Annotated in this window: 56 protein-coding genes and 1 pseudogene (1 of these 57 cut by a window edge); 30 read left to right on the plus strand and 27 right to left on the minus strand. The window is 61.0% G+C overall.

Features of this window, described 5'->3' with window-relative positions:
• From ACS4RS_RS10230 to ACS4RS_RS10255, 6 genes are all read left to right on the plus strand, one after another.
• A protein-coding gene (locus tag ACS4RS_RS10230) for an aldose 1-epimerase (protein ID WP_449313962.1) crosses the window boundary here: on the plus strand, positions 1 to 329 show its end. It extends 562 nt beyond the left edge of the window; 329 of the gene's 891 nt are visible here — the last part of the coding sequence; its start codon lies off the left edge, out of view; it ends in the stop codon at positions 327 to 329.
• Positions 330 to 1,109 (plus strand): SDR family oxidoreductase, encoded by a 780-nt coding sequence (locus ACS4RS_RS10235; protein WP_439011051.1) that lies wholly within the window; start codon positions 330 to 332, stop codon positions 1,107 to 1,109. It begins immediately after the preceding gene.
• Positions 1,110 to 1,260: 151 nt separating this feature from the next.
• On the plus strand, positions 1,261 to 1,692 hold the full coding sequence (locus ACS4RS_RS10240) for an OsmC family protein (RefSeq protein WP_054184151.1): 432 nt from the start codon (positions 1,261 to 1,263) through the stop codon (positions 1,690 to 1,692).
• A 204-nt stretch (positions 1,693 to 1,896) separates the two neighbouring features.
• Positions 1,897 to 2,505: a TetR family transcriptional regulator gene (locus ACS4RS_RS10245; RefSeq protein ID WP_003590122.1), complete on the plus strand. Its 609-nt coding sequence runs from the start codon at positions 1,897 to 1,899 to the stop codon at positions 2,503 to 2,505.
• 50 nt (positions 2,506 to 2,555) lie between these two features.
• On the plus strand, positions 2,556 to 3,695 hold the full coding sequence (locus tag ACS4RS_RS10250; RefSeq protein WP_439011050.1) for an efflux RND transporter periplasmic adaptor subunit: 1,140 nt from the start codon (positions 2,556 to 2,558) through the stop codon (positions 3,693 to 3,695).
• Between the two features lie 25 nt (positions 3,696 to 3,720).
• A complete protein-coding gene (locus tag ACS4RS_RS10255) occupies positions 3,721 to 6,867 on the plus strand; it encodes an efflux RND transporter permease subunit (protein WP_439011049.1) in 3,147 nt (1,048 codons plus the stop codon).
• Between the two features lie 181 nt (positions 6,868 to 7,048).
• Here the strand turns inward: ACS4RS_RS10255 and ACS4RS_RS10260 are convergent, their stop codons facing one another.
• The 10 genes and pseudogenes from ACS4RS_RS10260 to ACS4RS_RS10305 form a co-directional block, all read right to left on the minus strand.
• Positions 7,049 to 8,086, minus strand: coding sequence for a Gfo/Idh/MocA family protein (locus tag ACS4RS_RS10260; RefSeq protein WP_439011048.1), 1,038 nt, complete (start codon positions 8,084 to 8,086; stop codon positions 7,049 to 7,051).
• A gap of 6 nt (positions 8,087 to 8,092) precedes the next feature.
• Positions 8,093 to 8,542, minus strand: coding sequence for a type II 3-dehydroquinate dehydratase (gene aroQ, locus ACS4RS_RS10265; RefSeq protein WP_439011047.1), 450 nt, complete (start codon positions 8,540 to 8,542; stop codon positions 8,093 to 8,095).
• Between the two features lie 32 nt (positions 8,543 to 8,574).
• Entirely contained in the window at positions 8,575 to 8,943 is a 369-nt protein-coding gene (locus ACS4RS_RS10270; RefSeq protein ID WP_439011046.1) for a 5-carboxymethyl-2-hydroxymuconate Delta-isomerase, read from the minus strand.
• Between the two features lie 15 nt (positions 8,944 to 8,958).
• Positions 8,959 to 9,819, minus strand: a complete 861-nt coding sequence (locus ACS4RS_RS10275) for a shikimate dehydrogenase (RefSeq protein WP_439011045.1) — start codon at positions 9,817 to 9,819, stop codon at positions 8,959 to 8,961.
• Between the two features lie 18 nt (positions 9,820 to 9,837).
• The gene (locus ACS4RS_RS10280; protein ID WP_049734865.1) at positions 9,838 to 10,572 is read right to left on the minus strand and encodes an amino acid ABC transporter ATP-binding protein; all 735 of its coding nucleotides are present in this window, start codon (positions 10,570 to 10,572) and stop codon (positions 9,838 to 9,840) included.
• A 41-nt stretch (positions 10,573 to 10,613) separates the two neighbouring features.
• Positions 10,614 to 11,438, minus strand: a complete 825-nt coding sequence (locus tag ACS4RS_RS10285) for a transporter substrate-binding domain-containing protein (protein ID WP_439011044.1) — start codon at positions 11,436 to 11,438, stop codon at positions 10,614 to 10,616.
• A 40-nt stretch (positions 11,439 to 11,478) separates the two neighbouring features.
• Positions 11,479 to 12,129: an ABC transporter permease subunit gene (locus ACS4RS_RS10290; protein ID WP_439011043.1), complete on the minus strand. Its 651-nt coding sequence runs from the start codon at positions 12,127 to 12,129 to the stop codon at positions 11,479 to 11,481.
• A gap of 9 nt (positions 12,130 to 12,138) precedes the next feature.
• Positions 12,139 to 12,807, minus strand: coding sequence for an ABC transporter permease subunit (locus ACS4RS_RS10295; RefSeq protein ID WP_439011042.1), 669 nt, complete (start codon positions 12,805 to 12,807; stop codon positions 12,139 to 12,141).
• Between the two features lie 46 nt (positions 12,808 to 12,853).
• A pseudogene (locus ACS4RS_RS10300) lies at positions 12,854 to 13,676 on the minus strand (sugar phosphate isomerase/epimerase family protein).
• Complete coding sequence (locus ACS4RS_RS10305; RefSeq protein WP_439011040.1) at positions 13,676 to 14,413, minus strand: FCD domain-containing protein; 738 nt, start codon at positions 14,411 to 14,413, stop codon at positions 13,676 to 13,678. Before ACS4RS_RS10305 ends, ACS4RS_RS10300 begins: the two are co-directional and overlap by 1 nt.
• Positions 14,414 to 14,669: 256 nt before the next feature.
• Here ACS4RS_RS10305 and ACS4RS_RS10310 point away from each other — a divergent pair, with 256 nt between their 5' ends.
• From ACS4RS_RS10310 to ACS4RS_RS10330, 5 genes are all read left to right on the plus strand, one after another.
• On the plus strand, positions 14,670 to 15,563 hold the full coding sequence (locus ACS4RS_RS10310) for an intradiol ring-cleavage dioxygenase (RefSeq protein ID WP_439011039.1): 894 nt from the start codon (positions 14,670 to 14,672) through the stop codon (positions 15,561 to 15,563).
• A 21-nt stretch (positions 15,564 to 15,584) separates the two neighbouring features.
• On the plus strand, positions 15,585 to 16,367 hold the full coding sequence (hpaH, locus tag ACS4RS_RS10315; protein ID WP_439011038.1) for a 2-oxo-hept-4-ene-1,7-dioate hydratase: 783 nt from the start codon (positions 15,585 to 15,587) through the stop codon (positions 16,365 to 16,367).
• A gap of 7 nt (positions 16,368 to 16,374) precedes the next feature.
• Positions 16,375 to 17,139 (plus strand): 4-hydroxy-2-oxoheptanedioate aldolase, encoded by a 765-nt coding sequence (gene hpaI, locus ACS4RS_RS10320; protein WP_439011037.1) that lies wholly within the window; start codon positions 16,375 to 16,377, stop codon positions 17,137 to 17,139.
• Between the two features lie 11 nt (positions 17,140 to 17,150).
• Complete coding sequence (locus ACS4RS_RS10325; protein ID WP_439011036.1) at positions 17,151 to 17,822, plus strand: transporter substrate-binding domain-containing protein; 672 nt, start codon at positions 17,151 to 17,153, stop codon at positions 17,820 to 17,822.
• 205 nt (positions 17,823 to 18,027) lie between these two features.
• Positions 18,028 to 19,938 carry a family 20 glycosylhydrolase gene (locus ACS4RS_RS10330; RefSeq protein ID WP_439011035.1) on the plus strand — a complete coding sequence of 637 codons (1,911 nt, stop codon included), beginning with the start codon at positions 18,028 to 18,030 and terminating at the stop codon, positions 19,936 to 19,938.
• Here the strand turns inward: ACS4RS_RS10330 and ACS4RS_RS10335 are convergent.
• The gene (locus ACS4RS_RS10335) at positions 19,935 to 20,852 is read right to left on the minus strand and encodes an ROK family protein (RefSeq protein ID WP_439011034.1); all 918 of its coding nucleotides are present in this window, start codon (positions 20,850 to 20,852) and stop codon (positions 19,935 to 19,937) included. The genes ACS4RS_RS10330 and ACS4RS_RS10335 overlap by 4 nt on opposite strands.
• Before the next feature lie 294 nt (positions 20,853 to 21,146).
• Between ACS4RS_RS10335 and ACS4RS_RS10340 the strand changes: the two genes are divergently transcribed.
• The 9 genes from ACS4RS_RS10340 (at position 21,147) to ACS4RS_RS10380 (ending at position 31,063) form a co-directional block, all read left to right on the plus strand.
• The gene (locus tag ACS4RS_RS10340; RefSeq protein ID WP_439011857.1) at positions 21,147 to 21,725 is read left to right on the plus strand and encodes an exopolysaccharide biosynthesis protein; all 579 of its coding nucleotides are present in this window, start codon (positions 21,147 to 21,149) and stop codon (positions 21,723 to 21,725) included.
• Positions 21,726 to 21,861: 136 nt separating this feature from the next.
• Positions 21,862 to 22,812 carry a sugar-binding domain-containing protein gene (locus tag ACS4RS_RS10345; RefSeq protein WP_439011033.1) on the plus strand — a complete coding sequence of 317 codons (951 nt, stop codon included), beginning with the start codon at positions 21,862 to 21,864 and terminating at the stop codon, positions 22,810 to 22,812.
• A gap of 146 nt (positions 22,813 to 22,958) precedes the next feature.
• Complete coding sequence (locus ACS4RS_RS10350; protein ID WP_439011032.1) at positions 22,959 to 24,269, plus strand: extracellular solute-binding protein; 1,311 nt, start codon at positions 22,959 to 22,961, stop codon at positions 24,267 to 24,269.
• 137 nt (positions 24,270 to 24,406) lie between these two features.
• On the plus strand, positions 24,407 to 25,279 hold the full coding sequence (locus tag ACS4RS_RS10355) for a carbohydrate ABC transporter permease (protein ID WP_131711872.1): 873 nt from the start codon (positions 24,407 to 24,409) through the stop codon (positions 25,277 to 25,279).
• Between the two features lies 1 nt (position 25,280).
• Positions 25,281 to 26,111 (plus strand): carbohydrate ABC transporter permease, encoded by an 831-nt coding sequence (locus ACS4RS_RS10360; RefSeq protein ID WP_003590144.1) that lies wholly within the window; start codon positions 25,281 to 25,283, stop codon positions 26,109 to 26,111.
• A 17-nt stretch (positions 26,112 to 26,128) separates the two neighbouring features.
• Complete coding sequence (locus ACS4RS_RS10365; RefSeq protein WP_003590145.1) at positions 26,129 to 27,127, plus strand: ABC transporter ATP-binding protein; 999 nt, start codon at positions 26,129 to 26,131, stop codon at positions 27,125 to 27,127.
• 84 nt (positions 27,128 to 27,211) lie between these two features.
• The gene (locus ACS4RS_RS10370) at positions 27,212 to 28,693 is read left to right on the plus strand and encodes a mannitol dehydrogenase family protein (protein WP_439011031.1); all 1,482 of its coding nucleotides are present in this window, start codon (positions 27,212 to 27,214) and stop codon (positions 28,691 to 28,693) included.
• Positions 28,694 to 28,790: 97 nt separating this feature from the next.
• Complete coding sequence (locus ACS4RS_RS10375; protein WP_439011030.1) at positions 28,791 to 29,480, plus strand: HAD-IA family hydrolase; 690 nt, start codon at positions 28,791 to 28,793, stop codon at positions 29,478 to 29,480.
• On the plus strand, positions 29,480 to 31,063 hold the full coding sequence (locus tag ACS4RS_RS10380; protein WP_439011029.1) for an FGGY family pentulose kinase: 1,584 nt from the start codon (positions 29,480 to 29,482) through the stop codon (positions 31,061 to 31,063). Before ACS4RS_RS10375 ends, ACS4RS_RS10380 begins: the two co-directional genes overlap by 1 nt.
• Positions 31,064 to 31,067: 4 nt before the next feature.
• Here ACS4RS_RS10380 and ACS4RS_RS10385 read toward each other — a convergent pair whose 3' ends face one another.
• A complete protein-coding gene (locus ACS4RS_RS10385) occupies positions 31,068 to 31,922 on the minus strand; it encodes a MurR/RpiR family transcriptional regulator (protein WP_439011028.1) in 855 nt (284 codons plus the stop codon).
• A 235-nt stretch (positions 31,923 to 32,157) separates the two neighbouring features.
• On the opposite strand from ACS4RS_RS10385, the gene ACS4RS_RS10390 reads away from it, so the two are divergent.
• The gene (locus ACS4RS_RS10390; RefSeq protein WP_439011027.1) at positions 32,158 to 32,871 is read left to right on the plus strand and encodes a sulfate transporter family protein; all 714 of its coding nucleotides are present in this window, start codon (positions 32,158 to 32,160) and stop codon (positions 32,869 to 32,871) included.
• Between the two features lie 28 nt (positions 32,872 to 32,899).
• On the opposite strand, the gene nth is transcribed toward ACS4RS_RS10390, so the two are convergent.
• Positions 32,900 to 33,682 carry an endonuclease III gene (gene nth, locus ACS4RS_RS10395; RefSeq protein WP_439011026.1) on the minus strand — a complete coding sequence of 261 codons (783 nt, stop codon included), beginning with the start codon at positions 33,680 to 33,682 and terminating at the stop codon, positions 32,900 to 32,902.
• Positions 33,683 to 33,704: 22 nt separating this feature from the next.
• Here nth and ACS4RS_RS10400 point away from each other — a divergent pair, with 22 nt between their 5' ends.
• Entirely contained in the window at positions 33,705 to 34,202 is a 498-nt protein-coding gene (locus ACS4RS_RS10400; protein ID WP_439011856.1) for a DUF2244 domain-containing protein, read from the plus strand.
• Positions 34,203 to 34,280: 78 nt separating this feature from the next.
• Positions 34,281 to 35,153 carry a methylated-DNA--[protein]-cysteine S-methyltransferase gene (locus tag ACS4RS_RS10405; protein ID WP_183698029.1) on the plus strand — a complete coding sequence of 291 codons (873 nt, stop codon included), beginning with the start codon at positions 34,281 to 34,283 and terminating at the stop codon, positions 35,151 to 35,153.
• Between the two features lie 38 nt (positions 35,154 to 35,191).
• Here ACS4RS_RS10405 and ACS4RS_RS10410 read toward each other — a convergent pair whose 3' ends face one another.
• The gene (locus tag ACS4RS_RS10410) at positions 35,192 to 36,217 is read right to left on the minus strand and encodes a sugar-binding domain-containing protein (protein ID WP_439011025.1); all 1,026 of its coding nucleotides are present in this window, start codon (positions 36,215 to 36,217) and stop codon (positions 35,192 to 35,194) included.
• A gap of 419 nt (positions 36,218 to 36,636) precedes the next feature.
• On the opposite strand from ACS4RS_RS10410, the gene tal reads away from it, so the two are divergent.
• Together tal and ACS4RS_RS10420 are read left to right on the plus strand one after the other, a co-directional pair.
• Positions 36,637 to 37,602: a transaldolase gene (tal, locus tag ACS4RS_RS10415; RefSeq protein ID WP_439011024.1), complete on the plus strand. Its 966-nt coding sequence runs from the start codon at positions 36,637 to 36,639 to the stop codon at positions 37,600 to 37,602.
• Between the two features lie 93 nt (positions 37,603 to 37,695).
• A complete protein-coding gene (locus ACS4RS_RS10420) occupies positions 37,696 to 38,364 on the plus strand; it encodes a DUF1345 domain-containing protein (protein WP_439011023.1) in 669 nt (222 codons plus the stop codon).
• A gap of 60 nt (positions 38,365 to 38,424) precedes the next feature.
• Here ACS4RS_RS10420 and ACS4RS_RS10425 read toward each other — a convergent pair whose 3' ends face one another.
• The 3 genes from ACS4RS_RS10425 to ACS4RS_RS10435 all read right to left on the minus strand — a co-directional run bounded on the left by ACS4RS_RS10425 (position 38,425) and on the right by ACS4RS_RS10435 (position 40,281).
• Positions 38,425 to 39,222 carry a zf-HC2 domain-containing protein gene (locus ACS4RS_RS10425; RefSeq protein WP_439011022.1) on the minus strand — a complete coding sequence of 266 codons (798 nt, stop codon included), beginning with the start codon at positions 39,220 to 39,222 and terminating at the stop codon, positions 38,425 to 38,427.
• Entirely contained in the window at positions 39,219 to 39,971 is a 753-nt protein-coding gene (locus ACS4RS_RS10430; RefSeq protein WP_439011021.1) for a sigma-70 family RNA polymerase sigma factor, read from the minus strand. Before ACS4RS_RS10430 ends, ACS4RS_RS10425 begins: the two co-directional genes overlap by 4 nt.
• Before the next feature lie 91 nt (positions 39,972 to 40,062).
• The gene (locus tag ACS4RS_RS10435) at positions 40,063 to 40,281 is read right to left on the minus strand and encodes a hypothetical protein (RefSeq protein WP_439011020.1); all 219 of its coding nucleotides are present in this window, start codon (positions 40,279 to 40,281) and stop codon (positions 40,063 to 40,065) included.
• On the opposite strand from ACS4RS_RS10435, the gene ACS4RS_RS10440 reads away from it, so the two are divergent.
• From ACS4RS_RS10440 to ACS4RS_RS10450, 3 genes are read left to right on the plus strand one after another with little or no spacing between them, the layout of a single operon-like run.
• Entirely contained in the window at positions 40,271 to 41,245 is a 975-nt protein-coding gene (locus ACS4RS_RS10440) for an MBL fold metallo-hydrolase (protein ID WP_439011019.1), read from the plus strand. The genes ACS4RS_RS10435 and ACS4RS_RS10440 overlap by 11 nt on opposite strands.
• A gap of 20 nt (positions 41,246 to 41,265) precedes the next feature.
• Positions 41,266 to 41,727 carry a tetratricopeptide repeat protein gene (locus tag ACS4RS_RS10445; RefSeq protein ID WP_439011018.1) on the plus strand — a complete coding sequence of 154 codons (462 nt, stop codon included), beginning with the start codon at positions 41,266 to 41,268 and terminating at the stop codon, positions 41,725 to 41,727.
• 59 nt (positions 41,728 to 41,786) lie between these two features.
• On the plus strand, positions 41,787 to 42,233 hold the full coding sequence (locus ACS4RS_RS10450; protein ID WP_439011855.1) for a DoxX family membrane protein: 447 nt from the start codon (positions 41,787 to 41,789) through the stop codon (positions 42,231 to 42,233).
• A 540-nt stretch (positions 42,234 to 42,773) separates the two neighbouring features.
• Here the strand turns inward: ACS4RS_RS10450 and ACS4RS_RS10455 are convergent.
• Positions 42,774 to 42,947 carry a DUF1328 domain-containing protein gene (locus ACS4RS_RS10455; protein WP_003590176.1) on the minus strand — a complete coding sequence of 58 codons (174 nt, stop codon included), beginning with the start codon at positions 42,945 to 42,947 and terminating at the stop codon, positions 42,774 to 42,776.
• A gap of 165 nt (positions 42,948 to 43,112) precedes the next feature.
• Here ACS4RS_RS10455 and ACS4RS_RS10460 point away from each other — a divergent pair, with 165 nt between their 5' ends.
• Complete coding sequence (locus tag ACS4RS_RS10460; RefSeq protein WP_439011017.1) at positions 43,113 to 43,739, plus strand: YjbE family putative metal transport protein; 627 nt, start codon at positions 43,113 to 43,115, stop codon at positions 43,737 to 43,739.
• Positions 43,740 to 43,895: 156 nt separating this feature from the next.
• Here the strand turns inward: ACS4RS_RS10460 and ACS4RS_RS10465 are convergent, their stop codons facing one another.
• The 6 genes from ACS4RS_RS10465 to ACS4RS_RS10490 form a co-directional block, all read right to left on the minus strand.
• Positions 43,896 to 45,323 carry a gamma-aminobutyraldehyde dehydrogenase gene (locus tag ACS4RS_RS10465; RefSeq protein ID WP_439011016.1) on the minus strand — a complete coding sequence of 476 codons (1,428 nt, stop codon included), beginning with the start codon at positions 45,321 to 45,323 and terminating at the stop codon, positions 43,896 to 43,898.
• A gap of 13 nt (positions 45,324 to 45,336) precedes the next feature.
• Positions 45,337 to 46,149 carry an ABC transporter permease subunit gene (locus ACS4RS_RS10470; RefSeq protein ID WP_439011015.1) on the minus strand — a complete coding sequence of 271 codons (813 nt, stop codon included), beginning with the start codon at positions 46,147 to 46,149 and terminating at the stop codon, positions 45,337 to 45,339.
• Positions 46,139 to 47,101 (minus strand): ABC transporter permease subunit, encoded by a 963-nt coding sequence (locus ACS4RS_RS10475; protein WP_439011014.1) that lies wholly within the window; start codon positions 47,099 to 47,101, stop codon positions 46,139 to 46,141. Before ACS4RS_RS10475 ends, ACS4RS_RS10470 begins: the two co-directional genes overlap by 11 nt.
• A complete protein-coding gene (locus tag ACS4RS_RS10480; RefSeq protein ID WP_439011013.1) occupies positions 47,098 to 48,084 on the minus strand; it encodes an ATP-binding cassette domain-containing protein in 987 nt (328 codons plus the stop codon). The genes ACS4RS_RS10475 and ACS4RS_RS10480 overlap by 4 nt, the downstream gene beginning before the upstream one ends.
• Positions 48,085 to 48,297: 213 nt before the next feature.
• A complete protein-coding gene (locus ACS4RS_RS10485; RefSeq protein ID WP_439011012.1) occupies positions 48,298 to 49,458 on the minus strand; it encodes an ABC transporter substrate-binding protein in 1,161 nt (386 codons plus the stop codon).
• Positions 49,459 to 49,578: 120 nt separating this feature from the next.
• The gene (locus tag ACS4RS_RS10490) at positions 49,579 to 50,487 is read right to left on the minus strand and encodes a LysR substrate-binding domain-containing protein (RefSeq protein ID WP_439011011.1); all 909 of its coding nucleotides are present in this window, start codon (positions 50,485 to 50,487) and stop codon (positions 49,579 to 49,581) included.
• A gap of 179 nt (positions 50,488 to 50,666) precedes the next feature.
• Between ACS4RS_RS10490 and ACS4RS_RS10495 the strand changes: the two genes are divergently transcribed.
• On the plus strand, positions 50,667 to 51,407 hold the full coding sequence (locus tag ACS4RS_RS10495) for a hypothetical protein (RefSeq protein WP_439011010.1): 741 nt from the start codon (positions 50,667 to 50,669) through the stop codon (positions 51,405 to 51,407).
• A 67-nt stretch (positions 51,408 to 51,474) separates the two neighbouring features.
• Here the strand turns inward: ACS4RS_RS10495 and lysS are convergent, their stop codons facing one another.
• The 3 genes from lysS to ACS4RS_RS10510 all read right to left on the minus strand — a co-directional run bounded on the left by lysS (position 51,475) and on the right by ACS4RS_RS10510 (position 55,526).
• A complete protein-coding gene (gene lysS / locus ACS4RS_RS10500; RefSeq protein ID WP_439011009.1) occupies positions 51,475 to 52,968 on the minus strand; it encodes a lysine--tRNA ligase in 1,494 nt (497 codons plus the stop codon).
• A gap of 109 nt (positions 52,969 to 53,077) precedes the next feature.
• Positions 53,078 to 54,532 carry a glutamate--tRNA ligase gene (gene gltX / locus ACS4RS_RS10505; RefSeq protein WP_439011008.1) on the minus strand — a complete coding sequence of 485 codons (1,455 nt, stop codon included), beginning with the start codon at positions 54,530 to 54,532 and terminating at the stop codon, positions 53,078 to 53,080.
• 244 nt (positions 54,533 to 54,776) lie between these two features.
• On the minus strand, positions 54,777 to 55,526 hold the full coding sequence (locus ACS4RS_RS10510; RefSeq protein ID WP_439011007.1) for a TerC family protein: 750 nt from the start codon (positions 55,524 to 55,526) through the stop codon (positions 54,777 to 54,779).
• Positions 55,527 to 55,624: the final 98 nt, after the last annotated feature.

Here is a 55,624-nt window from a genome sequence, read left to right on the forward strand (position 1 = left end):
CCGGCTATTTCGATTTCAGATCGGAAAAACTGTTGCCGCAGAGATGGATGAACAATGCCTTCGAGGGCTGGAACGGGCGGGCCGCCATCGCCTGGCCGGAACTTGGCCTTCAGGCGGCGCTGGAAGCCGACGGCGCGCTCGATCGCTTCATGCTCTATATGCCGGTCGACCGGAGCGACTTCTTCTGCCTCGAGCCGATGAGCCACCTGCCGAACGGCCACCACCTGCCTGATTTCGGCGGACTCGCGCCGCTTGCGCCCGGCGAAATTCTTGCCGGCACGGTGACGATCCGGATGTCGGCACTGTCGGCACAATCGGAGGGACGTTAGATGGGCGGCCGCCTGGAGGGCAAGCACATCCTGATAACCGGTGCCGCGCAGGGCATCGGTCTTGCGATGGCGAAGGCCTTCCTGACGGAAGATGCGGCCGTCTTTCTCGTCGACCGCGACGCCGCACTGCTGGCGAAATCAGCGAAAGAGTTGCAAAGCATCGACGGCCGGCTCGGTTATCTGCCGGCCGACATTACCGATGCCGGAACGATCACGACGTTGGTTGCTCAGGCGAATGAGGAGATCGGGCAGCTGAACGCGCTCGTCAACAATGCCGGCGTCAATATCTTCGCCGAACCGCTCGAGACGACCGACGAGCTGTGGAACCGCTGCTTCGACATCAATCTCAAGGGTGCGTGGAACTGCTGCAAGGCGGTGCTGCCTGGCCTGATCGAACAGGGTGGCGGCGTCATCCTCAACATCGCTTCGACGCACGCTTTCACCATCATCCCGCACACATTTCCCTATCCGCTGGCAAAACACGCGCTGCTGGGGATGACGAAATCCCTGGGGCTCGAATATGCGGCCCGCAACATCCGGGTGAACGCGCTGGCGCCGGGCTATGTCTCGACGCAGAAGGTGATCGACTACTGGAACGGCTTTCCCGATCCGGAGGCGGCCAAAGCCGAGACGATGAGGCTGCATCCCGGCGGGCGCATCGCGACGCCTGAGGAGATCGCCATGGCGGCCGTGTTCATGATCTCCGACGAGTGCCCGTTCATGAACGCCACCTGCCTGACGGTCGACGGCGGTCTCAGCGTGCTGCAGCATCCGGCCTGAAAACGCTTCGACTCCAGCTGATTTTTACCGGCCTGTCGTCTTCTCGGGATAGAGCATTATATTGTCCATCGGGAAGGCTCTCAGAACTCCCGAAGGCATGGAGCGGCGCCCTGCCGCTTGCTCGAAAGCACAATCGAAACAGGAGGACGGCATGCAGATCAATCGTACGGCTTCGGCCCATTGGACCGGTGGCCTCAAAGACGGCAAAGGCCTGATCTCGACGCAGAGCGGCGCGCTGAAGGACTATCCCTACGGCTTTGCCAGCCGCTTCGAAGGCATTGCCGGCACCAACCCGGAAGAGCTGATCGGTGCCGCCCATGCCGGTTGCTTCACCATGGCGCTGTCGTTGATCCTCGGGGAAGCCGGTTTTACTGCCGAGCATATGGAAACCTCCGCCAAGGTAACGCTCGAAAGCGTCGAGGGCGGCTTTGCCATCACCGCCATCCATCTTTCGCTCACCGGCCGTATTCCCGGCGCCGATGAGGCGACCTTCACCGAACTTGCCAACAAGGCAAAGGCCGGCTGCCCGATTTCCAAGGCGCTGGCCGCCGTTCCGATCACCCTCGACGTCAAGCTGGCCTGATTTGCTGCTGTCGCCGACGATGTGCCGCGCGCTTCCGCGCGGCACTTTTCAATTGTGCATTCGCGATTTCACGAACTGCCGCTCATCGAGGCATTGGTCGGTGAGGTCATCACGCCGCGCGCGCTGAGTATTGACAAATAATGCCTGATATTTTACGACTGACGAAATTCAAAAATCGTCAGTCGTAATTCGGGCATCGAAACCATGGACGACATCACGGAAAATACGCTGGACGTCACCCGGCAGGAGAATGTCACCCGCATTCTCGATGCGGCCGAGCGGCTGTTCCGACACTATGGCTACAGCAAGACGACGGTGGCCGACATTGCCCGCGATCTCGGCATGTCTCCGGCCAATATTTATCGCTTCTTCGCCTCCAAGGTGGAGATCCATCAGGCGCTCTGCGGGCGCATGCTCGCCACCGCCTATCAAATCGCCTACGACATCCGCCATCAGCCGATCAGCGCCAGCGAGCGGCTACGCCGCTACGTAGAGACACAGCATCAGTTGACGCTCGATCTGATGCTCGACGAGATGAAGGTGCATGAGATGATCATCGTCGCGATCGAGCGCGACTGGCATGTCATCGAGAAACATATCGACCGCGTCCACGATCTTATTGCCGAAATCATCGCCGAAGGCATTGCAGCCGGAGAATTCGCTGAGCAGGATCCGGTCGTTGCCTCGCGCTGCTTCGGCGCGGCGACGATCAATCTCTGCCATCCGCAGATGGTGGCGCAATGTCTTGCCAAAACCAACCGTGCGAGCGTCGACGAACTGATCGACTACGTGATCAGGGCGCTGAAGAAATAATGGACGGCAGCCGCCGTTAAGATCCCCGAAACGATCCAGGAGTGCGGAAGATGTTTTCGCTCAAGACCCTTAGCCGCCGCATGCCGTCCGTCGCCCGCCTCGTGTTTGTCGGCGCCATCGGCATTGGCGTTTCCGCCTGCTCGGAAGAGAAGGCCGAGGTCAAGCAAGTCATCCGGCCGGTAAAGGTGGTCGAGATCGCCAAGGCCGGCGATACCCGCAAGCTCGTCTATTCGGGCTCGGTCAAGGCGCGCACGGAGATGAACCTCGGGTTTCGCGTTGCCGGCAAGATCACCGAGCGCCTCGTCGATATCGGCGACCGGGTGATGCCGGGTGAGGTTCTCGCCCGTGTCGACGCCACCGATTACCAGCTGGCGGTCAAAACCGCGGAAGCCAATCTCGCGGCGGCCGAAAGAAGCGTCGAAACCGCCGATCTTGCCAACAAGCGCGCCGAGCAGCTTTTCGACAAGAGCGTCGCTCCGAAATCGCAGCTCGAACAGGCCGCCCTCAGCCATGACCAGGCGATTTCGCAGCGCGATGCCGCGCTCTCCGCGCTTGACCAGGCGAAGAACCAGGTCAGCTACACCGAGCTCAAGGCTGGCCAGAACGGCATCGTCACAGCGATCAATGCCGATACCGGTCAAGTCGTCGGTTCCGGCACGGCCGTCGTCACCGTTGCCGTCGACGGCGAGAAGGAAGTGCAGATCGCGATTCCGGAAAACGACATTGCCGAATTCAAACCGGGTAAGACCGTCAAGACAAGCTTCTGGGCCGATAAAAAGCTGCTGCTTGACGGCACGGTGCGCGAGGTTTCCGGCAGCGCCGACCAGCAGTCGCGTACTTTCGCGGTGCGGGTGAGCCTGCCGAACGATCCGCGCGTGCTACTCGGCATGACGGCGACGATTGAGGCCGATGTCAGCACCGGCAACAGTTATGTCTCGATCCCGCTCAGCGCACTGGCTGAGAAAGACGGCAAGCAGATGGTCTGGACCGTCGACCGCGATACGGCGACCGTGCATGGCCGCGACATCAAGGTCGCCGACTTCACCGGCGACGGCGTGCATGTGACCGAGGGCCTCGATACCGGCGATCTCGTCGTCGCGGCCGGCACGCAGTTCATGACGGAAAATCTGAAGGTGAAGGTGCCGGACCAGCAGTCGGCGCTCGCCGATACGGACCAGGCCGTTCGCTGATCGCGTCGCAAAAGGGAATAAAACCATGGACGCCAACACCACCGAAAAGCGGCCCTTCAATCTGTCGCGCTGGGCGATCGGCCATCCGAGCATCGCCCGCTTCCTCTTTGGGCTGATCATCATCACCGGCGTGCTCGGCCTGATGCGCATGGGCCAGCGCGAAGATCCCGAATTCACCTTCCGCGTCATGGTCGTTCATGCGATCTGGCCGGGCGCCTCCATCCAGGAAATGGAAGACCAGGTCGTCAACAAGATCGAGCGCAAGCTGCAGGAAACGCCGCATATCGACTGGGTTAAGTCCTATACGCGGGCGGGCAGCGCGATCATCACCCTGCAGGTCAAGGGCGACACGAATTCGAAGGACGTGGCGGATGCCTTCTACCAGGTGCGCAAGAAGGTCGGTGACATCTCCAGCGAGCTGCCGCAGGGCCTGCTCGGCCCCTATTTCAACGACGAGTTCGGCGATACGTTCATCACGCTGCATTCGATCAGCGGCGAGGGATATTCCTATCCGGAACTGAAAAAATTTGCGATCCAGGCGCGTGATATGCTGCTGACGACACCCGGTGTCGAGAAGGCCGTGATCATCGGCGATCAGCCTGAGAAGATCTATATCGACGTCTCGTCCAAGGCGCTCGCCGAGCGCGGCCTGACGATCCTCGATCTGCAGAATGCCATCAAGGGCCAGAACAACGTCGATCCGGCAGGTTCCGTCGATACAGGCCTGCGCTCGGTGCGCATCTCCGTCGAAGGCGACGTGAAGAAGGCGGCGGATATCCGCGAGCTGCGCCTTCGCGCCGGCGGCCAGGTGACGCGCCTCGGCGATATCGCCACCGTCAGTTCCGGGCTCGAAGATCCCTATCAGCGCAAGTACCGTTTCAACGGCCATGACAGCGTCCAGGTCGGCGTCGTGATGGCCAAGGGCTTCAACGTGACCGACGTCGGCAAGGGTGTCGAGGCGACCTATCAGCGCTTCGAGGAGGCGCTGCCTTATGGCGTTGCCGTCGATCAGATCGCCAATCAGCCCGACGTGGTGACGGATGCGGTCAGCGAATTCATGCATGCGCTCGGCGAAGCCCTCGTCATCGTGCTGGTGGTCTCATTCCTGTCGATCGGCTGGCGCTCGGGCCTTGTCATCGCTATCGCCATTCCGCTGGTGCTCGCCGCGACCTTCGCGCTGATGTACGAACTCGGCATCGATTTGCAGCGCATTTCGCTCGGGGCGCTGATCATCGCGCTCGGCCTGCTCGTCGACGATGCGATGATCGTCGTCGAGATGATGGAGCGAAAGCTGGAGGAGGGGCTGGTCAAGATCGACGCGGCAAGCTTCGCTTACTCCTCGACCGCCTTCCCGATGCTGACGGGCACGCTGATCACCACGGCCGGCTTCATTCCGGTCGGCTTCGCCGCCTCGACGGCCGGCGAATATGTGCGTTCGCTGTTTTATGTCGTCGGCATCGCGCTCGTCACCTCGTGGTTCGTCGCGGTCTATTTCACGCCATGGCTCGGCTATATGATCCTCAAGCAGCGCCATCACGCCGGCGAGCATCACGACGCCTTCGACACTCGCTTCTATCGGCGCCTGCGCGGCACGGTCGGCTGGGCGGTACGCCACCGGGTCATCGTGCTGCTCTTGACGCTCGGCACTTTCGCCACCAGCCTCTGGGCCTTCCAGTTCATTCCGCAGAATTTCTTCCCGCAATCGTCGAGGCCGGAAATCCTCGTCGATCTCTGGCTGCCCGAGGGCACCAGCATCAAGGAAGTCGAGGTCCAGGCCAAGGCGCTGGAAGCGAAGATGATGGATGATCCCGACAAACGGTTCATCGCCACCTACATCGGCGAAGGTGCGCCGCGCTTCTTCCTGCCGCTCGACCAGCAGCTGCGCAATCCGAACTTCGCCCAGCTCCTCGTCATGGCCAATGACGAACCGGCGCGCGAGCGGCTGATCGTCAAGCTGCGGACGATGCTTGCGGAAGATTTCCCTGAGATCCGCGGCAAAGTCGACCGGCTCTTCCTCGGCCCGCCCACAGGATGGCCGGTGCAGATGCGGATCATGGGACCTGACCGCCAGGAAGTGCGGGCAATCGCCGATCAGGTGAAGGCGCGATTTGCGGCCAATCCGATGCTCGGTGCTATCCATGACGACTGGCTGGAACAAGTGCCGGCAATGAAGCTGGTGATCGACCAGGACCGCGCCCGGGCGCTCGGCGTCACCTCGCAGCGCGTGCGCCAGATGCTGCAGACCGCCATGTCGGGTGCCGCCCTCGACGATTTCCGCGACGGCGAGGAGACGGTCTCGATCGTTGCCCGCGAGCCGGATGCCAGCCGCTCGCTGCTGTCGGCGGTCAATTCGGTCTATGTCCCGACGGATTTCGGCGGCTTCGTGCCGGTTTCGCAACTTGCCAAGGTCGTGCCGGTTATGGAGCAGGGCATCGAATGGCGGCGCAACAGGCTGCCGACCATCACCGTGCGGGCGACGTTGCCGGATGGCGTGCAGCCGAACGACGTGGTGATGAAGATGTATGCCGATATGAAGGATATGCGCGACAGCCTGCCGGCTGGCTACAAGGTCGAAATCCAGGGCGGCGCCGAGGACGCGGCGGAAAGCCAGATGTCGATCGCCGCCAAGGCGCCGATCATGCTCGCGGTGATCATCGTGCTGCTGATGGTGCAGCTGCAGCACTTCGGCAAGGCGATGCTGGTGCTCGCCACCGGACCGCTCGGCATCATCGGTGCGGCCGCCGCCCTGCTGATCAGCGGTGCGCCCTTCGGCTTCGTGGCGATCCTCGGCGTCATCGCGCTGCTCGGCATCATCATGCGCAACTCGATCATCCTGGTCGACCAGATCGACCAGGACATCAAGGCCGGCATGCACCGGCAGGAAGCGATCGTCGGTGCTGCCGTGAGGCGTTTCCGGCCGATCATGCTGACGGCGCTGACCGCCGTCTTGGCGCTGATCCCGATCTCGCGCGGCGTCTTCTGGGGTCCGCTCGCCTACGCAATGATGGGCGGCATCCTGGTTGCGACCGTGCTGACCATTCTGGTTCTGCCCGCCGGTTACGCCCTGTTTTTCGGCCGGGAGCCGAACGCAAAGGACGAGCCAGGCCGGGATGCCGACGCCATCCAGGAAGAGGCGGATGACAGACATCCGCCGGCGTTGGCAGCAGAGTGAGGACGGCGCGGCGAAAGCCGCGCCGTTTTCCTTCCAGGTCGCAGATCCCTATCAAAACGCGTCTCTTGGGACGGTTCATGCAAACGCGAACCGCCTGCTCCCTCCGCTTTGAATTCCGGCGGACAATTCGCTTGTCGTCTCGAACTCCGAGCCTATGACGAGGGCAGGCACGTGTCGCGCTTCACGACAACGTGACGCGCCGTGTCATGGCCGCGGACCGTTTGACGGCTTCGATGACTTTCAGAGTTTCAAGTCCCTCTCGCCCGCTGACCAGAGGCTTCTCGTGACCTCGGATGACCTTGCAGAATTGCCGTATCTGAAGGACAAGCGGATCCTCATTCTCGACGTTGATGCGTTTCCGGTCGAAGGGCTCCAGCCAACTCCGCTCCGCTGGGTTGCACCATATGTCGAGCGAAGGAACGGCGAGCGAGCCGTGTGTTCCGCCTATCATGTAGCAGGCCTCTTCCGTCTTCGGATAGGCGGCGTTCTCTCCGGTCGTCATCTCCCAGCTCCATGGCGCGACAACGGAATCCGAAACCGACGCAGTGCCGAGAATTCCGTTCTTGAATTCGATTAGGATCACGGCTGTCTCCTCGACGGCGTTTCCACGCATGGCGTTGGACTCGCGCGCCGCGACGGCCGCGATATCCCCAAACAGGTAGCGAAGATTGTCGATGTCGTGGATCAGATTGAGAAACACAGGTCCCGCGCCGCGCTCCCGTCGCCAGGGCATGTCGAAATAGTCGTCCGGCTTGAATAGCCAGAACATTGCGTTGACGACCAGTATCCGACCGAGCCTCCCGCTTTCAATGATCTGTTTTGCTTTCTGCATCATCGGATTATGCCGGCGATGATGACCCGTCAGAAGTGGGATCCCTTTGGCTTCTGCCGTCTCTATGAGTTTCTCGCCGGCTGCAATGTCATCGGCAACCGGCTTCTCAATCAGTGCCGGGATGCCGGCTTCCACAGCCTCCATGCCGTTCGAGATATGCACTTGGTTGGGGGTGGCGATGATGACGCCGTCCGGACGCTGGACGGCGATCATGTCGGCAAAGCTCGGAAACCATCTGACGCCGGCCTCCTTTGCAATTCTTTGACCGACCGATGTGGGATCCACCACGGCGACAAGGTCCGCCTCGGGTTCTTCTAGGACAAGTCGAATGTGACGCTTCCCAATCAGTCCCGCGCCGAGCACTGCTAGTTTGACCTGGTCGACCATTTTTTGTCAGCCGTTCTTCGGGGTCATCAGCATTGTCGCGACGCGGCGGATGCCGAGCTGGTAGCCTTCCGTCCCAAGTCCGGCGATTACGCCGTCTGCCCTGTGGGAGACAAAGGAGTGGTGGCGGAAGCTTTCGCGCTTATGCACGTTGGAGATGTGGATCTCGATGACGGGACCTTCGAACGTATTCAGGGCGTCAAGGATGGCAACCGACGTGTGCGTGAATGCAGCTGGATTGATGACGATGCCGGCTCCATCCTCACGCGCTTCATGGATCCACTCGATGATTTCGTATTCGCGGTTGCTCTGGTGGAAGCGGAGCTCGTGTCCGAGTTCCGATGCCAGTTTCCGGCAGTCGGCCTCGACGTCAGCCAGGGTTTCGTGGCCGTAGATATGCGGCTGGCGCTTACCGAGAAGGTTGAGATTTGGACCGTTCAAAACATAAAGCAGGCTCATTGCAATTATCCTTGTGAAGGCAACGCCTGAGTTCAGGCGAACGCTATTTCCTGGAATGCGAAATCGGGATCGGATTCGTAGAGATCTGCACGCAGCCCGAGCCGTCCTTCCTCCAATGCGGGTGCTGCGACACTGTGCGCGGCTTCAAGAATCGCTTTCAGCAGCTCTCGTTTCACCTCCGCCGGCCGTCCGGGAGCCATGCGCACAATGATCTGGATGAAGTGATTGTTGGCATGCTCGTCACCGACGCAGGAGAAAGTGGCCTCCCTGGCGAATGTGCGAACTATAGCAGGCTTTACGAGGCCCCCGTCGCGGACCCGGCGATGCACCGCTCTGGTCAGTTCGTCAATAACCACGCGTTCGGCAGCGCCCCGGCTATAATCGATGATGATATGCGGCATCGCATGTCCTCCAGATCACACTGCAGCTCGGCACAACTCTTCGAAGTGACGCGACATGCGTTCCGCGTCCGGCTGCACGCCCGTGAACAATTCGAACGCGGCGGCGGCTTGGAATACTGTCATTCCACCACCGGGCAGCGTTCTGCAGCCTTTCTTCTCGGCCAAAGCCAGAAGTTCGGTCACAAGCGGCATGTAGACGATGTCAGCGACCCAGTGACGCGATTGAAGCGATCCCGGGTCGATCGGGATGCCAGGATGGCTTCGCATACCCGTCGGCGTGGCATGGATCAGCCCGTCGGCCGAAGCGAGCGTGGAACTGATGTCCCTGATCGGCTGTGCGCAGCTTTTTGAGAAGCGCTGGTTGAGCTGATCGGCAAGCGTGGCGGCGCGATTTGCGTCCTGGTCGAAGATCGAAAGCATCTCGATTCCGAGCTTGATGGCTGCGTGCGCGACTGCGACCCCCGCGCCGCCAGCGCCGAGCAGAACCGCATGTGCTTTAGCAACATCGGGTAATCCACGCTCGAAATTGTTATAAAAGCCATACCAATCGGTGTTGTGCCCGATCCGCTTTCCGTTGCGAAGCACGACCGTGTTGACTGCGCCGAGCATCTGGGCATCTTCCGACAGATCGGTGAGGTGAGCTATGACGGTCTGCTTGCACGGATGAGTGATGTTGCTTCCCGCAAAGCCCCGGCGTTCAATCTCGTCGAGAAGGTCTGGCAGCGCAGATGCAGGAAGATCACGCTCGGCCAGATCGAGAAGCTCGTACCGATATTCCAGTCCAAGCTGGTATGCCTCGCTCTCATGGAGAGCCGGCGACTTCGACATCTGAATGTCCGCGCCGATCAGCCCGACATGGAATTTTCTATTGTCCATTTTGATAGCTCTACTGGATCAGTGATGGGCAAGTATTTCGCCGAGAAACGCCCTGGTGCGCTCGTGCTGAGGAGACTTGAAGAAAACCTCGGGCTCAGCCTCTTCGATGATCTCACCTGAAGCCATGAAGATGACCCTGTCTGCTACCTGGCGGGCGAAGCCCATTTCATGGGTCACACAGATCATGGTCATGCCATCGCGTGCGAGCCCGATCATTGTATCCAGCACTTCCTTGACCATCTCGGGGTCCAGCGCACTCGTGGGCTCATCGAACAACATCACCTTCGGCTCCATGCAGAGCGCACGTGCGATTGCGACGCGCTGTTGCTGGCCCCCCGAAAGCTGGGCGGGATATTTCTCCGCCTGATCGAGGATCCGGACACGTTCCAGATATTTTCGTGCCAGTCGTTCGGCGTCGGCGCGGCTGGTGCCGCGAACGCGCATGGGGGCCAGCGTGCAGTTCTGGAGCACGGTCATGTGAGGGAACAAATTGAAACTCTGGAACACCATGCCCACTTCGCGCCGGATCGCATCCACGGCCTTGGTGCTGCCATCCAGCAACTGTCCTTCGACGACGATTTTCCCGTCCTGGATCGTCTCAAGCGCGTTGATGCAGCGGATCAAAGTCGATTTGCCGGAACCCGACGGGCCGCAAAGGACGATCTTCTCGCCTTTGCGAACCGACAGGCTGATGTTTTTCAAGGCATGGAAGGAGCCGTACCATTTCTCCATCTTCTCAAGTGAAATCAACATCGACTGATCGTTTGAAGAATTGAGCACGGCGCCCTCCAGCTTTACTTGACGGTGAACGGGATGTTGGGGATGGATTCGGGGAATGTCGGAAGGTCGATGCCCATCCACTTCTTGGTGATGGCCGCCAGCTCCCCACTTGCCTTGATCTTGTCGATGAAGCTGTTGGCGGCTTCGTTCCAGTCTTTCTCGCCAAGGCGCGTTCCGACGCCGTTATAGGTCTTCAGGAAGTCGATCTTACGCTCGTAAGTCCCGGCGCTGGCCGCATCGAGCCTCTGTCCGTAGAACTGGTTGCCGCCGACAGCCTTCACCTGACCGGAAATGAGAGCCTGGATGGTGGCGGCGTCATCGTCGAAGCGGCGGATCGTTGCAGTCGATCCTACAGCGTCCGTCACGGCCTTATCCTGCGAGCTCGACTTCGGCACACCGATCTCCCAGGCCGCTACATCGGCCGGCGCCTTTACGGCATCGGCCTTCGCGGCATAGAGCGAGATTGTGTTCGCTGCGTACGGCTTGCTGTACTGGATCGATTTGGCGCGCTCCTCGGTCATGGCCATTGTGGCGAACAGGATATCGACCTTCCCCGTCGTCAGCGCCGGAATTCGGTTTGCGACGGCGAGTGGCTGGAACTCGACCTTCACGCCGAGTTCCTTGGCAAACAGCGTCGCGATATCGGCGTCGAAGCCGTCCTGCTTGCCGCTCGTATTCACAAAGCCCCAGGGCGCGTTGTCGCCCTGGATGCCAACGACGAGAGTGCCCTTGGCTTTGATCTCTTCGACAGTGGCGGCCGATGCGCTGGCGGCTCCGATGGTGGCGAAAGCGGCCGTCGCAAAAGCGATTCCCAGAAAATTCCTACGGTTGGTCTGCATTGCTTATTCCTCCTCTTTGTATTTGCTTCGAGCGAAGCGGTTAGCGGACTGCTTTCGCCATCCGTTTTTCGAGGCCACTTCCAAGGTGCGACAGCGGCCAGCAAATGATGAAATAGATCACGCCGACGATCCCGAAGACGAGGAGCGGCCGGTAGGTCTGGTTCGAGATAATCTGTCCAGCTCGGGTCAGCTCGATGAAGCCGACGATCGCGGCGAGCGACGTTCCTTTGATCAGCTGGACAAGGAAGCCGATGGTCGCAGGCATGGAGATTTTCAGGGCTTGCGGAAGGACGACGTCTTTCATCCGCGATAGGTAGTGCAGGCCCAGCGCGTTTGCGGCTTCGTTCTGACCTTTCGGAACGGCTTCGATGGAGCCTCGCCAGATCTCGCCGAGGAAGGCGCTCGCATGAAGAGTGAAGGCGATAGCCACCGCGATCCAGGCGTTGACATCAACGCCGAGCAGCGCCACGCCGTAGTACACGACGAAGAGTTGCATCAGGAGCGGCGTGCCCTGGAAGAGCGCGATGTAGCCCGAAGTCGCGACGCGCGCCGTCCGGTTTTTTGATGTGCGCGCCAGGGCGATCACTAATCCGAACACGCCTCCACCTACAAAGCCGATGATCGCGAGCAGTACGGTCCATTTCAGGCCCTGCAAGATGAATAGAAATTCGTTTTCGCCGATGGGACCCATAAGTGCCTCCTATCGCGTCGGATAGTTGAAGTAGTGGCGGGAAATGACGCCAAAGAGGCCCATCATCAGGGTCGAAATCACGAGGTAGATGGTAGTTACGGAGAAGTAGACCTCGAAGCTTCGGAACGTGTCGGATTCGATTCTCTGCGCCGCCGACGTCAGCTCGTAGGCTGCGATCGAGGTGCAGACCGAGGTAGTGAGAGTCAGCATCACGAACTGACTGGTGAGCGATGGGTAGATTGCCCGAAGAGCCGGCTTCAGCACGATCAACCGGAAGACGTCGCCCTTGTGGAGGCCAAGTGCGAAGCCTGCCTCGATCTGACCCTTGCTGACGCTCTCGACACCGCCGCGGATGATCTCGATCGCGTATGCCCCGCCGTTGATGCCCAGTGCGATAATCGCGGTAACTGTCGGGTTGAGGCGTATCCCCATCAAGGGAAGCGCGAAGTAGATGAAGAAAATCTGTACGAGGAAGGGCGTATTCCGGACGATTTCCACGAACCCGATGGCGGGAGCTCGAACGAGCCGGATCTTGGACGTTCTGGCGGCAACGCCGATAATACCGATGACCAGCGCGAGGACCATTCCGGCCAGCGCCAGCCCGATCGTTCCGAGCGAACCCCAAAGCAATTCCGGGGCGCGGTCAAAGACCGCACCAAAATCGAATGTATAACCCATGTATGATTTCCTCCTTCCGGTGCGGATCACCTGCATCCGCGCCGGACTATCGATCCAGTCCGACTATTCTTTCCGCGCAGCCGAAAAGATGTTTAAGGTGGACCTCCGGCGCCATCGATCCGACCAAAGGCACCTCCACCGAGATGGACGCGGCGGTGCCGACCGCGGCAACCAGATCGTCCAACGGCAACTCACCTTCCCCTGGAGCCAGTCGGCCGCTTCTTGCTTCCGCGATCATTTCCTCCGGGTTCGTCGGCGCCGGACCGGCCACGTCGCATAGTTGGACGTGCTTCACTTTGTCGAGGTTGGCCCGTAAGTCTGCCAGAGCCGCGCCGTTCCTGAAGAAATGAACGCCGTCGACGAGAACGCCGGCATTCTCCATCCCCGCCTCGGTCACGAGGTCGATGCCATCTGCAAAGGCTTTGACAACCCGCCAGCCCATGTTCTCGATGTCAACCGCCAACCCGTACCGTTCCGCGAGAACGCAGAAATCCGAAAAGTTCGATAGCAGCCTGGCATGATCCGGATCGTCACCGCAGACGCTGAGCCGACGCGCTCCAATATTCGCTGCTGCTGCGACGGTCGCCTCCACTGACGATGCGTCGAAAGAGGGATCGATCACGAAGAACTCGATATCGAAGACCTCGACTTCTTCACCGGCAAGCACAGCCTTCAACTCTCCGGCCGCTGCGCCGCCGACAGGCAGTTCATAATACGGCGCACCGGGAAAGGCTGGATGGAGCCTGAGGCCGATCCTGGAGAAACCTGCCCGTTTGGCAATCTTCGCGAACTCCGCTGGGGGGCAGCATTATAGACGAGAAATGCGCGACGCCGATCGGGACGGTCGACTTTGATGTTGAGGCGGCCATCATACGACACCTTTCGTCGCAAGATGATTTCGAAGATTGGTCCCGGTCCGGTGGATGTGCTGGCGCAGCTTCTCGCAGGCATATTCAACGTCGCGTGCCACGGCGCCCTGCGCAATCTCGCTGTGCTCCTGGCCTACGTTGCGGTCCCCGGATGTGCGGATGAGGAAGGCGCGGCGGTATCGGTCGTTGAGATTCAGCAGAAGATTGCAGAAGTGGAGAAGCAGCGGCTTGCCACAGCCCGAGATTAAGGTGAGGTGGAATTCGCGGTGCAGCGCTTCCCAGTGTTCCAGCGTTTCGGGACGGGCGGCGTCGCGCTCGGTTCGGTTCAGGCGATGGAGCGCACGCATGATGTTGCCCTCCCACTCGACGTCGCCGATGCGAATGGATTCGCGCAGTGCGAAGACCTCGAGCTCCTCCCGAAGGGTCGTAACTTCCTCGAGATTGGCAAGCGAGATCGGGGCGACGCGATAGCCTCGATTGTCCTGAAACTCAACCAGGCCGTCGGAAATGAGTCGGGCCAGGCCTTCGCGCAACGGGCTGAGGCTGACATTGAACGTCTTTCGGGCCTTGTCGAGATTGATCTTGCTGCCCGCCTCCAGTTCGCCGGAAATGATCGCCTCTCGAAGACGCGATGCGAGCTGGCTGCCGATGGTGTTTTTTCCATCGTCGGCGAAGGTCGCGGGCGGCGCATCTTCTTCTGTCGGCGCGCCATGGGCGCTGTCGTCGCTCGAGTCCATCACTCCTCCCAGCCAATCCGGCTCAACTTTCGATGATCGATATAATAAACGATTATTTATGTCAACTTGTCGTCAGTACTAGCGGCCCAAGCTTCCTAAAAAAGGGTATCTATTTGGCACTTTTTCGTTTGTAAATCAGTGGATTGATGATTGCGTTCGTAAAAGTTTGGACAGGCGAGCGCGGTCCTGGTACGTTCGCTTGCTTGACAGATAATCGATTATTCTGATATTCGGCGTTCCATGAGGAGGTGGCGGTATGCCAATCAGAACTGAGAGCGAGGTGACGCCTGCCGTCGTCGCTGTGATGCACCGCACCGAGGATCCCAGGCTGCGTGAAATACTCGTCGCAATGGTGAAGCATCTCCACGCATTCGTCCGGGAGGTCAGGCTTTCGGAAGCCGAGTTCCGGGAGGCCACGGCGGTCCTCAACGAAATTGGCCAATTGCAGACTGACAGTCACAACGAGTTCGTGCTCATGGCGGGGTCGCTCGGGGTCTCTTCGCTCGTCTGCCTGCTCAATAACGGCGACAAGGGACAGGCAGAGACGTCGCAATCGTTGCTCGGGCCATTCTGGCGGCTTAACTCTCCGCGGGTCGAGAACGGCGGAACCGTCATCCGGTCCGAGACTCCGGGCACGCCTTTGTTCGTCCATGCGAAGGTGGTCGATCGGGAGGGCAAGCCTATCGCAGGCGCCGAGGTCGACGTGTGGCATGCGTCGCCTGTCGGTCTTTACGAGAACCAAGATCCCGACCAGGCAGAAATGAATCTCCGCGGGAAGCTCACCACGGACGAAGAAGGCCGCTTCTGGTTCAGGACGGTCAAAATGGTTGGCTATCCGATCCCGGTCGACGGAGTCGTGGGTCGCCTTCTCAAGGCGCAAGGCCGCCACCCCTATCGCCCCGCCCATCTGCACGCGCTCATCTTCAAGCACGGATACAAGACACTCATCTCGCAGGTCTTCGATCCGAGCGATCCGAACATCGACTCCGACGTGCAATTCGGCGTGACCGCGGCGTTGACCGGCGACTTCGTCCGGCATGAAGAGCCGCACCCGACCGACGCTGACGTCGCAGGGCCATGGTTCTCGCTCGATTACACATATGTCATGGAGCCAGGCGAGGCAGCCCTGCCACGCCCTCCGATCAAATAACGAAAGCAGCAGAGCCAAATCATGATCACGGACAAGGAACGCCAGGAGGCAGCTGACGCGCTGCTGAAGGCCGAAGTCGAACGCAAGCCAATCGTCCAACCAAGCAAGACATATCCGAACCTGGAACTCGAAGACGCCTACAAAATACAAGCGCTCTGGGCGCAGGCGCGGATTGCCAAAGGCGCACGGATCGCTGGCCACAAGATCGGACTAACGTCGCGGGCAATGCAGATGGCCTCGAAAATGACGGAGCCCGATTACGGCGTCATTCTCGACGACGCTCTCTTCAATGACGGAGCGCAGATCAAAGCGGATCTGTTCATCAAGCCCCGTCTCGAAGTCGAACTCGCATTCGTAATGGGCGAGGATCTCGAAGGTCCAAGCACCCGCATCTATGACGTCATGCGGGCGACCGAATTTGTCGTTCCCGCTCTCGAAATCATCGACTATCGAACCGAAGTGCCAAGAGCCATCACCGACACAATCGCCGACAACGCGGCTTTCGGAGCGATCGTCATAGGTGGTCGCATCGTTCGACCGATGGATGTCGATATCCGCTGGGTCGGTGCGACGCTTTCGAAAAACGGCATTATCGAGGAATCCGGCGTTTCCGCAGCCATCATGGGCCATCCAGCCGCTGGAATCGCATGGCTCGTGAACAAGCTCCATGCTGTCGGCGGCGGCTTGAAGAAGGGCCAGATCGTTCTTGCCGGCTCGTTCACCCGCCCCGTGGATATCGCCAAGGGCGACGTCATCCAGGCCGATTACGGGCCGGCCGGCTCCATCGGCGTTTCGTTCGTGTGAGGTGACGATGGAACTCCCTGTCAATCACTTTAAGCGAAAGCTCATGGCCGGACAAAGCCAGATCGGTCTATGGTGCGGCCTTCCGGGAAGCTACGCAGCGGAAATCGTCGCGCCATCGGGTTTCGATTGGCTGCTGTTCGACACCGAGCATTCTCCCAGTGACGTCCTCACCGTCCTGCCCCAATTGCAGGCGGTTGCGCCCTACAACGTTTCGCCCGTCGTACGCCCTGCCTTCAACGACCCCGTGCTGATCAAGCGGTTTCTGGACATCGGGGTGCAGACGCTGCTCGTTCCATATGTGCAGAACGAGGAGGAGGCGATGGCCGCCGTAGCAGCCATACGGTATCCGCCGCGCGGGATTCGTGGTGTCTCCGCCTTGACGCGTGCCACCCGCTTCGGGCGTGTTGCGAACTACGCGCAGATCGCGGGGCAGGAGATATGCCTGCTTCTTCAAATCGAGACCCGTGAAGCGCTCGATCGTCTCGAGTCCATCGCCGCTGTCGAAGGAGTGGACGGCATCTTCATCGGGCCGGCTGATCTCGCGGCGAGCTTTGGCCATCCTGGTCAACCGGGTCACCCTGAAGTGGTTGCGGCGATCGAAGACGCGATAAGGCGCCTGAAGGCGCTTGGAAAGCCGACCGGCATACTCACCCCCGACGAGAAGTTCGCAGCCCGCTGCATATCGCTGGGGATGCTGTTTACCGCCGTCGGTGTGGACGTCGCACTACTTGCAAGAGGATCCGAGGCGCTCGCGGCTAGGTTCGCATCTTAGGGAGTTCGAAGATGCCGACGCGGAAACAAATTTTGGCTGAGATAGCGCCGACCGGCGCGATCAGGGCCGCCGTCAACATGTCGAATTCGGCGTTGGTCCGATGGGACGATGAGGCGGCCGCCTTCGTCGGTCCGAGCACTGAGATAGCCCGCAAGATCGCCGAACAACTTGATTGCGGCCTCTTCCTGATCCAGTACGGCTCGGCCGCCGACATACTTGCCGATGCGGGCGGCAATGAATGGGACATCGCTTTCATTGCCTCTGATCCATCAAGAGCCGACCGTTTCTCCTTTTCGCCTCCATACATCTCCGTCAAAGCGACCTATCTCGTGCCTGACAGTTCGTCCTTCCGGCGGGTCCAAGACGTTGACGTCGAAGGAGTCCGGATTGCCTCTGCAAGGAGTGCGGCCTACACGAAACAGCTCGAACGAATGCTTGAAAGAGCAACGGTTTTGCACACTGACAGCCCCGCATCAGCCGTCGATCTACTTGTCGGATCCCAGTGTAATGCGGCCGCTGGATTGACCGAATATCTCATCCAGACCTCGGTGCGCATTTCGGGCTTCCGGCTCGTGGAAGGAACATTCTCCGAAATCCCCCAGACGATCGCCGTGCATAAAAGAGCCATCCATGCCTCAGCCTTTTTCGCAGATTTCATACATGATATGCATGGCGCCCCATAGGCGACCTGGTCGCCGGGGTCCGCTTGGCTGGGCAATGATGGGCGGCATTCTCGTTGCGACCGTTCTGACCATTCTGGATTCTCCTCGCTGTCCGCCTCGCCTGAGTTCGCGCCGATTCCATTGCCGCCCCGAACAGGCTAAGCTGCAAAGGAATGCCGGAAGACCAGCCGTGATCCCGGCCGTTCGTTGACGGGGAGGGCGCGACATGGCCGATTATAGTCTGGAGACAAGCTGGCGCCCGGTCGAAGGCAGCTTCGGGCGCTTGATCCTCACGCTCAACAATCTTTCGGCCGAGCCGCTGTCCGGCTTCTCGCTCTGCTATACGTCGGAGACGAGGGTTGCGGACAAACATGTCTGCGACGGCGGCAACCTCAAGCGGCAGGTCGCGCATTTTCATGAGTTCCTGCCACCCGAGGGGCTGAGCGTGCCGCCGGGCGGGCGTTGGCGGTTCACGGTCGAGGGGCTGAGCAGAGAGCCGAAACATCTCACGGCTGGCGTTAAATCCGCTTATCTGACACTTGCCGACGGCCGTCACCTTCCCGTCGATTTCGGCGATCTGATGCTCGAAGGCCTGGATGGCGGTGTGTCGCCGCCGCTTCTGCCGCCCGGCAAAGCCAATGAACCCTATGCGCTGCTCCCCTGGCCGCTGTCGCTCGGGCTGAAGGCGGGTGACTTGCCGGCCACCCTCCATCCGGCCGAGAAGACGTGGCCTGATGCGATCGAGGCCCTCTCACAGGTTGTTTCACTTTACCAGCGCCTCTACCCAGCCGAAGACGCGCCGTTTTCGTTGAGTGCAGTCGATGGCGGGCGGCGCATTCGTTTCGTCGCCGAATCGTCGATCGCTGCCTTCGCCCACGAGCTGCGTTTCACCGCGCATGAGATCGTGCTTTCGAGCGCGGATGAAGCGGGGCGGCGCTACGGCCTCATCAGTCTGGCGCAGCTGCTGCACGGCGCCCGCGCCGATGGCGAAAGATTTAAATTCCCCAATTTTGGCACGATCGCCGACCAGCCGCGTTATGACTGGCGCGGCTGCCATCTCGATGTGTCCCGGCAGTTCTATCCGGTCGCCGACGTCCAGCGGCTGATCGATATCCTGGCCTGGAACAAGCTCAATATCTTTCATTGGCACCTGACCGACGACGAAGCCTGGCGGCTGGAGATCAAGGCCTATCCAGGGCTGACAGAGATCGGCGCGCGGCGTGGGCCGGACGAGGTCCTCGTGCCACAGCTCGGCGACGGAGCGGAAACACGCGCCGGCCATTACACGCAGGATGATGTCCGGCAGGTCGTTGCGCACGCCGCCTCGCTCGGTGTCGAGGTGGTGCCGGAAATCGACATTCCCGGCCACAGCACCGCAACCTTGTTCTCGCTGCCCGAGCTCGTCGACGGGCAGGAAGCGCCCGACAGCTATCGCGCGGTGCAGGGTTACCCCAACAATGCGCTCAACCCTGCGGTCGAATTCACTTACGAATTTCTCGGCAAGGTGTTCGACGAGATCGTGGCGCTGTTTCCGAGCGAGTATCTCCATATCGGCGGCGACGAGGTGGCAGAGGGCGCCTGGCTTTCCTCCCCTCTCTGCCAGGCGCTGATGAAGCGGGAGAAGCTTGCCGGCACCGCCGAACTGCAGTCCTATTTCCTGAAGCGCATCAAGACCATGCTGTCGGAGCGCGGCAGAAAGCTCGCCGGCTGGAACGAGGTCTCGCATGGCGGTGGCGTCGACCGTGATGGCACGCTGCTGATGGCCTGGGAAAAGCCCGCCGCCGGCATCGAGCTGGCGCAGCAAGGCTACGACCTGGTGATGACGCCGGGACAGGCCTACTATCTCGACATGGCGCAGGCCGAAGCCTGGGCGGAGCCCGGCGCGGCATGGGCGGGCTATTCGCCGCCGGATCATACCTATGCTTACGAGGCCGAGGGTGAGTTGCCTGGGGCGCTGCAGGAGAAGATGCGCGGCATCCAGGCCTGCATCTGGACTGAAAACTTCATCTCACGCGCCTATTTCAACCGGCTGGTCTTTCCGCGTCTTCCGGCCGTCGCCGAGGCCGCGTGGACACCGTCGGATCGGAAGGATTGGGATCGGTTTGCGGCGATCGTGCGGATGTGGCCGGAGCTTTAAAGAGCCGCCGCTTCGGCTTTCAGCCCGAGCAGCGCTGCGCCGATCAGGCCGGGTTCGATGCGGCATTGGCTGCGCACCACCAGCGGACGGTCGAACTTGCGAAGGATGCGGGCGCGCACGGCGTGGTCGAGCTCCGCAAGCAATGGCTCAACATTAGACAGGCCGCCGCCGACCGGCACGATGGTCGCGCCGGTGATGTTGATCGTCAGCGCCAGGGGCGAGGCGACGAGATCGACATAAACGTCGATCGTCCGTGCCGCCTTCTCCTCGCCATCTTGCCATTGGGCGATGATCTCTTCGCTCGAGAGATCGAGATCGTGCAGCGTCTTGTGCAGACGCTCCAGGCCGCGGGCGCCGCCGACGGTGTCGACGCAGCCCTTCTGGCCGCAGCCGCAGGCATAGGCGGGAATGGCGGCAGGCGGATTGCCGGCTGCCGTGGCGACGATCGGTCCGTGACCCCATTCGCCGGCAAAACCGCCGGCCGCATTGACGAGACGGCCATCGGCAATCAGGCCGCCGCCGACGCCGGTGCCGAGGATGGCGCCGAAGACGATGCGGTGGCCGCGACCGGCGCCAAGGCCGGCCTCGGCCATCGCGAAACAGTCGGCGTCGTTGGCGATCAGTGCCGGCAGACCGAGTTCGGCTTCGAGATCGGCGGCCAGCCTGCGGCCATGGATGCAGGGAATGTTGGCGCAGATCAGTCGCTGCGTATCGGGGTCGACGACGCCGGCAATGGACAGCGCAATGCGACTCGGCTCTTCGCCGGTTTCGGCGATGATGGCGCGCAGGGTGTCGACGAAAGCGGCGAAATCATCCTTCGGCGTCGGCCGCCGGCCGAGGGGGACGATGTCCGTCTCGGAACGGGCAATGCCACCCTTGATGGCGGAGCCGCCGATGTCGAATGAGATGATCATTGCCACCCTGCCGTTTCTCTGGTCTGTGGTGTCTGCTCGCACTGTTGGCGGGGAATTACAAGCCTTCATTCCGCCACTCGCGGCGCGCTTGCGGTGCAGAGGGGAATGATCTAGCCAAATCGCCATCAACAGCTATTCCCATCGCACAAGTCATTCAATTGGCATATTGCGCGGCCAAAATCCGAGCCTGCACTTCCATCACTCACTGGTATCATGACCATCGAAAACGCCGATTTCCACAGACGCAGAAGACCCCGTCCACCCCGCCCCAAAGGCCGTCGCCTTTCATCCATGCTGCGTCAGCTGGCCGCCGACCGGAGCCGGGAGCGGATTTCGATCGGCGACCTGTTCCACACGATGGGCGACAGGGCGATCAGCGCACTTATGCTGATTTTCGCGCTGCCGAACGCTTTTCCGACGCCGCCCGGGACTTCGGCAGTGCTCGGCGCGCCGTTGGTCTTTCTGGCGGCACAGTTGACCTTCGGACTGAAGCCCTGGCTGCCGAGCTTGATTGCCGACCGTTCGATCCGGCGGGAGGATTTCGAAACCATTGTCGGCCGAATCCATCGCTGGCTCGCCTGGGCGGAGCGGATGCTGAAACCGAGGCTGGCGATCTTCGCCGAGCCGCCGGCCGAATATCTCGCCGGGGCCGCATGCCTGATGCTGTCGATCGTACTGCTGCTGCCGGTGCCACTCGGCAACATGCTGCCGGCGGTCACGATCTCGGTCTTCGCTTTCAGCATATTGGGCCGCGACGGACTCTTCGCGCTGGTCGGCTTCATCATGACGGCCGTGTCGCTGGTCGTTGCCGGCGGCGTGGTTTACGGCCTGGTGAAGGCGGCGATCTATCTCGTCATGCAATGGTTTGCCTGAGTAGGCGTAGGTTATTTGGCGGAGCTCTTTTCAACAGGCTCGACATTTGCCGGAATTTTGTTTTGATCTGGCGCGATACAATTTCAAATCATGTTCGGCGGCGGCACGCCGGCTCACTTTGCGTGGTAGGCATTCAATGGCAAAAAGATCCGAGACTGCGGCACGCCTCGACGATGCGGCACGAGCCGGCTGGCTCTATTACGTCGCCGGGCGCACGCAGGATGAAATCGCCGCCGCGATGGGCATCTCGCGGCAATCGGCGCAGCGGCTGGTGTCGCTGGCGGTTGCCGAGCGTCTGATCAAGGTGCGCCTCGATCATCCGATCGCCGCCTGCCTGGAGCTCGCCAGCCAGCTGCGGCGGAAATTCGGGCTGAAACATGTGGAGGTGGTGCCAAGCGATTCCGGGTCGTCGGCGACTGTCGGTATTGCGGAGGCGGCCGCGGCCGAGATCGAGCGGTGGCTGAAACGGGCCGAGCCGATCGTGCTTGCCGTCGGTACTGGCCGTACGCTGAAGGCGGCCGTCGACCAGCTTCCGGCGATCGAATGTCCCAATCACCGCATCGTCTCGCTGACCGGCAATATCGCCCCTGACGGATCGGCCGCCTATTACAACGTCATCTTCAGCATGGCCGATGCAGTGAAGGCGCGGCACTATCCGATGCCGCTGCCGGTGCTCGTCACCTCGGCGGAAGAGCGAGAGCTGCTGCATGGCCAGCAGTTGGTGCGCTCGACTCTCGACATGAGCGCGCAGGCCGACGTCACCTTCGTCGGCATCGGCGAGCTCGGCATCGATGGGCCGCTTTGCGTCGACGGTTTCCTCGAAAAGGACGAGATGATGGAGCTGATGCGCGGTGGCGCCGTCGGCGAGATCTGCGGCTGGATCTTCGACGTCGACGGCAGGTTGCTCGATAACCCGATCAACGAACGCGTCGCGTCGGCGCCGATTCCGTCCCGCGACACGTCGATGGTCATCGGTCTGGCCAAGGGCAAGCGCAAGTTCAAGGCGATCCGGGCCGCCATTGTCGGCCAGCAAATCAATGCTCTGATTACCGACGAAGAGACGGCTGAGTTTTTGCTCAGGAATTGAGCAAAAAATACCTATTTTTAATCAATTGGATAGCTAGTTCCTTCGGCACCGCAGCAACGATTACCGATTGACATTCTTTATCGTTTATTGAGTAATTGCCCATGAGCGAAGCGAATGCTCACACCCAATCTTCTGGGAGGAAGATTATGACATTGAGAACTTTTCTGCTGGGCGCCTGCTCAGCACTGGCGTTTGCCGGCATGGCTTCGGCTGAGACGCTGACAATCGCAACCGTCAACAACGGCGACATGATCCGGATGCAAAAGCTGACGGATGATTTCAAGGCGAAGAATCCCGGCATCGACCTCGAATGGGTCACCCTCGAAGAGAACGTGCTGCGCCAGAAGGTCACGACCGACATCGCGACCAAGGGCGGCCAGTACGACGTATTGACGATCGGCACTTACGAAGTTCCGATCTGGGCAAAGCAGGGTTGGCTGCTGCCGCTCGACAATCTCGGCGCCAATTATGACGTCGACGACTTGCTGCCGGCGATCCGCAGTGGCCTGACCGTGGACGGCAAGCTCTATGCTGCGCCGTTCTACGGCGAAAGCTCGATGGTCATGTATCGCAAGGACCTGTTTGACGCCGCCGGCCTGAAGATGCCCGACGCGCCGACCTGGGATTTCGTTGCCGACGCCGCCCGCAAGATCACCAACAAGGACAAGGAAATCTACGGCATCTGCCTGCGTGGGAAGGCCGGCTGGGGCGAGAACATGGCCTTCCTGACGGCCATGTCCAACTCCTTCGGCGCTCGCTGGTTCGATGAAAAGTGGAAGCCGCAGTTCGATCAGCCGGAGTGGAAGGACACGCTCGACTTCTACGTCAAGCTGATGAAGGATGCCGGCCCTCCGGGCGCCTCCTCCAACGGCTTCAACGAGAACCTGGCGCTCTTCCAGACCGGCAAGTGCGGCATGTGGATCGACGCAACGGTTGCCGCTTCCTTCGTCGCCGATCCGAAGCAGTCGCAGGTCGCCGACAAGGTCGGCTTTGCGCTCGCCCCGGACAAGGGCCTCGGCAAGCGCGGCAACTGGCTCTGGGCCTGGAGCCTTGCCATTCCGGCGGGCTCGCAGAAGGTCGAAGCTGCCGAGAAGTTCGTCGCCTGGGCGACGAGTAAGGAATACAGCAATCTCGTCGCTGAGAAGCAAGGCTGGCTGAACGCACCTCCGGGCACCCGCAAGTCGCTCTATGCGAATGCGGACTACCAGAAGGCGGCGTCGTTTGCCAAGATGACGCTCGACTCGATCGAGGCGGCCGATCCGACCAAGCCGACCGTCAAGCCGGTCCCTTATGTCGGCGTCCAGTTCGTGGCGATCCCGGAATTCCAGGGTATCGGTACGGCGGTGGGTCAGCAGTTCTCGGCAGCCCTTGCCGGCCAGCTTTCGGTCGATCAGGCTCTGCAAGCCGCGCAGCAGTTGACCACGCGCGAAATGACCAAAGCCGGCTACATTAAATAAAACCTCCTGAGCAAGAGGTGGATTCTTGACGATCCGCCCCTCTGGGCCGCCGATTGCCCGAACTGCATCGGCGGCCTCTTTTTCAGACAAAGCTTTCCTGCGGCCGCTCCCCGCTTCAGATCAGATCGGTGATTGCCATGGCAACCTTGCATACCCGCTCCGCAGCGCGCCTGATGATTGCGCCCTCCGTGCTGCTCCTCTTTGCATGGATGATCGTCCCACTTGCGATGACGATCTATTTCTCGCTGCTGAACTACAATCTGCTCAGCCCCGGCATGGAGAGTTTCGTCGGTCTGCTCAACTACGAATACTTCCTGTCCGATCCGGCCTTCATCGCGGCGCTGATCAATACGCTACTGCTCGTCGCCGGCGTTCTGCTGATCACCGTCATCGGCGGCATCGCCTTTGCGCTGCTGCTCGATCAGCCGATGTACGGACAGGGCATCGTGCGCATCCTTGTCATCGCGCCGTTTTTCGTCATGCCGACGGTGGCCGCGCTGGTGTGGAAGAATATGTTCATGAATCCGGTCAACGGCCTTTTTGCGCATCTTGCCAAGGCGCTCGGCCTGCAGCCGATCGACTGGCTGGCGAATGCGCCGCTGTTTTCCGTCATTCTCATCGTCGCCTGGCAGTGGCTGCCCTTTGCGACCCTCATCATGCTGACGGCGCTGCAGTCGCTTGACGAGGAGCAGAAGGAAGCCTCCGAAATGGACGGCGCCGGGCCGATCTCGAAATTCATCTACATCATCCTGCCGCATATGGCGCGGGCCATCACCGTGGTTATCCTGATTCAGACGATCTTCCTGCTTTCGGTCTTCGCCGAAATCCTCGTCACCACCAATGGCGGGCCGGGCACCGACAGCACCAACCTCACATATCTCGTCTATGCCCAGGCTCTGCTGCAGTTCGATATCGGCGGCGCTTCGGCGGGCGGCATCGTCGCCGTCGTGCTTGCCAATATCGTCGCGATCTTCCTCGTCCGCCTTGTCGGCAAGAATCTGGAGGCTTGAGATGGCCAGAAAAGTCACAACCCGGCGCAAGGTCATCGTCACCGCGATCGCCTGGACGCTCGGCATCCTGATCTTCTTCCCGATCCTGTGGACCTTCCTGACCAGCTTCAAGTCGGAAGCCGACGCCATCGCCTCGCCGCCGCAGTTCCTGTTCTTCCACTGGACGACGGAGAACTATGCGGAGGTGCAAAGTCGATCGAACTATCTCAGCCACTTCATGAACTCGGTGATCATTTCCTTCGGCTCGACGCTGATCGGCCTGATCATCGCGATCCCGGCCGCCTGGGCGATGGCGTTTTCGCCAACCAAGCGGACCAAGGACGTGCTGATGTGGATGCTGTCGACCAAGATGATGCCGCCGGTGGGCGCGCTGATCCCGATCTATCTGCTGTTCCGCAATTCCGGCCTGCTCGACACACGCACCGGGCTGGTGATCGTGCTGACGCTGATCAACCTGCCGATCATCGTCTGGATGCTCTACACCTATTTCAAGGAAATTCCCGGCGAGATCCTCGAAGCGGCCCGCATGGACGGCGCATCGCTGATGAAAGAGATCGTCTATGTGCTGACGCCGATGGCGGTGCCCGGCATCGCCTCGACGCTGCTTCTGAACATCATCCTTGCCTGGAACGAGGCGTTCTGGACCCTCAATCTCACCGCCTCGAAGGCCGCGCCGCTGACGGCCTTCATCGCCTCCTATTCCAGTCCGGAAGGTCTGTTCTATGCCAAACTCTCGGCGGCATCGACGATGGCGATCGCGCCGATCCTGATCCTCGGCTGGTTCAGCCAGAAACAACTCGTCCGCGGCCTGACCTTCGGCGCTGTGAAATAAGATAAAGGGAGACAAACATGGGCAGCATTACCCTTCAGAAGGTTTCCAAGGTCTTCGGCGAAGCCAAGGTCATCCCTTCGATCGATCTCGACATAAAGGACGGCGAATTCGTCGTCTTCGTCGGCCCGTCGGGCTGCGGCAAATCCACGTTGCTGAGGCTGATCGCCGGTCTCGAGGATGTCTCCGGCGGCAAGATCGTCATCGACGGTCGCGACGCTACCGAAAAGGCGCCGTCGGAGCGCGGCCTTGCCATGGTGTTCCAGTCCTATGCGCTCTATCCGCATATGAGCGTGCGCAACAACATCGCCTTCCCGCTGAAGATGGCGGGTGTCGACAAGGCGGAGATAGACCGCAAGGTCTCGGATGCGGCCCGCGTGCTCAATCTCACCGACTATCTGGAGCGCAAGCCGCGCCAGCTCTCCGGCGGCCAGCGCCAGCGCGTCGCGATCGGCCGCGCCATCGTGCGCCAGCCTTCGGCCTTCCTGTTCGACGAACCGCTGTCGAACCTCGATGCCGCGCTGCGTGTCAACATGCGCCTCGAAATCAGCGAGCTGCATCAGCAGCTCAAGACGACGATGGTCTACGTCACCCACGACCAGGTCGAGGCGATGACTATGGCCGACAAGATCGTCGTCTTGAACAGGGGCAATATCGAGCAGGTCGGCTCGCCGCTCGAACTCTACAGCCGCCCGCGAAACCTTTTCGTCGCCGGTTTCATCGGCTCGCCGAAGATGAATTTCATCAAGGGCCAGAACGCCGCACAGCTCGGCGCCCATACGATCGGCATCCGCCCCGAACATATGCTGCTGTCGATGGAGAGCGGCGACTGGAAGGGCAGGGTCGTGGTCGCCGAGCATCTCGGCTCCGACACCTTCCTGCATATCGATGCCGACGGCATCGGCATGGTGACGGCGCGCGGCAGCGGCGATTTTGCCGCCAAGGCTGGAGACACGGTCTACCTGACGCCGGACCGTTCGCGTATTCACAAATTCAACGAGGGCGGCCTCGCCATCTGAGGCGGGCGGCCGGGCTGGGGGCAGGCATGCGAGCCGGGCGATGGCGCCTGGCCGTTTCGGCAAGACCTTCAAGAGGACTGAAACATGACGTGCAAACTATCGCTGGCAACGCTTTCCGACGCGGCGCACACTGCCGCCGTGCCTGGATATGACAGGGCGTCGCTGAAAGCCGGCATCGTGCACTTCGGCGTCGGCAATTTCCACCGCGCCCATCAGGCGGTCTATCTCGACGACCTCTTCAACTCAGGCGCGGATCACGACTGGGCGATCGTCGGCGCCGGTGTGCTGCCGTCGGATGCCGCCATGCGCGAAAAGCTTGCGGCCCAGGATTTTCTGACGACGGTGGTCGAGCAGGACAACAACAAGACGGCGGCGCGCGTCACCGCGCCGATGATCGATATCCTGCCGGTCGGCGATGCCGCCGCGATCATCGCCCGGCTCGCCGATCCCGAAATTCGCATCGTCTCGATGACGATCACCGAGGGCGGTTATTTCATCGATGCATCGGGCACATTCAATCCGGCCCATCCGGCGATCGCTGCCGACGGAAACAGCCCCAACGCGCCGAAGACGGTGTTCGGCCTGATCGTCGCCGGCCTTAAGGCGCGCAAGGCGAAGGGCATCGGCCCTTTCACCGTCATGTCCTGCGACAACATTCCCCATAACGGCATCGTCACCGCCAATGCCGTGGTCGGCACGGCGGCACTTTCGGATTCCGGCTTTGCCGAGTGGATCCGGGAAAACGTCGCCTTCCCGAATGCGATGGTCGACCGCATCACGCCGGCAACCGGCCAGCGGGAGATCGATTTCCTCAAGGACAATTTCGAGATCGAGGACAATTGGCCGGTCTACTGCGAGGAATTCAAGCAGTGGGTGCTGGAGGACAAGTTCACCGCCGGCCGGCCGGCGCTGGAAAAGGTCGGCGTCACCTTCGTTCCCGATGTCACGCCCTATGAGCATATGAAGATCCGCATCCTCAACGGCGGGCATGCGGCGATCGCCTATCCGGCAGCGCTGATGGACATTCATTTCGTTCACGATTCCATGGAAGATCCGTTGATTCGTGCCTTCCTAGCCAAGCTCGAGAAAGACGAGATCATCCCGATCGTGCCGCCGGTGCCGGACACGTCGCTAACGGATTATTTCGCGCTGATCGAACACCGCCTGCTCAACCCGAAGATTGCCGACACCATTCCGCGGCTGGCGCAGGACGGCTCCAACCGCCAGCCGAAATTCATCCTGCCGTCGACGCTCGACAATCTCAGCCAGGGCAGGGATGTCGTCGGCCTGGCGCTGGTTTCGGCGCTCTGGTGCCGCTATTTCGCCGGCAAGACCGACAGCGGCAAGGATATCGTCTTCAACGACGCCAGCGCCGAGCGCCTGCACGCGGCAGCGCTGAAGGCAAAGGACGATCCGTCGGCCTTTCTCGCCTTCGACGATATTTTCGGCGAGGTGGCGAAATCCGAACTTTTCCGCAAGCGTTTCGCCCATGCTCTCAAAACTCTGTGGGAAAAGGGCACGCGGGAGACACTGCAGCTCTATCTCGACGGGAAGCTCGCAGTGTAGGGAATCTGGATGGCCGCATCTGTTGCCGCCGTCCATCCGGCCTTGCGAGGAAGCGGGACGGTCGTGCGTCCGAAATTGAACTCAGGTTGGGTCCTCCATGGCTGATGCTGAACCAAGGCTGATCATCTTCGATTGCGACGGCGTGCTCGTCGACAGCGAGCCGATCTCGATCAGCGTGCTGGTTGCGGCGATGAACGATCTCGGCGTCCCGATCACCGAGGATCAGGCCTATGAGCGCTTTCTCGGCCGCAGCCTGTCGACGATGGTCGACAGGCTGGACACCGAATTCAACGTCCATGCCGGCGAGGAATTTCTCGAGCGCATTCGCACCGATCTCTACGCCCGTTTTCGCACCGAATTGAAGCCGATCGACGGTATCGCCGCGACGATCGACGGGCTTGGCATTCGCTGTTGCGTCGCATCCTCAAGCCAGATGGAGCGGATCCGGCTGTCGCTGTCCCTCACCGGGCTTCTCGGCAGGCTGCCCGACATCTTCAGCGCGACGATGGTCAAGCGCGGCAAACCTGCGCCCGATCTTTTCCTGCATGCGGCGCGTGAAATGCAGGTGGAGCCTGCGCATTGCATTGTCGTCGAGGACAGCCCGGCCGGCATTGCCGCCGCCAAGGCGGCGGGTATGACGGTCTTCGCCTTCACCGGCGGATCGCATGCCAACTTCGCCGGCTATCGCGCCGAACTTGACCGGCTTTCGCCGGAAGTGGTGTTTGACGCCATGCCTGAATTGATACACCTTGTCCGCAACCATAAGCTGGACGGGATCAAGGTTTGATGCGGGAACATGTGGTTGCGGTGGATGTCGGCACCGGCAGTGCGCGCGCCGGCGTCTTCGATGCCCGTGGCCGCCTGCTCGCCAAGGCCGAACATCCGATTGTGATGAACCGGCCGCGCGAGAACCATGCCGAGCACGATTCCGAAGACATCTGGTCCGCCGCCTGCGCGGCGGTGCGCAGGGCGATGGAGCAATCCGGCATTCCTGCAGCCTCGGTCGGCGCGATCGGCTTCGACGCCACCTGTTCGCTTGTCGTCCGCGATGTCGAAGGCCGGCAGCTCAGCGTTTCCACCGGCGGCGAGAGGCGGTTCGATACGATCGTCTGGCTCGATCACCGGGCGCTGAAGGAAGCCGATTTCTGCACGGCGACCGAGCACGCTGTGCTTGAACATTCCGGGCATGTCATGTCGCCCGAAATGGAGATGCCGAAGCTGATGTGGCTGAAGAAGAAGCTGCCCTCCACATGGGAAAAGGCCGGCTATTTCTTCGATCTCGCCGATTTCATGACGTGGAAATCGACCGGATCGTCTGCCCGGTCGCGCTGCACGTTGACGGCGAAATGGAACTATCTCGCTCATGTCGAAAAGGGCTGGCAGCAGGATTTCCTGGAGCGGATTGGTCTCGATGACCTTCAGGCGCGTGGCCAACTGCCGGATGAGACCGTGCCGGTCGGCGGCAGCGTCGGCCGGCTGACGCCTGGTGCGGCGGAGGCGTTGGGGCTGACCACCGACTGCCATGTCTCCGCCGGGATGATCGACGCCTATGCCGGCGCACTCGGCGCACTCGGCGGTTATGCCGCCGATCCTGCAAAGCGCGAGCACCAGCTGGCGCTGATCGCCGGCACGTCGAGCTGTATTGTCACCTTCTCCAGGGAACGCAAGCCGAGCCATGGCATGTGGGGACCCTATTACGAGGCGGTCTTCCCAAAATCCTGGCTGGTGGAGGCCGGGCAATCGGCGACCGGCGCACTGCTCGACCACATCGTGCGCATGCATGCCGCCGGCGGCGAACCGACGGCGGCGCTGCATCACAGGATCGTTGCACGCATCGCCGAATTGCGCGCCGAGGAGGGCGATGCCTTCGGGGGCCGCATTTTCGTGCTGCCGGATTTCCATGGCAATCGCTCACCGCTTGCCGATCCGCACGCCGTTGGCGTCGTCAGCGGGCTGAGCCTCGATACGTCCTTCGATGGCCTCTGCACACTTTACTGGCGCACCGCCGTGGCGATTGCGCTCGGCATCCGCCATATCCTGGAAATGATGAGGGAATACGGCTACGTACCCGATACGCTGCATATTGCCGGCGGGCATGTAAAGAACCCCGTGCTGATGGAACTCTACAGCGATGCGACCGGCTGCAAGATCGTGGTGCCGAAGATGAACGAGGCGGTTCTGCTCGGCACCGCGATCGCCGCATCCGTCGCCTGCGGCTTTTACGGGGATTTGGCGGCGGCCGGCGAGGCGATGTATCCGGGCGGCGATGAACGGCTCCCCGACAAGGCAAAACAGGCGCTCTACGACCACGACTACCGTCGCCTTCTCACCATGCACCGGCATCGCGCCGAGCTGGAAACGATGCAATAACGGTTCAGTGGTTGGCCGTCTCCCCAAGGACGTTCGCAAATTCCAGCATGCGGCGGCGGCGAAGGGCCGCCTCCTCCCCGACTTCGAGGATGACGGATTCCGACAGGCAATCGAGCAGCGCGATCAGCGGCGGCAGATTGTCGAGATCGGGCGCGCGGGCGGGCGGCAAGGGCAGCATGACGTTCGACTGATCCGCCATCCAGTCCGCCTGCTGCGGCGAAATGAGCACAACCTTGTATCCGTAGCGCCGCGCCGTCCTGGCAAGCAGCCGCGCCTTGACGAAGCGGCGACAATCGATGATGACGAGCAACGCGTCGTCGACCGCCAACCGCGCGAAGAGCTCGGCAAAACGGTTGTCGGCACCATCGAGCGTGCGCACGCCGTCACGGGCTTGCGTCAGACGCTGACAGAAATGGTGAGCAAGGCTTGCAAGCCTGGCGTGCGTGGCGATCGACACTTCGCGGGCGGTGCTGATCAGGCTGACGGCTTCGGACCAGTTCGGCTGCGCCGTCAGATGGTAGATATGGTGGAGCGCCTGAATTTGTTCGGTAACCAGCACGGCGAGCGGTTTACCCTCGGCGGCGTCTTGATGCAGTTCGGTCATGGCGCTTTGCAATTGCGCCGGCGATGTCGTCACGGTTTCGCGGATCTCGACTTTGACACTGTCCAATCCCTGGTAGCCGAGCGCGCGCAGGAAGCGCCCGACGGTCATCGGCGACAGATCCAGCCTGTCGGCGACAGACGCAGCCGTCTCGAACGGCAGGTCGTTCAGATGTTCGGTGAAATATTTCGCGATGCGGCGTTCGGCCGGAGTACCGCTTTTTGCGTATTGCCTGAGTTTTTGCACAAAGTCTTCCACATCAGCCTCCCCCGTTTTTCCTTAGAGGCGTTCCGCGGATGCGCTGTTGCGACCCCTTGTCTTTGCAACTATTTCGGAAGCTGCTTCTCAGGCCCATGCATATTCAGATACGTGACAATACTATATTAGCATTTAATTTTCGACAAGTTTTCTATTACCGCCTGCAATTTTATTCTCTCTTGTGGGTGGTATCAATCTTTCCTACATCTTCGGCGCAACCGGAGACAGCTGAGACATGATCCTTGACGCCGCTCGACAATCGCTGACCAATTTGTTCGCGCCGGAAACACGTTCGGTCTTCTGGAAAGTGCTCGGCTTGACGATTCTCGTGCTGGTCGGTCTCTGGTTCGCGTTGCGCGGAGCCTTCATGGCCTTCCTCTTTCCCTGGCTCACCAGTTTTTTTCCCGATGTGCCGGATTGGGCTGGGTGGATCGGCCTGGTTTTGGCAATCCTTGCCGGTGTCGGCCTTGCGCTGATGCTGGCATTGCTGCTGTCGCCGGTTACGGCGCTGATCGCCGGCCTGTTCCTCGACGATGTCGCCGATGTCATCGAAAAACGCGATTATCCCAAGGACGCGGCGGGCACAGCCATGCCGCTCGGCCCGGCGATGGCAAGCTCGATCAAATTCCTCGGCGTGGTGATCCTCGGCAATATCGTGGCGCTGCTGCTGCTGTTCATCCCCGGCGTCAATCTGGTCGCCTTCTTTCTGGTGAACGGCTATCTGCTCGGACGGGAATTTTTCGAATTCGCCGCCATGCGCTTCCGTTCGCCTGAGGAGGCGCGGCTCTTCCGCGCCAAGCACGCCTCCAGCGTCTTTCTTGGCGGGCTGGTGATCGCGCTTTTCCTGGCGATCCCCTTCGTCAATCTGCTGACCCCGCTCTTTGCCGCCGGCATGATGGTACATCTGCACAAGATGGTTTCCGCACGCGATGCCGGTTTTCGGGTGTGAGGTTAGCCGGGCAGGGCGGCGACCTGCTCTACTCGACGGCCTCGCCGATCACCTGCGGCGGTAGCTCGACGAGCGGCGCCGGCACATCCCAACTCTTTTCCGGCGACTTGCAGAGATCGGCGATGACGCAGCGTTCGCACTCGGGGCGGCGTGCCTTGCAGGTATAGCGGCCGTGCAGGATCAGCCAGTGATGGGCGTGATAGAGGTAATGTTGCGGGATCACCTTCATCAGCCGCGCCTCGACCTCGTCGGGCGTCTTGCCGGGGGCAAGGCGGATGCGGTTGGCGATGCGGAAGATATGCGTGTCGACGGCCATCGTCGCCTGGCCAAAGGCCATGGAGAGCACGACATTGGCGGTCTTGCGGCCGACGCCTGGCAGTTTCACCAGTTCGTCGCGCGTCTTCGGCACCTTGCCGGCGAAATCATCGACCAGCATCTGCGAGAGCGCGATGACGTTTTTCGCCTTGTTGCGATAGAGGCCGATCGTCCTGATATAATCGCGCAGCCGCTCCTCGCCGAGATCGAGCATCTTTTCCGGTGTATCGGCAACCTTGAAGAGGGCGCGGGTCGCCTTGTTGACACCGACATCGGTCGCTTGCGCCGACAGCGCGACGGCGACGACCAGGGTGAATGGATTGCTATGCTCGAGCTCGCCCCTCGGCTCTGGCCGCTGCACCGAGAAACGGCGGAAGATCTCCTCGCGCTCGGCGAGCGAATAGGCGGTCTTCACTGCCGCGGCCGGTTTGCGGCGAGCGATCACATTCGAGTTTTGCGACGGTCTGGTAACGGATTTGAGTTTCGGATTCGCCATGGTGAATCTATACTCAGCAGCTATGATGGAAAGCAACGCCGACAGCTTCAACGAGCAGCCTGTTTTCGCTGCCGAGCTTTTCCCCCACCGATCGCTCGGCCGCCGGGGCTTCAAGGTGCTGCTGATCCTGTCCGGCGCCGTCTGCTTCCTCTATGGGATGTTCTTCATCGCCACCGGCGCCTGGCCGATCGGCTTTTTCTTCGGGCTGGATTTCGCATTGCTTTACGGCGCCTTCTGGCTGAACTACCGCGCCGGACGAGCGCGTGAGGAGATCACGGTGTCGCGCACCGACGTATCGGTACGAAAGTTTGCGCCATCGGGGCGGATGGTGGAGCACCATTTCAATCCGTTCTGGACGCGCTTCCTCGTTCGCCGGCATCAGGAGATCGGTATTCTCTCGATGCAGATCTTCGGCGAGGGCCGGCGCACCGATATCGGTTCCTTCCTCAACCCCGACGATCGTGAAAGCTTCGCCAAGGCCTTCAAGGGGGCGCTCGCCACGGTCAAGCAGCGTATCTGAACTTACCTGGGGGTGCGCAAGAAACGGGTGGTTTGCGAACAGCCAATTGATTATCTCCTTATGACAAGGAGAAAGACGATGAATATGATTGCGAACCTGCAGACAGACATCACGCCTGACGGCCCTGATTACGACATTGTCCGCCGGGTGATCGAACTCATCACCGAGGATTACCGCGACCAGCCTTCGCTCGAGGCGATCGCGGCGCGGCTGAACCAGTCGCCGACCCAGCTGCAGAAGACCTTCACCCGCTGGGCCGGCCTGTCGCCTAAGGGTTTCCTGCAGGCGGTGACGCTCGACCACGCCAAGCGGCTGCTGCGCCAGGAAGATATGCCTTTGCTGGAGACCTCGATCGAAGTCGGCCTCTCCGGGCCGAGCCGGCTGCATGATCTCTTCGTCACCCATGAGGCGATGTCACCAGGCGAATGGAAGGCCAAGGGCGGTGGGCTCACCATCCGCTACGGGTTCCACATCTGCCCCTTCGGCATCGCGCTGATCATGGTGACCGACCGCGGCCTGGCCGGCCTTGCCTTCAGCGATTCCGGCGACGAGCGGGCCTGCCTCGAGGACATGACCTGCCGCTGGCCGAATGCCCAATATGTCGAGGACCTGCAGGCGACCGTTCCCTATGCCGCCCGCATCTTCGAGCCCGGCAAATGGTCCTCCGAACAGCCGTTGCGCGTCGTGCTGATCGGCACGGACTTCCAGGTGCGCGTCTGGCAGAGCCTCCTGAAGATCCCGTTCGGCAAGGCCGTCACCTATTCCGATATCGCCAACGATATCGGCCGGCCGACGGCGCAGCGCGCCGTCGGGGCGGCGGTCGGGGCCAACCCGATCTCCTTCGTGGTGCCCTGCCACCGGGCGGTCGGCAAGAACGGCGCTTTGACGGGCTATCATTGGGGCCTCACCCGCAAGCGGGCGATGCTTGGCTGGGAATCGGCGCACGCCTGAGCGGCGTTTTTCGTGAGGAGAGGCGGGTCGTACTTCGCTTATCGCTCCGGCACTTCTCCCCGCTGGGGAGAAGAGGCGGGGGGCGATGTTTCCGCCAGTTCCAGCAGCGCCCGTGCCGCACTTTCATCGGTGATAAGCGTGTTGCAGCCGATGCGCTTGATCGTGGCGCGGATGGCGACGGCGCGGTGGGCACCGCCGGAGGAGAGCACGATATGCTTGGCCTCCTTCAGCGTGTCGAGATCGACGGACATGACGCGCCGATTGATCGAGTGGTCGACCGAATTGCCGTCCTTGTCGAGGAAGTTGAACATGGTGTCGCAGACGCAGCCGGCAGCGATCAGCTCCCGCAGCTCGGCCTTCGAGATCCAGCCCTCCGACAGCGAGGTCGAATGCGGGCCGATATCGCCGCAGCTGACGATCGCCAGATCAAGGCTCTCGGCCAGACGATAAATCGTGTCCAGCCCGCATTTCTCGATCAGATTGCGCTTGGTCTCGACGGAATCGACGAGAAGCGGCGCCAGGAACATATAACATTCGGCGCCGAGCTGATTGGCCAGCCGCCATGTGTAATCGATCGGGTTCGTCTGGTGCACCGCGACGATGCCGCCGAGCAGCGAGACGACCTTGCAATTGGCGCGGCGCGGCGGCCGGAAGCTCGACAGCGAGGCGGTCATCGTCCGGCCCCAGCCGACGCCGATCGTATAGTCGTCGGGGATGGCTTCGGAGAGGAACTGGCCAAGCGCCAGGCCAACATTCTTTGCCAGCGAATTGACGTCGCTGCCGATGGGTGACGGTACGACGATCGCCTCGTCGAGGCCGTAGGCGCGCTCCAGCTTTACCGCAAGTTCGACGCAATCGCCGATCGAATCGTTGATCCAGATCTGGACTTCGCTGCGCTTCATCGCCTCATCGAGCAGACGGATCACGGTCGTACGGCTGATGCCGAGCTGTTCGGCGACGTCCTTCTGGGTCAGGCCCTCATTATAGTAGAGCCACGCAGCCCTCAGCCGCAGCGAGGATGCTTCCGAAAAGGCCGTGTGCGTGCCGCGTTTAAGCTTGACCACATCTCCTCCGCACAATTCCTGCCCTGAATCTCTGATGAGATGAAAGGTCGCAGCGATACGCTTGTGCCTGGATAATGACGGGTGTGACACTTATGTCAATTGAAATGCACAAATGTCCTTGACTTTTCCCTGGCCGAATGGCGATAGTCCTGACGATAAAAGTCGTTCTGTCCGTCCGAGGAGGACATAGTGCGGGCATGCCGAAAGTCACGACCGGCCTTCCAACCGCAGGCGGTATCGCGTGCGTTTGGCGTGCGGTTTGCCCGCGGGAACAGGGCTACTGTGCTTCACGTTTATAAATCATCCGTGACGGATGCGCGCATTCTCGCCTGCAGCAGGCAGATAATCTGTCGGTAGATCACCTTTGCCGGGCGGAACTCGCGCCGGTCGCAGCCCAAGTTCAACAAGGATTATTGACCATGACATCCAAGCTTGACCAACTCCGCGAGATTACCACCGTCGTCGCCGATACGGGCGATATCGAAGCCGTCGCCCGCCTGAAGCCTGTGGATTGCACGACGAACCCGAGCATCGTGCTGAAGGCCCTCGGCACGCCGATGTTTGCCGACGCCATCAAGGAAGCCGTTGCCTGGGGCAAGAAGCAGGGCGGCAATTCCGAAGCCGTTTCTTCCGCTGTCGCCGATCGCCTCGCCATCTCAGTCGGCGCAGCCCTGGTGAAGCTCGTCCCGGGCCGTGTCTCGACCGAAGTCGACGCCGATCTGTCCTTCGATACCGAGGCTTCGCTTGCCAAGGCGCGGTCGATCATCGCCGCCTACAAGGAACGCGGCATCGATCAGGACCGCATCCTCATCAAACTCGCTTCCACCTGGGAAGGCATCCGCGCTGCGGAAGTACTGCAGAAGGAAGGCATCGACTGCAATCTGACACTGCTCTTCAGCAAGGCCCAGGCAATCGCCTGCGCGGACGCCAAAGTGTTCCTGATCTCGCCCTTCGTCGGCCGTATCCTCGACTGGTACAAGAAATCGACCGGCAAGGACTACACCGCCGAGGAGGATCCGGGCGTCATCTCCGTCCGTGAAATCTACAACTACTACAAGGCGAACGATATCAAGACGATCGTCATGGGCGCCTCCTTCCGCAGCGCCGGCGAAATCGAAGCGCTTGCCGGTTGCGACCGCCTGACCATCAGCCCGAACCTGCTCGACGAACTCGCCAAGGATGAAGGCAAGCTGGAGCGCAAGCTTTCGCCGGAGGGCCGCAAGCCGGATCCGAAGGTCTCTGTCGACGAGAAGACCTTCCGCTGGATGATGAATGAAGATGCGATGGCGACGGAAAAACTCGCCGAAGGCATTCGCGCTTTCGCCAAGGATCTCGGAACGTTGCGCGCCATGGTGCAGAAGGAACTGCAGCTCGCCGCCGCCTGATAGAACGCGGCATGCAATCGAAGGCGCGGCTGCCGGCTGGCAGGCGCGCCTTTTTCGTGCTGTTATCAAAGACATATGCTGTCGGAGACTGGTATGGCGGGTGAGGGACGGGCAAATTCGCTTGCAGCATTTGCCTACAAGCATGCGAGCTTCATCATAGCAATCCTTGCCGGACTGGTGGTCTTCTTGGCTGTGACCTCGCGCGACGTCAGCGCCGGCAATATCCTGTTCGGCTGGAATGTCAGCGCCGGCGTTTTTGTCGCGCTTAGCTGGCGCAAGATGCTGCGGGCAACGGTCGAAAGCATCCGGAAAAAGGCTGAGGATCTCGATTTTTCCGATACGGTTCTTTTGGCTCTTTCGATCGGTGCAGCCCTTGCCAGTATCGCCGGCATCGGCATCGAGCTGCATTCCATCAAGGAAGCGGCGCCTGACGCGGCGCTGGCGCGGGCAGGGGCGGCGGTGCTGACGATCCTGATCTCGTGGATGTTTCTGCACACGCTCTTCACCATCCACTACGCCCATTATTTCTATGGCGGGACAGACGGGGAGGGCGGCCTGAAATTTCCCGACGGGATCGAAGAGCCCGGCTACTGGGATTTTCTCTATTTCTCCTTCACCATCGGCGTTGCCGCGCAGACGGCGGATGTCGCGGTCAGCTCGACCAGCATGCGTAAGCTGACGCTGCTGCATGCCGTTCTGTCGTTCCTGTTCAATACGACGATCCTGGCGCTGGCGATCAATGTTGGTGCGAGCCTGCTTTAGCTCCTTGTTTTGATGCATGTCGTTATCCCGGAACCGCTGCACACGTCCGGGCGACATGCATTAACCCTTTGCCGCTGCCCTGAAGAGGGTCTCGAATTCGGCCAGGTCGCCTGCAGCGACATCCGAAATCGCCCAGAACACCAGCCCTCCGTCCGACCATTGCTTCATGTTGTAGCCGTCATCCACCGTCGTCGTCTGGGCGGCCGAGGCCGCCGGCCAGATGAACAGGTTGATGACATGGCCGTGGCGCCGGTAGACGAGAGCAGCAACGGCGCGATCACCGATATAGTCGACACGTCCGCCGATCAGCGGAAAGCCGCCCTTGGCGAGATCGCTGACCGGTGGTGAAAAATCGATCTTGCCGTTGAACCACGGTTTTACCGTGTGCTGATCCGAGGTCAGCACGTCGGTGAGATGATCGGCCATCATCGACCTGACATGGCTAGCCATGATCTGGTCCTGCAAAAGCAAGGCCGGCGACGGTGCGTTGATGAACAGGAAGGCGCCTGCTCCCAGCGCCGCGAGCGAAGGCACGAAGCTCCATTGCCGGAGGAAATCCAGCGTGCGCCGCCAGACTGGTACTTGGCGCGGGAGCGGCTGACCGGACACCGCGGCCTGCTCGAAAGACAGCATCGACAACACCTGCGAGCGCAGCGCCTCGGGCGGCTTCCATTTTATGCCATCCTGATCGATGATCTTTCTCACGGCACGAACCCTTTCCATCTCCGCCCTGCAATTCGGGCAGATGGCAAGATGATCCTCGAATTGCGCTGTGTGGACGGAATCGAGTTCGTTATCGACAAAGCCGTGCAGCATGATGCGCCATTCCGGGCAACCTTTCTCCTGGGCTTCACTCATCCTGCCGTCTCTCTTTTGCTGCATGCATCCCAGGCTTCGCCAAATTCACGCCGCGCCCTGGCAAGCCGCGACATGACCGTGCCGATCGGCGCATCGATGATCTCGGCGATCTGTCGGTAGGAAAGATCTTCAAGCTCGCGCAAGACAAGGATTTCCCGCATCGCCTCCGGAAGCCGGCTGATGACAGCGCGTACGCGCTGCTGTTCGCTTCGTCGGATCGTCGCCGCCTCCGGCGAATCCTCCTCCGAGGCGATCTGGTATTCGCCGCCGTCGTCGAGGTCAGCATAGCCGTCATTGCCCAAAGACTGCTCGAACCGCGCTTTGCGGCGATCCTGCTGGCGCCAGACATGACAGCAGTTCCTGACAATGGCAAAGAGCCAGGCGCGCGGGTCGCCGCCACGATAGGTTTCGAAATTGCGATAGGCGCGCAGAAACGCTTCCTGGACAATATCCTGCGCGGCATCGGCGTCGCGGCTGAGGAAGCGGGCAAAATTATAAGCCGCGTCAAGATGGGGAACGATGATGTCCTGAAAGTTCTGCATGAATTCATGCTGCACGCTCGTCCCGGGTGCCGAAGCGACCCGATCGCTGTGCGATTTTTCGGAGACCATGAGATGGAACAGCCACGCCGCACCACTGAGAAAGACGGCCAGCGGTGATTGTGGAATGCGGGCTGCCGACGCATGCCGGACCAGCAGCGTGCAATCGGTCGATCCGAAGGGATAGGTGATCTGGACGTTTGTCATCATTCTCCCTGCTTCAACAGCAGCCGAATTTGGGCGTCGGACCCGCGGGCATGCAATGCGGCCCCTTTCGATCTAGACCGATCGGCAAGCGGTTTTATTCCATGTCGACGCCAGTTTTTTGCAAGCAGCGAGGCGTCAGTCGTGCGCGATAGAAATAGAAAAACATTTTCAGCAGCTTGAAGAAATAACTCCCAAGATTGGGAATAAGTGCGCCGTGCCAGCGATCTAGTTCGGCAGCGAGGACATCTGAACAATTCCGGTCTTCGCCACCAGAAATGCCATCAACAAGAGGAGGCATAATCATGTTTACCATGTCACGTCGCGCCGTCCTGGGATCGGCTGCCGCGGCGGCTGCATTCGGTCTGTCGTCGAAGCTGGAATTCGTCATGCCGGCGCTCGCCGCAACGCCGCTGGAGCCGATGGTCGGCTTCTACAAATACACTGTCGGCGATGTCGAAGTCACGGCGATCTATGACGGCATCTGGAAAAAGCCGCATGACCCGACCTTCATCAAGAACGCTTCGATCGAGGACACCAAGGAGGCGCTTTCCAAGGCCGGGCTCACGACCGAATTCATGCCGATTCCGCTGACAGTGGTCGTCCTGAAGCTCGGCGGCCGTCTGATCATGATGGACGCGGGCTCGGGCGTCGGTCAATGGCAGGCAAATGCCACGCATCTGCCGGCGAACATGGCGGCCGCCGGCATCGACTACAAGAAGATCGACACGATCATGATCTCGCATTTCCACCCTGATCATGTCTGGGGACTGATGGAAAAGGGAACGAACGATCCTGTCTTCCCGAACGCCGAACTCATCGTCAATGCCGTCGAATACAATTGGTGGACCGAGCCCGGCCGGGTCGAGAAGCTTGCGGAGGGCCGCAGACCGGCCGGCAAACGCATTGCCGAGGTTTTCCCGAAATGGAAGAACTGGACGCAGGTTGATGATGGGGCCGAGGTTGCACCGGGCTTGCGTCTTCTTGCTGCGCCCGGCCACACTCCGGGTCATTCGGCCTATCTTGTCACCTCCGGCAACAGGCAACTGCTTGTCTCGGCCGACATCATGTATGTGCCGGCCCTGCTCGCGCCGCATCCCGAATGGCAAGGCAGCTACGATCAGGACGGGCCGATGGCCGTCGGCACGCGCCGGCGCCTGATCGACCGCATCATCGCCGACAATATCGCGATCTGCGGCTCGCATTTCCCTTTCCCCGGCTCGGGCACGTTCGTCAAGGACGGCAATGCCTACGGCTTTACACCGACAGTCCAGGCCTGAAAGGCCGAAAGGAGACCATCATGAAATATGCAATTCTCGGATTCATCTGGCTTTGTGCCATATGCGCGGGCTTTTCCGCGGTGACGGCGCTTCCCGCCTTTGCTGTCGACAATATGGAATCGACGGACGCTCCCGACCTGACGTCGGTGCGCGCCAAGATCGATGCCAAGGATTACGACGGCGCCTTGGCGGAGCTTCGCGGCCTTGCCGAGGACAACCAGCAGGCGGATGTCTATAATCTGATGGGATATACGCTGCGCAAGACGGGCGACTACAAAACGTCGCTGACCTACTACACCAAGGCACTGGAGCTTCAGCCCGATCACAAGGCAGCGCGTGAATATCTCGGCGAACTCTATATCGAAACAGGCGAGATGGCGAAGGCCGAGGAGCAGGTGTCATCACTGAAGCAACTTTGCCCGGGCGGCTGCGAAGAACTCGAAGACCTGCAAAAAGCCATTGCGGCCAAGGGCGGCAATTGACGAGCATATGAATGCAAGAACAGGCGGCAGAACCGCCTGTTCTTCTCAAACTGGAGGATATGATGGAAAACGCCTCAAGCCGGCCCGGATTGGCCGATCTCGTTCTACTCCTCGGCAGGCTTCTGCTGTCGCTGATCTTTCTGCATGAAGGGTGGTCGCTCGTGACGGATATCACCGCCACCGTCGATACTTTCGCAAAACTGGGGCTCTCGGCGCCGGTTGCCTTTGCCACCATCGCCCTTCAGATCGGTGCGGGCCTGTCCATTGCGACAGGCTTTCTCTGCCGGCTTGGCGCCTTGGCGCTGGCGTTCTTCTGCCTGGCGACCGCCTTGCTCTTCCACACCAATCTTGCGAGCCAGAACGAGCTCTTGCATTTCGAGAAGGACCTGGCGATTGCCGGCGGCATGTTCGTCCTGGCGGTGTCAGGCGCAGGATCGATATCGATCGACAATCTGCTGCGAAAGCGAACAAACAGACTGCATCCATGGCTCCGGGCGGTGCTGTAGTCGAAGCTTCGCGGCCCAACCCCCGGCGCAACAAAATCGAATAAAACCGAACAAATGGAAGCGTCGAGACGGGCTACACTTATGGCGACAAGGCCGCTGGCATATGGAATGGCAGTCCCCAATCACGCTCGTATAATACGATCCCGCGATCGCGGATATGCTGGTAGACATTTATTCGAACGGTGGCTTTGGGAGGATCATCGTATATCCCGTTACCATCTATAACGGTCCCGACAACCAGTTCGGCAAAGTCCCCGAAGAGCACAAGGTCCTGCAGGCCAATTACATGCAGCTGCAGTTCAAATCGGGCTCGGAAAGCGGCTGCGCAAAACAGTCGGGGAGCACCAGAAGGCCGGGTAGAGGGCGAGAGACTCTGTATCCGGCCGGAGACGCGTCAGGCGGACCTGCCGGGGTCGAGTCGGTCGGCAAGCGCAAGCCACGCGACCTCGCTGTCTTCGGCCGCCGCCCATTCATCTCGCCTCTCCCCAAATCGTGTGGTGGCCAAATCGTGTGTTGGGGAGAATCTAGACCATTTCTCCCTCAGAAGACCGCCTGGCCGGCCATCAGCGCGAGAACCAGGAAGATCAGGAAGATCACCAGCGCGATACCGAAGAGAACACGGGCGATCGTCGCGGTGGCTGCCGAGACGCCGGAGAAACCGAAAAAGCCGGCGATGATCGAAATTACGAAAAATATTAGAGCCCATTTCAGCATGACGTCATCCTTTGCGGTTGCCTGAGAAAGACGCCGCAACGGGCAAATTGTTCCGGATCGTTTTGAATGGAATGACGTTCTCCCCGAGCAATACGGGTCTTTTCAAAGCCTGCCCGATCTGTTTCAAGAGGCTGTCGATTGCCCGTCGATGAAAGCTCAATCACCATGCCAGCTTTTCTGGATCAGCATACGATTTCCGCCTATTTCGAAGTGATCGTGATCAATCTCCTGCTGTCGGGAGACAATGTCATCGTCATTGGCATGGCTGCGGCAGGCCTCGTCAGCGAGCTGCGCGGCAAGGCGATCGCGGTCGGTATTGCGGCGGCCGCCGTCGTCCGCATCGTCTTTGCCATCATCGCCGCCAAGCTTCTGGTAATCACCGGCATCACGCTCGCCGGCGGCCTGATGCTGCTCTGGATCTGCTGGACGATGGGCCGCGAACTCATTTCGGGAGGCGAGCAGGAGGAGGCTCACGCCGGCGAAGCCGTCTCGCATATCAAGCCGAAACTCTTCCGGCAGGCGATTGGCCAGATCATCTTCGCCGACGTCTCGATGTCTCTCGACAATGTGCTCGCCGTCGCCGGGGCGGCGAAGGACAACATGAGCGCGCTGATCTTCGGGCTGATCCTCTCGGTGCTATTTATGGGCGTCGCGTCGAATTTCGTCGCCAGGCTGCTCAACCGCTATCGCTGGATCGGTTGGTTCGGCCTTGCGATCATCGTCTATGTCGCGATCGACATGATCTGGAGCGGTGGTGGTCAATTGCTGGCGCTTTATAACCACACAGCCTGAGATCCCCCGGGCAAATCCGTGTCGAACGCCACCTCCGCCGGCAACGACGGGTCGTGCGTCTGGGTCGCGCTCCGGATCCTGTTCTAAATTAAAGAGTTAGGGCATGATGTCATGAGAAAACCGCGCATATTTTTCGGCATCATGCTCTAACGAAGGTCAGCCGTGATTGATCATCACATGGCGCACGGCGGTGTAATCCTCCAGCGCGTAGGTCGACATGTCCTTGCCATAGCCCGACTGTTTCAAGCCGCCATGCGGCATCTCGTTGACCAGCATGAAATGCGTATTGATCCAGGTGCAGCCATATTGCAGCCGGGCGGCCGTCTTCATGCCGCGGCCGATATCCTTGGTCCAGACCGAGGAGGCGAGGCCGTAATCGCTGTCGTTTGCCCAGGCGACAGCATCGTCGGCATCGGAAAAGCGGGTGACCGAAACGACCGGGCCGAAGACCTCGCGGCGGACGATCTCGTCGTCCTGCAGCGCGCCAGCAATGACCGTGGGGGTGAAAAAGAAGCCCTTGTCGCCGGAGACCTTGCCGCCGGTGGTGACCTCCATGTGCTTGTGCTCGGAAGCGCGGGCGACGAAGCTTTCGACGCGGTCGCGCTGGCGTCGGGAGATCAGCGGGCCGATCTCGTTTTCGGTATCGTCGGCCTGGTTGAAGCGGATGCTCGACACCGCCGAGGAGAGATCGGCGACGAAATTGTCGTAGACCCTGGCATCGGCATAGATGCGGCAGGCGGCGGTGCAGTCCTGGCCGGCATTGTAATAACCGAAGGTGCGGATGCCTGACACGACGGCGTCGATATCGGCATCGTCGAAGACGATGACCGGGGCCTTGCCGCCGAGTTCCAGGTGGGTGCGCTTGACCGTCTTGGCGGCGGCCTGCAGCACCTTTTTGCCGGTGGCGACATCGCCTGTGATCGAGACCATGCCGATCTTGGCATGGTTGATCAGCGCGTTGCCGACGCTCTCGCCGCGGCCGAGGATGACGTTGACGACGCCTTCGGGCAGCACTTCGGAGAGCAGCTTGGCCATCTTCAGCGCCGTCAGCGGCGTCTGCTCCGAAGGCTTGAAGACGACGGTATTGCCGCCGGCGATCGCTGGCGCCAGCTTCCAGGCCATCATCATCAGCGGATAATTCCACGGCGCGATCGAGCCGACGATGCCGATCGGATCGCGGCGGATCATCGAGGTGTGGCCGGGCAGATATTCGCCGGCGGCCGGGGCGTGCAGGTTGCGCACGGCGCCGGCGAAGAAGCGATAACAATCGACGATCGCCGGGATTTCATCGTTCAGCACAGCATCGATCGGTTTGCCGCAGTTCAGCGCCTCGAGCGTCGCGAAGCCGGCGGCATCCTTTTCGATGGCGTCGGCGATCTTCAGAAGGTAGCCGGATCGTTCGCCCGGCGTCGTCTGCGACCAGCTCCTGAAGGCTTTTTCGGCGGCATCGACGGCGGCATCGACCTGGGAGAGCGAGGCTTCGGGAAGGTCGATCACCGTCTCGCCGGTCTTCGGGTTCAGGATGTGCTCTTCCGTCTCCGTGCCGTTTTCGAAGCGGGAACCGATTAGCATTTGCGTATCCATGATGTTCTCCCTGTTATTTGCCGGCGCCGGCAATCTGGTCGCCGTCGTGGGTGAGGTAGTAGGCTGCCAGGATCGGCAGAAAGGTGACGAGCACCACCAGCATGGCGACCACATTGGTGACGGGCCGCTGGCGCGGGCGGATGAGTTCTTCAAGCATCCAGATCGGCAAGGTCGATTGTTGGCCGCCGGTGAAGGTGGTGACGATGACCTCATCGAAGGACAATGCGAAAGCCAGCATGCCGCCGGCGAGGAGGGCGGTGCCGATATTCGGCAGGATGACATGACGGAAAGTTTGAAAACCGTCGGCGCCGAGATCCATCGACGCCTCGATCAGCGAGCCGGATGTACGGCGGAAGCGGGCGACCGCATTGTTGTAGACGACGACCACGCAGAAGGTGGCGTGGCCGAGCACGATGGTCCAGACCGAAAACGGGATGTCGAAGAGGCTGAAAGCGGAGCGCAGCGCAATGCCGGTGATGATGCCAGGAAGCGCGATCGGCAGGATGACCAGCAGCGAGATCGCCTCTCGGCCGAAGAACTTCGTCTGGCTGACAGCCGCCGCGCAGAGTGTGCCGAGGATGAGCGCGATCGCCGTAGCGATGACGGCGACCTGCACGGAAAGGCCAAGCGCCGACCAGACGTCCGGCCGGTTCCAGGCGACAGCAAACCACTGCAGCGTCAGGCCGGGCGGCGGCCATTGATAGCTCTTTTCCTCGGTGGTGAAGGCATAGACGAAGATCAGCAGGATCGGCAGGTGCAGGAAGAGCAGCCCGCCGGCGGCAGCGATCTTCAACAGCAGCGGCGATCTTTTGAGATCAGAGCGCATCGAAGGCTCCCAGTTTTTTGGCGAGCGACAGGTAAAGCGCCATGATGACGATCGGCACGACGGAGAAGGCGGCGGCGAGCGGAACGTTGCCGGCCGTTCCCTGCTGGGCATAGACGGCCTGGCCGATGAAGAGCCTGGACGAGCCGATGATCTGCGGGATGATGTAATCGCCCAACGTCAGCGAGAAGGTGAAGATCGAACCGGCGACGATGCCGGGCAGCGCCAAAGGCAGCAGCACGGTGCGGAAGGTCTGGCGCGGCGTGGCGCCGAGATCGGCCGAGGCCTCGATCAGGTTGCCTGGCACACGTTCGAGGGCCGCCTGCGTCGGCAGGATCATATAGGGAAGCCAGATGTAGACAAAGACGATGAAGGTGCCGAGGTAGCTCACCGAGAGCGAATTGCCGCCGACGACCGGCAGATTGAGGAGGCCGTCGAGCAGCCAGGAGAGATGCAGCCTCTCGAAGATCCAGGTGAGGATGCCTTCCTTGGCAAGGATCAGTTTCCAGGCGTAGATCTTGACGAGATAGCTCGACCAGAGCGGCAGCATGACGCCGAGATAAAAGAGCACCTTCCATTTGCCTTGCGCATAACGCGCCGCGTAGTAGGCGATCGGGAAGGCGATCAATGCGGAAGCAATGGTGACGAGAGCGGCCATCACGACAGTGCGGATGATGATGTCGAAATTTGTCGGGCTCAGAAGCTGGGCATAGGTCGCAAGGGTGAATTCGTAATTCACCAGTCCGGAAAAATCGTCGATCGAGAAGAAGCTCTGCAGCAACAGGGCGATCAGCGAGCCGATATAGATGATGCCGAGCCAGAGCAGCGGCGGCGTCAGCATCAGGAAGAGCAACAGTTTCGGGTGCCGCCAGAAGGCGTCCGACATCCGGCCGAAGAAACCGCTGCGTCCCGGAAGGATCGATGTCTTGGCGTCGGAGATGGTGAGCGCCGTCATGCCGCATCGTCCATGTAGTGGATATCGGCAGGCTGCCAGGCGAGGCGGATGCCGGCGCCGACCTCAGGCACAGGCGCGCCTGCCGGCAGCATCACATGCAGCCGGCTGCCCCTGAGATCGACGCCGAGACGCGTGGCGGCGCCGAGGAAGCTTGCATTTTCGATCGTCGCCTCGACGCCGTCGCTTGCCAGGCGGATCGCCTCGGGGCGCAGGCTTGCCCAGCGCTTCTCGCCGCCGAGCGAGGCCATCAGATCCGGTGCGATCACGTTCGAGGAGCCGACGAAATCGGCGACGAAGCGGGTCTTCGGGCGGCAATAGATATCCTGCGGCGTGCCTTCCTGGACGATATTGCCATTGTTGAAGACGGCGACACGATCGGCCATGGACAGCGCCTCACCCTGATCATGCGTCACGAAGACGAAGGTGATGCCGATCGCACGCTGCAGGCTCTTCAATTCCTCCTGCATCTGCTCGCGCAGCTTCAGGTCTAGCGCGCCGAGCGGTTCGTCGAGCAGCAGCACCTTCGGCTTGTTGACGAGGGCACGGGCGAGCGCCACGCGCTGCCGCTGGCCGCCGGACAGCTGACCGGGGCGGCGGGCGCCGTAGCCCGGCAGCTTGACAAGTTCGAGGGCATCGCCTGCCGCCTTCATCCGCTCCGCCTTGCCGATGCCCTTGACCATCAACCCGTAGGCGACATTGTCGAGGATATTGAGATGCGGGAAGAGCGCATAATCCTGAAACACGGTGTTCACGTTGCGGCGATAGGGCGGAACGCCGTCTGCCGTCTCGCCAAAGATCTGGATGTGGCCAGCGCTTGGCTGTTCGAAGCCGGCGATCAATCTCAGGCATGTCGTCTTGCCGGAGCCGGACGGACCGAGCATGGCGAAGAATTCGCCGGGCACGATCTCAAGATCGACACCGTCGACGGCGCGAACCTGGCCGAAATGGCGCGATACCTGCTGGAAACGGACGGCTGACGTCATTGGGAACTCAGGCCTTTCATGTTCAGAGGGCGTCGGTCGCGGCTAAAAAACCGGCCCCAAACCCCTCCTCACAAGGGGGAGGGGCTTAATCTGCCGCACCCTCGCGAAGAATTCGGCGTTCAGAGAGAAGTGAGGCGGTGGCGCTTATAGCCCCTCCCCCTTATGGGGAGGGGTTGGGGGCAGGGTCTTCAACCCCACAAACCGACTTGGCTATTACCTTCCGCCGATCACGCCGATATAATCCGACACCCAGCGATGATAGGGCACGCATTCGCTCTGCGTCGCGCATTTGGCGACCGGGGTTTTCCAGAACTTGATCTTGTCGAAGTGATCGAAGCCGTTGGTGGCACAGCCGGCGTCGCCCATCAGTTCGTTGCCCTTGCAGGCGGCGGGAACCGAGGGGACAGCGCCGAACCAGGCGGCTGCGTCGCCCTGGACCTTGGCCTGCAGCGAATGTTCCATCCACATATAGGCGCAGTTCGGATGTTCGCTGTCGGCGTGCAGCATGGTGGTGTCGGCCCAGCCGGTGACGCCTTCATCCGGGAAGGTGGAGGCGATCTTCTGCTTGTCGGCCTGCAGCAGGTTAACCTGGAAGGGCCAGGAGCCGGAGGCGACGACGCCTTCGTTCTTGAAGTCGTCGATCTGGATCATCGCATCGTGCCAGTAGCGGGAGACGAGCTTGCGCTGGCCGCGCAGCAGGTCGAGGGCCGCCTTGTACTGGTCTTCGGTCAGTTCGTAAGGATCCTTGATGCCGAGATCCGGCTTGTGGGCCATCAGATACAGAGCGGCGTCGGCGATATAGATCGCGCCATCATAGGCCTGGACGCGGCCCTTGTTCGACTTGCCGTCGGGCAGGGTCTGCTCCTCGAAGACAACATTCCAGCTGGTCGGCGCCTTGTCCTTGAAGGCATCGGTATTATACATCAGCACATTCGGCCCCCAGAGATAGGGCACGCCGTAATGCACGTCGCCGACCGTATACCACGGGCCTTTCTGCAGGCGCTCGTCGACGGTCTTGAAGCCCGGGATCAGACCGGTGTTGATTGGCTGGACACGCTTGCCGGCGATGAGGCGGAGCGATGCGTCGCCCGATGCGGTGACAAGATCGAAGCCGCCCTCGTTCATCAGCGATACCATTTCATCCGAGGTGGCGGCGGTCTTGACGGAAACCTTGCAGCCGGTCTCCTTTTCGAAATCGGTGACCCAGTCGTAGTTCTTGTCGGTTTCGCCGCGCTCGATATAACCGGCCCAGGCGACGATGCTCACCGCCCCTTCGCCCTTACCGAGCGCCTTCAGCGGTTCGGCGGCTATTCCCTGCGTCGCGAAGCTCAGGCAGGCCAGCGCTGCCGTGCAGGATTTCAAGAGATGCGTCATCATCCGTCTCCCGGTCTGGTGCCACTTTCCGTGGCGGTTTGTTCCCTAGGAAGAAAGTGACGCGAAAAGGCCGCTTTCGCAAATTCATTTATCAGAAAGGCGTTATCGGAAATTCCGATATCAGCGGACGCGACCGGAGCGCAGACTTTCGGCGATGCCGACGAAATCGCGTGCGGCCTGCGGCAGGCTGGAGCCCTTGCGCCAGACCATGCCGACCTGGACGACCGGCAGCGATCCGGAAACGTCGCGGCTTTCGATCCGGTCGCCTTCGAGCGACCATGGGCGGTAGACGAGATCGGGAAGCAGCGCCACGCCGGCACCTGTCGCCACCAAGCTGCGCACGGCTTCCACCGAGCGGGTGCGGAAGGCGACATGGGGACGGGCGCCGAGGGCCGAGAGCAGCTTGCCGGTATTCTCCTCGATTTCGTCGACCGTCAGCATGATCAGCGGTTCGCGGGCGATATCGGCGACCGAGATGATGTCGGCCGACACCAGCGGATGACCCATCGGCAGCCAGAGCCGATAGGGCGAGGTTTCGAGGATCTCGGCCTGCAGCGCCATGCGGTCGCGCAGGTTTGAGATCACCATGACGGCGACGTCGAGTTCGCCGCCGACCAGGAGATGTTCGAGGTAGCCGCCATTATCCTCGATGGCGCTGACCTCGATGCCCGGGCAGGCGCGCCGGTATCGCGCCAGGAGGTCGGAGAGCACGTAGCCGGCGACAAGCGAGGTGACACCGATGTTCAGCGTACCGGAAAGCGCGCTTTGCTGGCCGGAGAAGCTGGTGCGCGCATCAGAGACGGAGGCAAGGATCTTCGTCGCGTGGCGCAGGAACTGGTGGCCGTTATGCGTGATCGTCAGGCCGCGCGGATGGCGCTCGAAGAGCGCAACGCCGAGGTCGTTTTCGAGCTCTTTCAGCGCCTCGGTCACCGAGGATTGCGAGATCGACAGGTTCTGCGCGGCGCGCGTTACCGAACCCTGTTCGGCGACGGCGACAAAATATTGAACCTGGCGAAGCGTGAAGGCCATCAGCGTTTAGAGCATGGCGAAACAGGCCGTGGCAAGCGGCTGAAAAAAGCGGACCTTTTTTGGTCTTTTCTCAAAATGGCGCAGGCTTAGCACCCTCACTTAAACTTTCGGAAACGTCATTTCCTTAGCATTATCAGCACTTGTCCTGCGTTGGAGTTTCAGATGGCGGAGCAGTTGGCGTGAAGGCCTTACTGCGCATGTTCCGGCCTTCCCGGAAATTGGCAATCATCATCGGTGGAGTCGCTCTTCTGGCGGGCGTTTCCGGCGGCGCGGCCGTCTATGTCGGTAAGGACAGGCTGATCGGTGCCGCCGGTGGCGGCTACGGGCTCGAATGCAGCGACGTCAATCTGGTGACGATCCGGAAGCAGAACCACATCTGGGTGCGCAAATACATCAAGACCGAACCGACCGACGGGATGACCCGCGTCAGGACCGCGCTTCGCGTCGCCCAGGCCGTTTATGCCGCGCAGAAGCCGGATCTGATCCAGGTAGTGGTGCTCGACGAGAACGGCCCGACATTGCGCGCCGACATCCGCGGCCGGGCGATCGGCGCCGATGTCGTCTATATCCCGCATCCCGACAAGACCGTTCCCGGCCTCGATGAGAAGTCCTATACCGCGCGCTACTATGACGGCAGGGCCAGTGAAAACGGGCTGTTCTTCGGCGAGCGGATTGATCTGCCGGTGGATGAGATTGCCATGATCAGCGCCGGTTTCAAGGATCCCGAAGATTGCGTCGACCCGGTCGCGGTCGGTTCGACCAAGAGTGAGGAAAAAGGCAAGAAGGCCGCAGGCGGCGCACATGGCGCAGCACCGGCGGCCGAAAGTGAAGCGGCGCCTGCCCCCGAGGGCGTCGGCACCGATGTCGTGGCAGAGGCACCAGCCGAAGAACCACCGGCAGAAGCGCCAAAGACCCACTGAACGAACGGCATAAAAAAGCGGAGCGCCGGCCGGCACTCCGCTTTTTTTGTTTTGACGTTTATTCTCGTCAGTCGGCCTTGTTGCGGCGGGCCGGAAAGAGGATGACGTCGCGGATCGACGGGGCGTTGGTCAAAAGCATGATCAGGCGGTCGACACCGATGCCGAGGCCGCCGGCCGGCGGCATGCCCTGGTCGATCGCGTCGAGGAATTCCTCGTCCAGCTGCTTTTCCTTTTCGCCGCGGGCATGGGCCTGTTCGAGCTGCTCGACCATCCGGCGGCGCTGCTCTTCGGGATCGTTGAGCTCGGAGAAGGCGTTGCCGAGTTCCCAGGCGTTGCAATAGGTCTCGAAGCGCTCGACGAGCCGCGGTTCGCCCGGCACTTCCTTGGCGAAGGGTGAGATGTCCTTCGGGAAATGCGTGACATGGGATGGCTGGATCAGTGTGGATTCAACCTTTTCCTCGAAGATGAAGGCAAGGCACTCGCCCCAGGTCCAATCCTTTTCGACCGCAAAGCCCGCGGCCTTGGCGGCGGCGCGCGCTTCCTCGTCGGTCTTGATGGCGAGAAAATCGATGCCGGTCGCTTCCTTGACGGCGTCCGGCATCGGCACGCGCTTGAACGGACCCTTGAAGGACAGCTGCTTGTCGCCGAAGTCGAATTCGGTGGTGCCATGGATGGAGAGCGCCAGGGTTTCGAACAGCCGCTCGACGAGGTCCATCATGTCCTCGTAATCGGCATAGGCCCAGTAACACTCCATCATCGTGAATTCCGGATTGTGCCGGGTGGAGACGCCTTCGTTGCGGAAGTTCCGGTTGATCTCGAAGACCTTGTCGGTGAGGCCGGAGACCAGCGTGCGCTTCAGGAACAGTTCCGGCGCGATGCGCAGATACATGTCGAGCTTCAGCGTGTTGTGATGCGTCTTGAACGGCTCGGCGGTGGCGCCGCCATAGATCGATTGCAGCATCGGCGTCTCGACTTCCATGAAGCCGTCATTCTCCATGAAGCGGCGGATGCCGGAGACGATCTTCGAGCGCTGCTGGAAGCGAAGCTTCGAATCCTCGTTGGTCATGATGTCGAGATGGCGCTTGCGATACCGCAGCTCGATGTCGGAGAGGCCATGCCACTTCTCCGGCATCGGCAGCAGCGACTTGGTCAGCATCTCGATCTTCTGGGCGTTGATCGTCAGCTCGCCGCGCTTGGTGCGGCGCACGATGCCGGTGACGCCGATGATGTCGCCGATGTCGATCATCGGCAGCAGGGCGCGGGCTTCCTCGCCGGTGACGTCCTTGTGCGAGAAGATCTGGATCTTGCCGGAGGCGTCATGGATATCCATGAACATGCCTGAGTTGCGCGAGGAATAGACGCGGCCGGCGACGGTGACGACATCCTGCGTCTCGACGTCGGATTCCAGAGATTCGTACTTGGCGCCGAGCTCGGCATTGGTCAGCGTCCGGTGGAAATGCGCCGGATAGACGTCGCCGATCTGCTCGCGCAGCAGCTTCAGCTTCTGGGCGCGCACCTCAGTCACGTCGGAAGAAAGGGTGTTTTCGGTCTTGTCGTTCATGTCATTCGCCTCATCGATGCGGCACGAATTCTAAATCAATGGTTCCGCGTTTCGAAGCGCGGCGGCTGGCTCGGCCTGACCCTCCCCGCAAGGGGGAGGGCTTCGGCTGTCATTTCGAGCCGACGAGGGCGGCGACGGCCTGCGCGGCGAGCTTCAGCCGCTGGCGCACGACGGAGCGGCCGAGGATCGCCATGGAATCGAAGAGCGGCAGCGAACGCGACGAGCCTGATACGGCGACGAAGAGTGGTGAGACCACGACCTTCAGCTTCTTGCCCATGCGGTCGGCGATGGCGCGAAGCTCCGCCTCGATCGTCTCGACATTCCATTCCAGGATCTTTTCCAGATCCGGCTGAACGGTGTTGAGGATCTCCAGGATCTCCTCCGGCGGCGATTTGATCTTGGCGAAGTCGGACGGCTGCAGGCCGAGATCGGACTTCAGCAGGAAGCCGGCGAGATCGGGCAGCTCGCCGAGCTTGGAAATGCGGGTCTGCGACAGGCGGAGGCCCGCCTTTAAACGATCGTTTTCCATCGCCCAGGTGAGCACCCGCGCCTGGAATTCCTCTTCGGACAGTTTCTCGCGAATCCAGCGGCCGTTCAGCCAGTCGAGCTTCTGGATGTCGAAGATTGCGCCGGCCTTGGAAAGGTTTTCCGGGTCGAACTTCTCGGAGAGCTCCTCGATCGTCAACAGCTCTTCGCCTTCGGCGATCTGGATGAAGAACAGGCCGAGGAAGTTCATCAGCGCTTCGGGGATATAACCGAGCGCGGAATAATAAGAGATCGAGGTCGGGTTCTTGCGCTTCGACAGCTTCGACTTGTCGGCATTGCGCATCAGCGACAGATGCATGAAGACCGGCTGGTCCCAGCCGAAATAGCGATAGAGCAGGATATGCTTCGGCACCGAAGCCAGCCATTCCTCGCCGCGCGCCACATGGGTGATCTTCATCAGATGGTCGTCGATGACGTTGGCCATGTGATAGGTCGGCATGCCGTCGGCCTTGATCAGCACCTGCATGTCGACGGAATCCCAGGGGATGGAGACATCGCCGTAGACGCCGTCGGTGAAGTCGCAGGAGCCTTCGGCCGGGATCTTCATGCGAATGACGGTCGTCTCGCCGGCTGCCATGCGCGAGGTCACTTCCTCTGCCGTCAGGCTGAGGCAGAGGCCGTCATATTTCGGCGGCTTGCCGGCCGCGCGCTGGGCCTCGCGCATCTGTTCGAGACGCGCGGGCGTGCAGAAACAGCGGAAGGCATGGCCCTTGTCCAGCAGTTCCTCAGCGTAAGGCTGGTACATCGGCTTGCGGTCGGACTGGCGATAGGGGCCGTAGGGACCGCCGATATCGGGGCCTTCCTTCCATTCCAGCCCGCACCATTTCAGGGCGTCCAATACCTTGGTCTCGAATTCCGGGGTCGAGCGCGTCGCGTCGGTATCTTCGATGCGCAGGATGAACTCGCCGCCGTGCTTCTTGGCGAAAAGGTAGTTGAAGAGAGCGATGTAAGCGGTGCCGACATGCGGCTCGCCGGTCGGCGAGGGAGCGATGCGGACGCGGACGCCGGAAGTTGTCATTGGTATGGCCCGTCAATGAACGCCGGACGGCTTTCCGGGGAAAGCGACGTTCGGCCGAAGGATGCAGATATCTTCATTGGCAAACCGGCCGAAAAAGGGCATGCGCCCGCACTATCCGCCGATCGTCCGTTCGGCTGGCCTTAGGCCATATTCAACCGGGCGCGTCAAGAAAAACCACGTCTGCAAAGGCCCGAGGGCGATGAGGGACGGCGCACCCGTTGCGGCGCGCCGTCCCGCTTGGGTCTCAGTGGGCGCCGTCGCGTTTCCGGTTGCGGGCGTTGCGCGCGATCATGTTCAGCACCTCGACCGCTGCCGAGAAGGCCATGGCGGCGTAGATGTAGCCCTTCGGCACATGGAAGCCCATGCCTTCGGCGATCAGCGTCGTGCCGATCATCAGCAGAAAGGCGAGCGCCAGCATGACGATCGTCGGGTTCCTCTCGATGAAATTGGCAAGCGGGTTTGCGGCAACCAGCATGACGGTGACGGCGGCGATGACGGCGATCACCATGATCGGCAGATGCGGCGTCATGCCGACGGCGGTGATGATGCTGTCGACCGAGAAGACCAGGTCGAGCAGCAGGATCTGGCCGATCGCCGATGCAAAGCCGGTGGTGACGGATTTCGCGATGAAATCCTCCTGATGGTCTACAGGATCGACAGTGTGGTGAATTTCCTTGGTGGCTTTCCAGACGAGGAACAGGCCGCCGGCGATCAGGATCAGATCCTTCCAGGAGAAGCCGTGTCCGAAAGCCTCGAACAGCGGTTCGGTCAGTTGCACGATCCAGGCGACGGTGCCGAGAAGAGCCAGGCGCATGACCAGTGCAAGGCCGATGCCGATCTTGCGGGCCCTCTCCCGGTGCTCGGGCGGAAGTTTGTTGGTGAGAATGGAAATGAAGATCAGATTGTCGATCCCGAGAACGACTTCCATCACCACCAGCGTGATGAGCGCCACCCAGGCGGCCGGATCCTGAATGAGCGTCATGATTTCCTGCATCAGCGTATACCTCTTTGCGTCACATGATGAATGACGCGCGCAATGTAATGTCGGCGGCCTGCCACGCAAGCGCCCCAAGGGGGTATACGCAATCGATG

The organism is Rhizobium sp. F40D2 (assembly GCF_051810745.2).
Lineage (GTDB): Bacteria > Pseudomonadota > Alphaproteobacteria > Rhizobiales > Rhizobiaceae > Rhizobium.

Coding starts and splice junctions, on each gene's coding strand:
- ACS4RS_RS10235 (WP_439011051.1), top strand. CDS start 330: ATGGGCGGCCGCCTGGAGGGCAAGCACATCCTGATAACCGGTGCCGCG.
- ACS4RS_RS10240 (WP_054184151.1), top strand. CDS start 1,261: ATGCAGATCAATCGTACGGCTTCGGCCCATTGGACCGGTGGCCTCAAA.
- ACS4RS_RS10245 (WP_003590122.1), top strand. CDS start 1,897: ATGGACGACATCACGGAAAATACGCTGGACGTCACCCGGCAGGAGAAT.
- ACS4RS_RS10250 (WP_439011050.1), top strand. CDS start 2,556: ATGTTTTCGCTCAAGACCCTTAGCCGCCGCATGCCGTCCGTCGCCCGC.
- ACS4RS_RS10255 (WP_439011049.1), top strand. CDS start 3,721: ATGGACGCCAACACCACCGAAAAGCGGCCCTTCAATCTGTCGCGCTGG.
- ACS4RS_RS10260 (WP_439011048.1), bottom strand. CDS start 8,086: ATGGTCGACCAGGTCAAACTAGCAGTGCTCGGCGCGGGACTGATTGGG.
- aroQ (WP_439011047.1), bottom strand. CDS start 8,542: ATGAGCCTGCTTTATGTTTTGAACGGTCCAAATCTCAACCTTCTCGGT.
- ACS4RS_RS10270 (WP_439011046.1), bottom strand. CDS start 8,943: ATGCCGCATATCATCATCGATTATAGCCGGGGCGCTGCCGAACGCGTG.
- ACS4RS_RS10275 (WP_439011045.1), bottom strand. CDS start 9,819: ATGGACAATAGAAAATTCCATGTCGGGCTGATCGGCGCGGACATTCAG.
- ACS4RS_RS10280 (WP_049734865.1), bottom strand. CDS start 10,572: ATGTTGATTTCACTTGAGAAGATGGAGAAATGGTACGGCTCCTTCCAT.
- ACS4RS_RS10285 (WP_439011044.1), bottom strand. CDS start 11,438: ATGCAGACCAACCGTAGGAATTTTCTGGGAATCGCTTTTGCGACGGCC.
- ACS4RS_RS10290 (WP_439011043.1), bottom strand. CDS start 12,129: ATGGGTCCCATCGGCGAAAACGAATTTCTATTCATCTTGCAGGGCCTG.
- ACS4RS_RS10295 (WP_439011042.1), bottom strand. CDS start 12,807: ATGGGTTATACATTCGATTTTGGTGCGGTCTTTGACCGCGCCCCGGAA.
- ACS4RS_RS10305 (WP_439011040.1), bottom strand. CDS start 14,413: ATGGACTCGAGCGACGACAGCGCCCATGGCGCGCCGACAGAAGAAGAT.
- ACS4RS_RS10310 (WP_439011039.1), top strand. CDS start 14,670: ATGCCAATCAGAACTGAGAGCGAGGTGACGCCTGCCGTCGTCGCTGTG.
- hpaH (WP_439011038.1), top strand. CDS start 15,585: ATGATCACGGACAAGGAACGCCAGGAGGCAGCTGACGCGCTGCTGAAG.
- hpaI (WP_439011037.1), top strand. CDS start 16,375: ATGGAACTCCCTGTCAATCACTTTAAGCGAAAGCTCATGGCCGGACAA.
- ACS4RS_RS10325 (WP_439011036.1), top strand. CDS start 17,151: ATGCCGACGCGGAAACAAATTTTGGCTGAGATAGCGCCGACCGGCGCG.
- ACS4RS_RS10330 (WP_439011035.1), top strand. CDS start 18,028: ATGGCCGATTATAGTCTGGAGACAAGCTGGCGCCCGGTCGAAGGCAGC.
- ACS4RS_RS10335 (WP_439011034.1), bottom strand. CDS start 20,852: ATGATCATCTCATTCGACATCGGCGGCTCCGCCATCAAGGGTGGCATT.
- ACS4RS_RS10345 (WP_439011033.1), top strand. CDS start 21,862: ATGGCAAAAAGATCCGAGACTGCGGCACGCCTCGACGATGCGGCACGA.
- ACS4RS_RS10350 (WP_439011032.1), top strand. CDS start 22,959: ATGACATTGAGAACTTTTCTGCTGGGCGCCTGCTCAGCACTGGCGTTT.
- ACS4RS_RS10355 (WP_131711872.1), top strand. CDS start 24,407: ATGGCAACCTTGCATACCCGCTCCGCAGCGCGCCTGATGATTGCGCCC.
- ACS4RS_RS10360 (WP_003590144.1), top strand. CDS start 25,281: ATGGCCAGAAAAGTCACAACCCGGCGCAAGGTCATCGTCACCGCGATC.
- ACS4RS_RS10365 (WP_003590145.1), top strand. CDS start 26,129: ATGGGCAGCATTACCCTTCAGAAGGTTTCCAAGGTCTTCGGCGAAGCC.
- ACS4RS_RS10370 (WP_439011031.1), top strand. CDS start 27,212: ATGACGTGCAAACTATCGCTGGCAACGCTTTCCGACGCGGCGCACACT.
- ACS4RS_RS10375 (WP_439011030.1), top strand. CDS start 28,791: ATGGCTGATGCTGAACCAAGGCTGATCATCTTCGATTGCGACGGCGTG.
- ACS4RS_RS10380 (WP_439011029.1), top strand. CDS start 29,480: ATGCGGGAACATGTGGTTGCGGTGGATGTCGGCACCGGCAGTGCGCGC.
- ACS4RS_RS10390 (WP_439011027.1), top strand. CDS start 32,158: ATGATCCTTGACGCCGCTCGACAATCGCTGACCAATTTGTTCGCGCCG.
- nth (WP_439011026.1), bottom strand. CDS start 33,682: ATGGCGAATCCGAAACTCAAATCCGTTACCAGACCGTCGCAAAACTCG.
- ACS4RS_RS10400 (WP_439011856.1), top strand. CDS start 33,705: ATGATGGAAAGCAACGCCGACAGCTTCAACGAGCAGCCTGTTTTCGCT.
- ACS4RS_RS10405 (WP_183698029.1), top strand. CDS start 34,281: ATGAATATGATTGCGAACCTGCAGACAGACATCACGCCTGACGGCCCT.
- tal (WP_439011024.1), top strand. CDS start 36,637: ATGACATCCAAGCTTGACCAACTCCGCGAGATTACCACCGTCGTCGCC.
- ACS4RS_RS10420 (WP_439011023.1), top strand. CDS start 37,696: ATGGCGGGTGAGGGACGGGCAAATTCGCTTGCAGCATTTGCCTACAAG.
- ACS4RS_RS10425 (WP_439011022.1), bottom strand. CDS start 39,222: ATGAGTGAAGCCCAGGAGAAAGGTTGCCCGGAATGGCGCATCATGCTG.
- ACS4RS_RS10430 (WP_439011021.1), bottom strand. CDS start 39,971: ATGATGACAAACGTCCAGATCACCTATCCCTTCGGATCGACCGATTGC.
- ACS4RS_RS10440 (WP_439011019.1), top strand. CDS start 40,271: ATGTTTACCATGTCACGTCGCGCCGTCCTGGGATCGGCTGCCGCGGCG.
- ACS4RS_RS10435 (WP_439011020.1), bottom strand. CDS start 40,281: ATGGTAAACATGATTATGCCTCCTCTTGTTGATGGCATTTCTGGTGGC.
- ACS4RS_RS10445 (WP_439011018.1), top strand. CDS start 41,266: ATGAAATATGCAATTCTCGGATTCATCTGGCTTTGTGCCATATGCGCG.
- ACS4RS_RS10450 (WP_439011855.1), top strand. CDS start 41,787: ATGATGGAAAACGCCTCAAGCCGGCCCGGATTGGCCGATCTCGTTCTA.
- ACS4RS_RS10455 (WP_003590176.1), bottom strand. CDS start 42,947: ATGCTGAAATGGGCTCTAATATTTTTCGTAATTTCGATCATCGCCGGC.
- ACS4RS_RS10460 (WP_439011017.1), top strand. CDS start 43,113: ATGCCAGCTTTTCTGGATCAGCATACGATTTCCGCCTATTTCGAAGTG.
- ACS4RS_RS10465 (WP_439011016.1), bottom strand. CDS start 45,323: ATGGATACGCAAATGCTAATCGGTTCCCGCTTCGAAAACGGCACGGAG.
- ACS4RS_RS10470 (WP_439011015.1), bottom strand. CDS start 46,149: ATGCGCTCTGATCTCAAAAGATCGCCGCTGCTGTTGAAGATCGCTGCC.
- ACS4RS_RS10475 (WP_439011014.1), bottom strand. CDS start 47,101: ATGACGGCGCTCACCATCTCCGACGCCAAGACATCGATCCTTCCGGGA.
- ACS4RS_RS10480 (WP_439011013.1), bottom strand. CDS start 48,084: ATGACGTCAGCCGTCCGTTTCCAGCAGGTATCGCGCCATTTCGGCCAG.
- ACS4RS_RS10485 (WP_439011012.1), bottom strand. CDS start 49,458: ATGACGCATCTCTTGAAATCCTGCACGGCAGCGCTGGCCTGCCTGAGC.
- ACS4RS_RS10490 (WP_439011011.1), bottom strand. CDS start 50,487: ATGGCCTTCACGCTTCGCCAGGTTCAATATTTTGTCGCCGTCGCCGAA.
- lysS (WP_439011009.1), bottom strand. CDS start 52,968: ATGAACGACAAGACCGAAAACACCCTTTCTTCCGACGTGACTGAGGTG.
- gltX (WP_439011008.1), bottom strand. CDS start 54,532: ATGACAACTTCCGGCGTCCGCGTCCGCATCGCTCCCTCGCCGACCGGC.
- ACS4RS_RS10510 (WP_439011007.1), bottom strand. CDS start 55,526: ATGCAGGAAATCATGACGCTCATTCAGGATCCGGCCGCCTGGGTGGCG.